The sequence below is a fragment of the Flagellimonas halotolerans genome (assembly GCF_035818535.1).
Taxonomy (GTDB): Bacteria; Bacteroidota; Bacteroidia; order Flavobacteriales; family Flavobacteriaceae; genus Flagellimonas; species Flagellimonas halotolerans.
Window position 1 is genome coordinate 1 of record NZ_JAYKYV010000009.1, and the last position, 57,671, is coordinate 57,671.

Sequence of the window (57,671 nt, forward strand, 5' to 3'; positions counted from 1 at the left end):
ATGGTACTGCCACACCAGGTGGGAGAGTAGGTCGCCGCCTTCTTTGAAGCCCCTCACGTAAGTGGGGGGCTTTTTTTATGCTCCGTTTTTGAGGTATATTTATACGCACAAAATATAGCATCCCATTGAGTACCCAATCCAATCTTGTTCTACTAGAAGAAAAATTGAATGCCTATTCCCATGCATTGGGCATTGTATTGGCGGGTATAGGAGGACTGCTTCTTTTTAAGAATGATTTGGAGAGTATCCCTTTTATGAAGGGAAGCATTATTGCCTATACTTCATCCTTGCTCTTATTGTTCACAGCATCAACAATCTACCATGCAGTGCAAAACCCTAAATTGAAAAGACGACTCAGGGTTTTAGATCATATCAGTATTTATTATTTGATTGCCGGGACATATACCCCGGTATGTTTGTCGGTACTTTTACCATCAAAGGGTTGGTTATTGTTTTACTTAGTGTGGGGAATAGCTCTTTTCGGCACCATACTCAAGATATTCTTCACCGGTAAGTTTGAAGCCTTTTCACTGGTGCTTTATGGGGTAATGGGATGGCTTATTGTGATTGATTTACCTTACCTACTGGAGCATATGTCCTCATCTGGATTGATTTACCTTACCGCAGGTGGAGCTTTTTATACTATTGGGATAGTTTTCTATTCCGTAAAAAAAATACCATACAATCATTTGATATGGCATTTTTTTGTGCTTGGTGGAGCATTGAATCATTGGTTGCTAATAGAATCCTTGAGCTAAGTCATCTTTACTTAATCTATTAACAAGGTTGTTTTGCATCCAATAATAGACTTACACCAAATAAGCAGTCCCGATTCCCAAAATAATTACCACTAATTTTCGTAAGTTAAAGGCATGGCCTTGGGCACTTTCAAACAAAATAATGGTAGATATGTGGAAGAACACCCCAATAGCTAAGGAGGTTAGTAAATGACCATAATTATCCATCCAAACGGATGTGGAAATATAGCTGCCCAAAGGCGTCATCAAAGAAAATGCAGTAATAAATAATAGGGATGTGACAAGTTTCATCTTTGAATTGATCAAAAAGATGCTCAAGATAATGGCTATCGGAATTTTGTGGATGATGATGCCGTACAAAATGGAATCGTTTCCATGAATGGGCACACCTTCGACCAGAGCATGGATGGAAAGACTCAAAAATAACAAAGTGGGAAATTTGTTTTCTTTTAGTTGGACGTGCATGTGCCCGTGTTCAGCTCCTTTGGAGAAAAACTCCAAGAATATCTGCAAAAGTATCCCTCCCAAAATGTACAGGGCAATTATTTTTGGCTCATGGCTATTATAAACATCGGGCAACAGCTCAAAAAAAGTTAATGACAACAGAAATGATCCACTAAAAGCCAACAAGAGCTTAATATTGTTGTTGTTCTTTGGTTTTGTGAACCAAACAAATCCAAAACCGGCCCAAACGGCCAAGATGGGTATTATATAAATAATAGCGGAAGGAAAATCCATAGGTGGAATTAAAGGAGCAAAAATAGCCTATTTTTGCAGAAAGTTTTTAAGATAGTATGGCAGGAAATTTTAAGATGATGGCCAAAACCCTTTATGGATTCGAACCTATTTTGGCGAAGGAGCTCCGTAATTTGGGAGCTGGCCACGTGGAAGAGGGAGTCCGTAATGTAACTTTTGAGGGAGATACAGGTTTTATGTACAAGGCAAATCTTTGCCTTAGAACGGCCTTAAAGGTGTTTAAACCCATAAAAACGTTTCGGGTTTTTAATGAAAAGGACCTTTACAGGCATATTTATGATCTGGATTGGCCCGAAATTTTTGATGTAGGAAAGACTTTTGCCATTGACAGTATTGCCAATACAGAGGTTTTTGACAACTCCATGTTCGTGTCCCTAAAGACCAAGGATGCCATCGTGGACAAGTTTAGGGCAGTGGTTCGAGAACGCCCCAATGTAAAGACCCAAGATCCTGATGTAAAAATAAACATACACATTTATAATAATACCTGTACGGTCTCATTGGATAGTTCTGGGAACTCCCTTCATCAAAGGGGTTACCGTATGTTGACCAATATTGCACCCATCAACGAAGTATTGGCAGCTGGTCTGTTGTTTAAAAGTGGGTGGGATGGGCAATCGGATTTCTTTGACCCAATGTGCGGTAGTGGAACTTTTCTGATTGAAGCTGCCATGATAGCGTGTAATATTCCAGCTAACATCAACAGGGAGTCTTATGCATTTATGCATTGGAACGATTATGATGCTGAGCTGCACACTAAAATAGTGGATGCGAGTTTAAAAAAGGTGCGAGAGTTCCATCATAAGATTATTGGTTACGATAAAGCCCCATCTGCGGTAAGAAAAACACAAGAAAATGTGGACCACGCCAATTTGTCGGATTACATTACCGTGGAGCGAAAGGATTTTTTTAGAGTGGACAAACCAGTTGATGGTAAATTACACATGTTGTTCAATCCACCGTATGGAGAGCGATTGCCCATTGATATGGAAATTTTCTATGGCAAAATGGGGGACACCTTTAAAAAGATTTATCCAGGTACGGATATCTGGTTGATTACTTCCAACTTGGAGGCGCTAAAGCACATAGGCCTTAAAACTTCCAAAAAAATAAAGACCTTTAATGGTAAACTGGAAGCAAGACTGGTAAAGTATGAAATTTATGAAGGAAGCAAAAAGGCAAAAAAACAGAGTTAAGGTCAGCTACCTGTGCTTTAAAAAGATGAGGAATCGTATAAAAATAGATTTGGCTTAGTGCAAAAGAATTGTTTAGATTTGGTGATGTGTTTATAACACGACTAACTAACTCAACCAAATTTTATAAAAGGAGTCCAATGTGGCTCCTTTTATTTTTCGTACCATACTCGAGTTTCTTCTTTTAAGTCCTTGCCATTTATTGGTATTGTCCAGATTTTCGCTATCCAACACCATCAATAGGGGCAGTCATCAAACTATTGGTTGTTTTCAGGTTCCTCCTTGCTCTTTTTGGACTTTTTGTAAAGTGGGATAAAGTAAGAGATGGAATAGTTGTAGTTCACACCAAAATTGCTCCCTTCTGTAACTTTGTTAAATCCGGGAATCCAAAGGTTGGGAAACGCTTCATCTTCTGTATTGGTGATCAAAAAGCCCAATCGGGCACTCATGCCCACAAAAATATTGGCAAACAGCTCTACTTTTGCACCCACAACAAATTCCAGCCAAGAGGCAGATAATCCGCTAAATTCACGGTTGGGGTTTTCGCCGGGCAAAAACTCTTTATTAAAGAAACGGTTTGTTTCGTAAAGGCTGTAATCGTTCAAGGTGTGGTTAAAACTTGCCACCGCATAACGCCCCCCAATGGTAATGGCATTGTTCATTCCATACCAATTTCGGTAGGTATTCATATCCACACCTGCTTTAATATAGCTTCCCGAGGTTTCGTAATCGTATAAAAGGGTGTTGTTCAAACTTTCGTTCTGCCTCTTGGTTTCGTTCCCTAATTCGGCAGCCAAATACAATTTATGGGTAAGTCGGTAGTCGCCCACCAATTCTAGCCCAGTGTAATCTTCATCCATAAAGGAAAGTACCAATTTGCTAATGTCTGCACCTACGCGAAGCCCATACTGATCTTTATATTCAATTGTATCCTTTTGTTGAAGGTCGATAGGTTCACTTTGTGCTTGCACCAAAATTGGCAGCAGGCCAATAAAAATGCTAATGAAATATTTTGACATGGATGTTATCGGTGTTTTCTACGTTAGGTTGAACGACCTTAATATCTTGGATCCAATTCTCGGCACTTTCCGGTACGGCAACGGTGATGTTGTTATAATTGACCACAAACCCGCAGGCCCTTGAGATAAAAGCTTCACCAAGGTCGTAAGAAATGGTTAAGGTGTCAATATTTCCAATTTCCTGTTCCGTTTCATCATCATCCCGTGAACCAGAAATAATCTGGTACATGGTACTTGTTGCACTGCTCCTTAAGGGAACCATCAATGAATCTGGCGAATTTGCTCTGTCACTAAAAGAATCATTGGTCAAAATACTGTCTATATCCAAACTTTTGATTCGTATCGATGAAACTCTTTTTACTGCAGTGGTATCATCAATGTTAAAAAAACCAATGACCATCAGTGGTGTGTCACCCTCAACGCAGATATCATCCTTTTCACAGGATGAAACAAAATAGAGCATTGATGCAATAAGTAGGATGGGGATTATTTTCTTCATTCCGGTTAGCTGTGGATTTTAATTCAAAAACTACACCCGTTTTTCCAAAAGTACAACATTTTCAACGTGGTGTGTCTGCGGGAACATATCTACGGGTTGCACCTTGGTGACTTTGTATTTTTCTTTCATAAGAGCCAAATCCCTGGCTTGGGTTGCGCTGTTACAGCTTACGTACACAATTTTAGGTGAGGCTACTTGCAAGAGTTGTTCCACCACCTGTTTGTGCATGCCGTCCCGTGGAGGATCGGTTATGATCACGTCGGGCTTACCGTGTTCTGAAATAAAGCTATCGTTGAACACATTTTTCATATCGCCGACAAAGAATTCAGCGTTGGAAATGTTGTTGTGAAGCGCGTTGGCCTTGGCATCTTCAATGGCCTCGGGTACGGACTCCACACCAATAACCTTTTTTGCATTTTTAGATATAAATTGGGCTATGGTCCCCGTTCCAGTATATAAATCGTATACCAATTCGTCTCCGGTGAGTCCAGCAAAATTCCTTGCTACTTTATAAAGCTCATGGGCCTGTTCCGAATTGGTCTGATAAAATGATTTTGCATTGATCTTGAACTGAAGCCCTTCCATTTCCTCAAAAATATGGTCACGGCCTGCAAAACAAATTACTTCCTGATCGTAAATCGTATCGTTTCCTTTGGAATTGATGACGTAGAGCAAGGCAGTTATCTCCGGGAATGTTTCCTTTAAATGATTTAGGAGCAGTTCGCGATGCTCTGTATTTTCTTCGAAAAATTGTACGAGCACCATAATTTCCCCAGTTGATGATGTTCGCATCATCAACGTTCTTAAAAGTCCTTCCTGTTTTCTGGGGTTGAAAAAGGTGAGGCCATTTTTATTGGCAAAATTTTTCACCTCTAACCGTATGGCATTGGAAGGGTCTTGCTGTAAATGGCACTTTTTAATATCCAAAATCTTGTCCCACATGCCAGGAATATGGAATCCCAATGCATTTCTGTCCTCAATTTCGATATCGGAGTTGATTTCCTCTTGGGTCAACCATCGGCTATCGGAAAACGAGAACTCCATCTTGTTCCTGTAAAAGTACTGCTCTTTAGAACCTAGAATGGGGGTTATTTCCGGAAGATCGAGATGACCAATGCGCTTAAGGTTGTTCTCGACCTCTTTTTGCTTAAAATAGAGCTGATGCTCATACCCCATGTGCTGCCATTTGCAGCCGCCACATACACCAAAATGCTCGCAAACAGGTTCGGTTCTTTTATCGGAAAGGGTGTGGAAGTTGGTGGCAACCCCTTCAAAATAGGCTTTTCGTTTTTTGGTGGTCGTTACATCCACCACATCTCCGGGAACGGCATTGGTAAGGAAAATTACACGTCCGTCAGGGGCCTTGCCCACGGATTTTCCCTTTGCACCGGCATCGACAACCTCTACGTTTTCAAACGTTTTTCTCCTTTTGTTTTTACGCATGCCGCAAAAGTAAGTTCTTTTTGGTATTTCACAGAACGCAGCTTCTTAAATTGCATCTAAACTTTCGGTGGTTCAATCGGGAATCACATTCTGAAAAATTACATTTTCACCGATTAATTTGTAATTTGCGGGCACTCCAAGGGATGATTTCTCTCCCACGCTGCTTTTTCGAAACTTCGAAAGAATAAAGGTACAGTAGGAATGGTTATTTTATCAATTTTAATCATTTAATGAAATGGCTGTTTTAGATCATTTAACATCGCAGCAAGCGATAGAATTGGAAAACAAGTACGGAGCACACAATTACCACCCACTTCCTGTGGTCTTGAGCAAGGGTGAAGGGGTTTATGTGTGGGATGTGGAAGGAAAAAAGTATTATGATTTCCTCTCGGCATATTCTGCCGTAAACCAAGGACATTGTCACCCCAAAATTATTGGTGCCATGGTGGAGCAAGCAAAAACATTGACCTTGACTTCGCGGGCTTTTTATAATGATATGTTGGGCAAGTATGAAAAATACGCAACCGAAACCTTTGGCTTTGATAAGTTGTTGCCCATGAACACAGGGGCAGAGGCCGTTGAGACCGCCTTAAAAGTATGCAGAAGATGGGCTTACCAGAAAAAAGGCATCCCAGAAAACCAAGCCAAAGTGATTGTTTGCGAAAACAATTTTCATGGTAGAACTACCACTATTATTTCTTTCTCCAATGATGAAGTGGCGAGAAATAATTACGGCCCGTATACCGAAGGTTTTGTAAAAATCGAATACGATAATTTGACAGCACTGGAAAATGCCCTAAAAAGTAATCCACACGTTGCCGGATTTTTAGTGGAACCCATTCAAGGTGAGGCCGGGGTCTATGTACCATCAGAAGGATATTTGAAAAAAGCCAAGGCCCTTTGCGAAAAACACAATGTACTTTTTATTGCTGATGAAGTTCAGACCGGTATCGCAAGAACGGGCAAAATGTTGGCGGTAGACCATGAAGATGTGAAGCCAGATATTTTGATTTTGGGCAAGGCCCTTTCTGGAGGGGTTTATCCGGTTTCTGCAGTTTTGGCCAACGACCCTATTATGGAAGTAATCACTCCTGGAAGCCACGGAAGCACCTTTGGTGGAAATCCAGTTGCCGCTGCGGTAAGTACGGCCGCCTTGGAGGTGATTAAGGAAGAAAATCTAGCACAGAATGCCGAAGAATTGGGGGAATTGTTTCGCGCAGCGTTGAACAAGTTTATCCCTTCTTGCGATTTGGTGGTTAAAGTGCGTGGCAAAGGGTTGCTCAATGCTATTGTGATCAACGATACGGAAGAGAGCTCGACCGCTTGGGATATTTGTATGGCATTAAAGGAGAATGGATTGTTGGCGAAACCAACGCATGGCAACATTATCCGTTTTGCACCACCTTTGGTAATGAACCGAGAGCAGTTGATGGATTGTGTTTCCATAATCATCAAAACGCTACAGGATTTTTCTAAGTAGATTAAAATAAAAATATAAAAAGGTCTAAAAAGCAGCAAAATTTTGATTTTGTCAGGTTGAGTGCAGTCGAAACCCATTGATTATCAAATTGACTTAGGTTCTCAACTGCGCTCGAACTGACTCAGGTAATAAGCTTTTTAGACCTTTTCATAACACCTAGCTGATTTCTAACAAAAAATACTGGCTTGGTATGGAATTCCCAATACGTTTGTTAAAATCACCGTGCCTCAAAGTAAGTGTTGGATTGGCGTTTAAATATAGTATTGCATTTTATGGCAATGAAGTAAATTATTCTTAGGTACAAACATAATCAACAAGAAAAAGTAAATGGTGACCGTGGGATCAAAGATAATTTACCTATTCGTTATCCCTTAATAATTTTAATGGCTACATTTACATTTCAATAAGTTCTTTACTTAATTTCTTTATCATAGCGGTAAGGGTCCCCTTCGAAGGTTGGGGTTAAAAGGGAATCGTGTGAGAATCACGAGCTGACGCGCAACTGTAAGTCCGATCCTGTTTTACGGGATAGTATGTTTTTACCAATAGTGCCATTGTCCTCAAAGTGGGGGCGAGAAGGCCGGTAGGAATCGAACAAGCCAGGATATCTGCCCATATCGTTCCTACATTGTAGGATTTTGACGGTGCCTTCGCGTTAAGGGCAAGTCGGGCGTGTTTATTTCTTTCTCTGGGTTTTCCTATAGAAAATATAGCGTTCTTCTTGTTTAAGGCATTGCGAAGTTGAGCTAAGGAGCTTTTATCTAATTGTTCAATTTTATAAAAGCTTTAGCAATGAAAACAAGCAATTTGGGCTACCCAAGAATCGGGGCCCACCGTGAGCTAAAAAGAGCTTGCGAAAAGTACTGGTCGGGCAGGATTACTTTGGAAGATCTGCTCCATGCTGGTAAGAGTATCCGAGAGGAAAATTGGAAACTCCAACAGCAAAAGGGAATCGACCTTATCCCTTCGAACGATTTTTCCTTTTACGACCAAGTTCTGGATACCAGCCTCATGGTTGGTGCTATCCCTGAACGGTACAAGAATGCCCAGGACACCAAGAGTACTCTTTTGGACCTCTATTTTGCCATGGCAAGGGGGGTGCAGAAAGATGGTGTGGATGTTATTGCCATGGAGATGACCAAATGGTTTGATACCAATTATCATTACATCGTTCCAGAGTTTACCAAAGACCAAGAATTTGAACTGCTTTCATCAAAGATCGTCGATGAGTTTAATGAGGCAAAGGCAATGGGAATACACACCAAGCCTGTGATTCTGGGGCCTGTTACCTATTTATTGTTGGGAAAAGAAAAAGAAGAAGGGTTTCATAGGCTGGATCTTTTGCCCAAACTACTTCCCATATATTGTTCCATTTTAAAACGATTGTTGGATTCAGGTGCAACTTGGATACAGTTTGATGAACCTATACTATCCACAGACCTTTCGGACAAGGAACAAGAAGCCATCAAAAAAGTTTACCAAGAAATCGCGACAGCGTTTCCTACCCTAAAAATGCTGTTGGCCAATTATTTTGGAGATTTTGGAGATAATCTGGATACGGCACTATCATTGCCTGTTTGTGCCCTTCATCTGGATCTTAAGCGAAGCCCGAATCAATTGGACACCGTCTTGGAATTGGGAAAACTCAATAAAAAAATATCCTTGTCCTTGGGTGTGGTCGATGGTCGCAATGTATGGAAAAATGATTTTAAAACTTCTTTGGAGTTTGTTCAAAAGGCAAAGACACAACTAGGGGAAGAACGTGTGATCTTGTCCCCATCATGTTCCCTGCTTCATGTTCCATATGATTTGGAGCTTGAGAAAAATGAACAAGTGCTTCACGAAGATGTAAAGGACTGGATGGCCTTTGCCAAGCAAAAATTGGAAGAACTCCAAAGCCTGAAGCTTTTAGCTAGTGTCCCCAATTATGAATCCCATCAACATTTTATAGCGAATTTGGCTTCAATGGAAAAGAGAAAAAATTCCACATTGATTCATAAACCCAAGGTAAAAAAGCGGGTGGAACAGCTTCATGAAAAGGATTTCTACAGAAAATCCCCTTTTAAAAAAAGAAAGGTACTTCAAGAAGCTCACTTAAATTTGCCCCTGTTTCCCACGACCACCATTGGCTCTTTTCCCCAGACCCAAGAGGTAAGACGGGCCAGGTCATTGTTTAAAAAGGGAGAGCTGAGCGAACAGGCGTATGTTGATTTTCTGATAAAGGAAACTACTGATGCCATTGCTTTTCAAGAAGAGGTTGGACTAGATGTACCTGTGCATGGTGAATTTGAGCGCAACGATATGGTGGAATACTTTGGGGAGCAATTGGACGGGTTTGTTTTTTCTCAAAATGGTTGGGTGCAAAGTTATGGATCCCGTTGTGTAAAGCCCCCTATCATTTTTGGGGATGTCTCAAGACCAAGCCCAATGACGGTGTTCTGGACATCCTTTGCGCAATCATTGACCGAAAAGCCAGTAAAGGGGATGCTCACAGGTCCGGTCACTATTTTACAGTGGTCGTTTGTTCGAGATGATCAGCCACGTTCTTCCACCTGCAACCAGATTGCCCTAGCCATCCGGGATGAGGTGGTCGATCTTGAGAAAGAGGGCATACAGATTATTCAGGTGGATGAACCTGCAATACGTGAGGGACTCCCCTTACGTAAAAAGAATTGGGAAACTTATTTGGATTGGGCCATTGGAGCCTTTAAACTATCAACAAGCGGAGTGAAGGACTCCACGCAAATCCATACGCACATGTGCTATTCTGAGTTCAATGATATAATTAAGAACATTGCCGATATGGATGCCGATGTGATTACCATAGAATGTTCTCGATCGCAAATGGAGCTGTTGGATGCTTTTTCCGAGTTCGATTACCCCAATGATATAGGGCCAGGTGTGTATGATATCCATTCTCCTAGGGTTCCATCTTTAAATGAGATTTTGAAACTCTTGAGAAAAGCGGAGAATGTACTGCCTGCATCCAAACTTTGGGTAAACCCGGATTGTGGGCTCAAGACACGTGGTTGGGAAGAGACCAAGAGTGCCTTAAAACTTATGGTATCTGCAGCTCAACAGATGAGAAAAGTTGAGGGAGCACCTACCAATTAAAACTATTAAGGAGCCAATGGCTTGCCATTGGCCCCTTTTGCTTATGGCACAACACGAGGACACATATTGTCAACGATGCAATGCACAGTTCGAATGCAAGGTGGGATCTATCTCCCTATGCCAATGTAGTGCGGTTGCGATCAACAAGGAAGAGCAGGAGTATATTAGCCTTAAGTATTCCGATTGTCTTTGCGCACAATGTTTGAGACAATTGAAATTGGAGAATCAAAACGTAAAGCACCAGCAATCCCTCAGAAAAATTTTAGGAGTTTATTATAGGAAGAGCAATGGAAGTAATTGAATGAATAGAAAAACCCATAAACCAGCATTTTATTCGAAGGAAACATATCGATTCTTATGGATGAGGTAACTTTTGCCGCGGGCATACAAACTATCAAAAATTAAAGTTATGAAGGAAGAAAACAGCACATACATTTCACCTTTGCTCAGTTTTGATCTGTATTTAGAGACGTACCATCATCTCATAAAAAAATTAAAAAAGGAAACAGACATAGAACAATTAAAATACATACTCAAGGGAAATATTGGGCCCAATATTCAAGATGTGCTAAGGCAAGAAATTTATGATGCCTTGGTTTTAACAAGCTCTGATCAACAAATTATTTGGGTAAACAATGGGTTTACAGAGATGACCGGTTATGCCAAAAACTACGCTCTGGGAAAAAAGCCTACATTTCTTCAGGGAGAGCAGACCTCAAAAAACAAGATTAAGGACATTGGAGAACAGTTACATCGTAAGCATGGCTATACTGGATCCATTGTAAATTATAGAAAGAGCGGGGAATCCTATGTATGCCAGATTAAAATACTACCGCTTTATGATTCAAAAAAAGAGCTGACCCATTTTATAGCCATGGAAAGAGAATTATTGAGTGCTTAAGTAAGAAACACTTTCTTTTCCTTTATTTGGTGCCATTGTTTTTTACAGATTTCCAACGCAAGGGGGTTAGTATGTGATTCGGTAGCTACTTTGCTATAAAATCATGACTATTCCATACCTTTACAAAATGAATGGGGTGTCCCGATAGGGGCTGAGATCATACCCGGAAGTTGAATACTTCGCACCTGATCCAGGTAATGCTGGCGTAGGGAATTTGGTGAGTCAATCTTGCCCGTGTTCCAATTTGGGTACCCCATGATTATTAGAAATGGATAACTCAAAACAATGGAATTTCTTTCACAACTGACCTTATTGCAATGGCTGGGAACCATTTTTGGTGTGGTTCAGGTCCTTTTGGCCCGTCAGAACAATATCCATAATTACCTTTTTGGAGTTGTTGCCATCCTGATCAGTATTTGGGTATTGTACCAATCCCGATTGTATGCGGATATTTTGCTCAACCTTTATTATTTGGTGATGAGTGTTTATGGTTGGTTTTATTGGAAGATGGGAAAACAAAAGCAAGAGACACCCATATCTGCCTCCAACCGTAGGGAGCATACCATAGCGGGAGGAATTGTTTTGGGCTGTTTTGGGCTGATGGCCTATTGGTTGGCACAACACACGGATTCCGATGTTCCCTATTGGGATGCCTTGGTCTGCGCCTTTGCTTGGGCCGGTATGTGGTTGATGGCAAAACGGAAAATAGAAAATTGGATCTATTTGAACATTAGCAACTTTATATCCATTCCCCTGTTAATCTATAAGGAATTGTACATCTACGCAGGTTTGACGGCCTTCTTGTTCGCAGTGGCCATATCCGGGTATATCAAATGGAAAAAAATTATTGCACATGAGCGTGATGGAACCTATGCAGGGGCTTAGCAGTCTTGATTTTGGTAAAGAAGAATTCTCCCCTGAGGTGTTGAACTGGATTGCCCAAGAAAACATTTGGAATCTATGGGTTCCCAAATCTTATGGTGGATTGGAAATGTCACTTTCCGAAGGGCTGAAAAAATTACGGTCGCTGGCAAAGGTCGATGGAAGTTTGGGATGGACAATTACGCTGTGCAGTGGTGCGAATTTCTTTATTGGCAATCTAAAACAAGCAGTGGCCAATGAAATTTTCATCGACCCAGAAAAGCCCATATGCTTTGGGGGCAGTGGAGGTGTCTTTGGCACAGCTGAGAAAAAAGGCGAGGGCTATGTTATTTCGGGAACATGGAAATACGCTACCGGTGCACCTTACCTCACACACTTTACCTTAAACGCAAAGATTCGCGAAGACGGTAAGGATGTACTCCAGAAGGATGGTACTCCCTTGGTGCGCTCCTTTGTTCTTAAAAAGGAGGAAGTTCAAATGATCAAGGATTGGAATACTATGGGGTTAAAGGCCACTGCCACAGAGTCTTTTGAGGTACGGTCCAAGTGGGTACATGAAAAATATAGTTTTGTATATAATGAGCTGCACCAGCCCCATTCCATATTTAAAATACCTTTTTCCGTATTTGCCGATTTGACCTTATGGGTAAATTATATAGGTATGGCAGCACATTTTTTGGAAGAGGCCCTAAAGATTTCCCGTCAAAACCCAAGGGTAGGGAAACTCCAAAAAGTCATACAAAAAGCAGACTCGCTAACTATGGGTTATACCGGTCAAATACAAAGGGTGATCGGTATGGGGAGCGAGTTGCCGAATACCATGACAGATGAAATACACCAAAAGGCCAAGGGTTCGGTACGGTCGTTATCTGATGCCATAATTAGGGTATACCCCACCTTGGGTATTGCCGCCAGTAAAGAAAACCATCCTTTGAACCAAGTGTTAAAGGATTATTTTACCGCTACCCAGCACCATATTTTTAGGTAGACGCCCCTAAGTTTGATAGTCTATAAAAAATGCTCACTACCTGTTTTTATAAACTTCAGTTAAAAACCTCCATCAATTTATCCACAAACGTGGGTTTTACCACATGGCGGTAATTTCTTAAAAGCCAAGTCCGATTGTTCGCTGTTATTTATATTCTTTTACCCGCGCATCATCAATTGTGCCGTTCCAGTTGAGCCCAAAGGCAAAATCATAGGCATTTCCATTGGAATCGGTATAGGGTTCCATGTCCCTTGGGACATCCTCAAATTGAGATTCAACAGTCATCATATCGTTTGGCATTTGGAATGGTAGCATGGCAGAGGGTTCCACCTTGCCGGAAACGATATCCATTAATGCTTGATCTTGAACCCCCATATGTACCATAATAGCATCGGCTGAAGGCTCAATTTCGGCAAAGACCATAGGTTTGGATACTTTAACAATTACAACAACGGGTTTATTTCCCATTTTTCTTTTGGTATCCGTAACCAAGCCCATATCCGAAATATTGACAGCGGTTGTTGTTTTGCCCTTGTAGGAGCGGTTTGTTATACCATCTTCCAAAGGGCTTCCAGCAGCTATACTTTCATCCCTGGCATTGGTTGCCGTATAGGTGCCATACTGCAAGCTAATGGGAACATATCCATTGCCTCCTTTTTCTGTATCGGCAATATCGTATCCAACGCCACCATTTGGACTTTGTATGCCTACGAGTGCAAAATCAGCCTCACTGGGCTCATCCACAACTTCAAAATACTTGGCCACTACTTCCATATTAAATGGATGTTCGGTACGTTCTTTTGTCGCAACGCCAAACCAGTTAACGGTAGGGGCAACATAGCGCTGGGGTACGTACACTTTTTTCTTGCCTTGCACGGGCAAGGTTTCTGAACTGTTCTTCAGCATCACTACGGATTTGAGCTGTGCATTGTAGCCCGCTTCCATAAACTCGGCATTACCGACGATTTGTTCTGTTTCCGATACATCCAAATACGGATTTTCGAACAACCCTGTCCTGAATATATTTTTCAAAAGCCGTACAGCAGAAGTTTCAAAACGTTTGCGCATGTATTCTTCTCCATGTTCCTCCACGCCCATTTGATAGGCTTCGATAACAGGACCCATATCGTTGTTGCCCCCAAATTGGTCGCAGCCCGCTTCAATAATTTTATAATGTCTTTCAACAACACTCAAATTTTCAACTCCCCAAGGTTTGCCCCTAAATTCATATACATTGGGAGCATCTCCTGTAATCCCCCAATCTGTGCACACCACACCATCGTAACCGTATTTGCCACGTAGCAGGTCTGTAATCAAGTATTTATTGTATGCATTGCCCACGTTTTCGCCATTCTCCGCGTCCTGATTGTATGAAATGGTATAATAAGGCATTACGGCAGTTGCCATTTCGGTGGGCCCCTCCAAATCAAAGGCACCTTCTGTAAACGGCTTTAAATGATCCTCCAGGTTTTCCCCCGGGTAAACGGCATAGGATCCATATCCAAAATGACCATCACGACCACCTTCTTCAGGACCACCGCCAGGCCAGTGCTTTACCATGGCGTTTACACTTTGGTTGCCCCAATCGCCATTTCCGGAGGCTTGGAAGCCTTCAACATAAGCCTTTGCCATATCCGCCGCGAGTTTTGGGTCTTCCCCCATGGTGCCGTCAAAACGGGACCAACGCGGCTCTGTAGCCAAATCTATTTGTGGAGATAGGGCGGTGGCAATTCCCAAAGCACGGTATTCTTTGGAAGCAATTTCCCCAAATTGTTGCATTAGTGATGGGTCAAAACTGGCCGCCAGTCCCAAGGTACTGGGCCACATTGAGATTTTCCCTCCTGCACCTGCATTAAACTCTGCATAAGAATCGCTTCCGTGTCTAGGGTCCGAACTGGTGTTGATGGGGATGCCCAATCCTATACCTTCTACCATAGCCTGTGCATTGTTGTTCCATTGTGCCGATATTCCCGGCGACTCCACACTGGTAATCAAAACATGGCGTAGATTGTCCTCTAAAAGAAATTTCTTTTGTGCATCGGATAGGTCACTGGGTTTGGCACCACTTTCCTTATAAGGTTTGCCATTGTAGGTAACGGCACCAAAAAAGCTGTTGCCCCCTCCAGGAATGGATTGGTGGGCACTGTACAGCATTAAACCGGCAATTTGCTCCACACTCATTTTTGAGGCAAGATCATGGGCTCTTTCATTGGCAGAGAGCCTCCAATCCTCATAAGGATCTAAAGTGCCGTTTTGGTTCAGGTCCTTAAAGGCCAAACGGTCAACGGTTAAAATGGATACCTCGGAGTCTGGACTGTACCCAAGGGTTGTTCCATTTTCATGGTGAACAAGGTTGAAACCATCCTTTTTTTCTTCGGTAAATTTTGGGCTACAGCCTATAAATAATGTTGCTAAGAACAGACTGCCCCATCGAAAGTTTTGTTTTAAGCTATGCATGTTGTTTGGTTGTTTATGTTGGAATCCATTGTACGTTAATGACTTATATTTGGAAAGATATTACATTGCCACTACTTTTAGGCGGGTTTAATCATCAAACTCAAGATAATATTCAAAAAAGGGCAGCACTTGTTGGGGCAAACGTCCATTTTTGGTATAAATGTTATTCACGTGGGTACCGATATATTCCTCGGCGAAATGGTCAATGCCCAGATTTTCCAATTTTATACTGAACATTTTACACTGTTGTGTAAACCGTTCCCCAGCATTTCTGCCCCAATCCATTTTGATGGCTTTCAAGCTTTTTAGATTGTCAATGTAATTTTCGAGATTGTAAAAAGGCATATTGTCGTGCCATTTTTTAAGTGTTTCCTGGTGTATGACCAACTCACCATCGTTATACCCAAACGGGAAATCACAGTAAAAAGGAGGTTTGTTCGGATTGGGGGACCAAGAACGGGCAAAAGCTACCATCACTTTGCCAAAATATGTTTTTTCCAAGGCTTCATAGGTCGATATTTCCGAAAGCTCTTCAAAGGTATTGCTGTTCGGCCCGTACTCACGAACTATGGCCAAAGCTCCCGGGCTGATGGCATAAACGGTATTGAAAACATCGGGATGTTTCATGGCGATGTTCAAAGCACCATAACCACCCATGCTGTGGCCTGTAATACCACGGCTTTCCTTTTTGGCTAGCGTGCGGTAGTTTTTGTCCATGTATTTCACCAAATCTTGTACGGTAAAGTCCTCCCAATTTCCAAAAACGCCAGAATTGGAGTAAAAACTGCCCTCGTAGGTGGTTTTTTGGTTGGGAACCACCAAAATAAACGGCCGAATTCGTTTGGTCTCTATGGCAAAATCCAAGATTTCCTTCATGGGCTCCAACATGTTGTGATCACCATAAAAGCCGTGCAAGAAATAAATTACGGGGTATTTTTGGGTTCCCTTGTCATAGTTGGGAGGAAGATAAACCCCAACTTCGCGAGTAGGGTTTTCATCAAAATTATTTTCCAAATTCTCAGAGTAAATGGAATCAATTACTATGGTTCCCTTTGTTGTTTGTGCATAGGTCAACTGAAGGGTACAAATGACCAATATCAATTTTAAGTATGTTTTCATCAATCAAGTTTTAGTTTTTTATTTCAAGTGGCATTTCCAAGAGGTAAGAGGATAGTGTTTTTCCGTGCTTGTCCAAGCGGAGCGAGCGCGTTACACCACCCCGAAGTGCCTTGTGCATTACAAAATTCATTGCACCAAGGTTTGGGAGCTCATACCGTATTACCTCGCCCAGGACCATTTCCCCAAGAAACTTTTTCACTGAAGCGGCGGTCACTGATTTTTGCAAGGTGTGATAATCTTTTTCATCAAAAGCAATAACCGAGATATTTATAATATCTCCTTTGTCTCCTGTTCGAGAATGTGCTAAATCCTTTAGTTTCATTTGTTAGCTTTCAAAGTATTCAACTATGGGGGTTGCCCTATTTTTATCGATCAAAACAGATTGGATGGCAACAATTTCCGTGACTGTTTTGCCAACGCCGCCTCCAGCCGCCGGACCATTGGTGTACAGTGTTTCTACTTCATTGACCAACTGTACAGCCTCTTTTCTGCCTTTTGTTTTAGCAGCTAAGCGCAATCGAACTTCCGTAGGGCTTGCTTTGGTTTCATTTCCTTTAAAAAGACTATCAATTCCAATAAGGTCAAAAAGGATATCCTCCACCTCCAGATCAATGGATTGTATTCTTTCTTTGATGATGTCAATCGCCAATTTGGCCCGTTCCAAAGCATAACTTCCACCATAACTTATTTGGGCATCTGCCATATAACCATCATGATAGCCTACGGACACTTTTAATTTTCCGGTCAAAGGTTTTCCCGTGGCTCCAGAAACTTCTACTGTATCTTTTTCTATTTCCTTAAAACTTATGCTGGAAAAATCAGCAATGACATCGGGCGTTAAATATTCTGATGGATCGTGGACTTCGTACAACAATTGTTCTTTGCAGGTTGCAGGGGTTACCATACCGCCCGAATCTTTCAATTTGGTGATGAAGAAAGAACCCTCTTCGTTGATTTCTGCGATGGGGAATCCCAAATTGGCCAAATCAGGAACTTGTTTTTTAACGCCGTCGGCAAAATAACCACCGCATACTTGACCGGCACATTCCATTAAATGACCCAAAGCAGTTCCTTTGCCCAAAAGAGGGTAATCGCTGAGGGACCAATCAAATTCGTGTATAATAGGAGCCAAAAATAGGGCGGGGTCGGCCACTCTGCCAGTTAGGATAATGTCTGCCCCGTCCTTGAGGGCCGATAAAATTCCTTCCACCCCCAAATAGGTATTGGCAGAAATGATTTTATCGTCCAAAACAGATAAGGGCTCACCGGTTTCCAATAAAGTTTGTGTTTCAAAATCTAGCAATGATTGAACATCATCACCAAATACGGCGGCTATTTTGATGCTTTTTAAACCCAATTCGTTGGCTATTTTGGCCGTTTTTTTTGCCGCGGCCACAGGATTGGCGGCACCCATATTGCTGATAAGTTTTACATTGTTTGAAACACAATAGGGTAAACAGGCCTTCATCCGGTCTTCCAATAAAGGATCATAACCAAGCTCTTTGTTTTGCATTTTCTGCAATTGGGCCAAGGCAATGGTACGCTCTGCAAGGCATTCGAAGATGATATAATCCAAATCTCCCTTTTGTATTAGGTCCACGGCTGGTTCAATTCGGTCTCCCGAATAGCCAGCTCCCGATCCTATGCGAATTGTTTTATTCATATTATATGGGAATCACTCCGATTAAAACTGAAATCAATGTCATGACCAATGTGGTCAAAAAGGCGTATTTAAAAGTAAACTTTTGATGGTCCGCCAAATCCACTTTTGCCAAACCGATCAATAAAAAGGTTGCGGCCGTTAAGGGGCTTAAGGGGAAGCCCGTGGTCATTTGTCCCATAATTGCCGCCTGCCCCATGGTTGCTGAGGCTATACCAAATTCGTTGCCCGTTTGTGCCAATATGGGCAAAAATCCAAAATAGAACGAATTGGGGTCGAACAAAAAGCTAAGCGGCATACTCAGCACCGCCAGAATAAGCGGTAATCGTTCACCTGCAGCGGTCGGAATAACGTCCACGGCACTTTCGGCCATGTTTGCTATCATGCCCGATTCTTTCATAATGCCTGTAAAAACACCAGCTGCCAACAATATGGAGGCCATTAAAATGGCAGCTCTTGAATGGGAAAAAATCAAATCTTTTTGTTTTTCCAGACTTGGGAAATTCAGCATCAAAACCAAAATTGTCCCGATCATAAAAACGAGGGCGGGAGGAACGGTGCCGGAAATTAAAAATACAAGTGCCAAAATGGTTATTATAATATTGAGCCAAAAGTTTCTGTTTTTGGAAGGCATGGTCGGCACATCTGCCCCCATGGTTTCAATTTCTTCCTTGGCTACCGTGTTTTTTTGAATATTGAGGCGTTTGGATTCTTTCTTGCCCAACCGCCAGGCAATAAAAACAACAAATAAAAGCCCGCAAATCTGTGGTAGCATAATGGGGGAATATATCTCGGCCACACTTAAGTTGAGCGCTGATGCTGCGCGGATGGTGGGGCCGCCCCATGGAAGCATGTTCATGGTGCCCGCTGCCAAGGATACGACGCAAGCCAGTACGCGACGATCCATTTGGAGTTTTTCATAAAGGGGCATTATGGCCGGGATCACGATTAAAAAGGTGGTTGCTCCAGAGCCATCAAAATGTACCGTCATCGCCAACAAGGCGGTGCCAATGGCAATTAATGTCGGGTTGGTACCCACCCATTTTAAAATGGTGTTTATGATGGGATTGAACATTCCCGCATCGGTCAGTATCCCAAAAAATAGGATGGCAAATACGAACATGGCCACAACAGGAGCAATGCTTTTGATTCCGTCCAGCGCAAAATCAAACGTTTCCCAGCCAAAACCAGCTAGTAAGGCGCCTACTACGGGTACCAAAATCAGGGCACCCATGGCACTCATCTTTTTTGTTAGGATAAGTACCAATAAAACAATGATGATAAGCAGACTGGTTAAAAGCAAACGTGGAGGATTTTTTAATTAAGCGTTAGTTTGTTCCCTGATTTACTTGATTGAAATGATAACTCTTTGGTACCTGGTCAAAGCAGGGAAGCCGGTATCCGTACCTTCAACAATGATATGGTATTGTTCCCCGCTTTTTGCGGTTTTTGGAATTTTGACCGATGCCACTTCCGTTTTTATTTCAACGGTCGCGGCCCCATCACCGGCTTCGGCATAGGGCCAAACGTTAAAAAAGACAGGGTGTTCGTCAATATCTTCAGCGGAAAGATTGAGAACAAGCTTTTCTCCTGGTTTTGCATTAATCGAATTCCCTTGCGATACTGAAATCTGTGGAGGATGGTTGGCTTCTTCAAAAGGTTTGATACACCAATCGGCACGGGCGGCAAAATCGAGCTGCATGGGTTTTATCCAACGGGTCTGGGGATAGCTTTTGTCCATTTCTCCTGTTTCAGGATTTAAATCGGCCGCTGCTTCACCATCTTCAAAACGGTATGGATTTTCGGTCGATTGCTCAAAACGACCGCTCCAACCACCTCGGGACGGGTCTTCGTAGTTGTCCAGACCCACATCCACCAAATGTAAAAACGCAGGGGAATCTCCTTCTGAGATGAAATCATACTTGGAAAAATTGCCACGCTCGGTATGTGCAATTTTTGAAATATCCCCTTCAAAATGATTAGGGTCTCCTTCTTGTTTTTGCCCATCCCCATAGGAATAATATTTTGTAAACAACGGACCATGGTTATTGATGATGTTGGGGCCCATAAAACTCCCCTCTAAATAGGGTTGCTGGCTCTTGGGCACCACTTGTTTCCACGGGTAGGCAAAGCACCAAAATTGGTTGGCATTGTAAAAGACCCGTATGTTGGGCCAATTGGGCCCGATGTATTTTTTATAGGTGGCATCTTGGTCCATGATGGTGTAGATGATGGCCTTTTTTGATACTTTTTCCTTGATTGTTTCCCAATCTTTATGGCTGGAATAGTCTTCTTCGATTGATTTTAGGGCACGGGCAATGGTATTGGTTCCGCCCCAGGCCTGAAGAAAAATTTCGCGCGGGTCATCATCCAGTAATTTTTTTGCTATCCATTTCGAACCTTCGGTGCGTTGGTCCATTTCTCCCTCAAAATCTATGTTACCCACTTTTACCAGTGCCAAAAGTTCTTCTGGGGTGGGGTAGTTTTTATCATGAAGCAATAGGTTGGGATGTACTTTGGCATATTCGGCCAGCAGTTCCTGTATCCAAGTGGTTCCAGGCCACCTCAATTCGCTGCGTTCCCCATACATATTTCGGGTCATTTCCATTTCGGAGACCATGGTGGTTCCCTTGCCATCACCTTTCCAATGCCACATGGAACTGGAATAGATCAATCCTTCGGTATCAAATTCGTTGGTGTACATCAAAAAACGGATAAAGGTGTCCACATCGTCTATTTCACCATCGGTAGTAACAATGGTTCGTTTATGCTCTTGTTGCGCCATAACGGAAAAAGACATGAATAGGAGTGGCAATAAAAGGTTGAATTTTGTCATTTTGGTTCTGATGGCCATCAATTTTTATGTTGATAGTGGGTTTGTTTGATCATAAAATGGTTTCCGAGGGATGTTTCCATGGCCCTCGATACTGATGTTTGAGCAATGAAGAGGCTTCCGCATCATCAACAATAATCCTTTTTTGTGGATCATAAACCAATGGGCGTTCCAATCCCATGGCAAGGTTGGCCATAATGCAACTAGCTGTGGAAATATGCCCCTGCTCTACATCGGCAACAGGAAATCCATCACTTTCGATGGCATCCAACAAATCCAACATGTGGCCGCGTGTAGCTGGTGCGGTATGGAGCTCGATATCCTTTTCCTTTAAATCCTCTGGATATTTTTCACGTTCGTAAACCACTTCCTTTTTAATGGTTTTCCCATCGTTGGGAATAAACTCGTATTGGAACACACTTCCCTTAAAGGTTCCTTTTTCGCCATAAATAAAAAATGCCCAAGGGTAATCTGGGTCTGTTGGAGTACCCCAACTACGGTGTTGCCATACGCAATTAAGCTCTTCAAATTCGAAAATGGCGGTTTGTGTATCGGAAATATTGGCTATGGAATCTTTTTGCACGTAAATCCCTCCGGTGGAGCTTACTTTTTTGGGCCATCCGAGACCGAGCATCCACCGAACGGCATCCAGCATGTGAACGCACATATCGCCGACAATACCGTTTCCGTACTCCATGAATGCCCGCCACCTTCTGTGCGGAAGACCCACGTAGGGCCTTAACGGTGCGGGTCCGGACCAAAGGTCGTAATCAAAATGATCGGGGATTTGTTGTACTGGCGGATTGGCATTCCATCGCATGTGATAGTAACAGCACATTTCTACATGGGATATCTTCCCCAATAGTCCGGCATCGATAATATTTTTCTTGCCTTCGATCAAGTGAGGGGTACTTCTGCGTTGGGTGCCCACTTGCACCTTTTTGTCCAGTTTTCGGGCAGTGGCCAAAATGGCTTCGCCTTCCAAAACATCAAGACTGATGGGTTTTTGTAGATAAAGATGAGCCCCGGCTTCCATGGCTTCGATGGCTTGTAGCGCATGCCAATGATCGGGCGAACCTATCAAAACGATATCCAAATCCTTTTCGGCCAGCATTTTGCGGTAATCGCTGTACAATCTTGGCTTTTTATGGGATTTTTGTCGCTGGGACACCAAATGTGCAGCTTCTTCCAGATGCTTCTTGTCCACATCACAGAGTGAGACTACCTCGACATTGGCGACCTGAATCAGTTTGAACAAATCACTTACCCCGTACCAACCACAGCCTATTAGTCCTACATTCCACTTTTTCGAAGAATACATCAATTCCATGCCATAAGCACCAAATGATGATAAGGCCAAGGCAGCAGAGGTGCTGGTCAGAAATTTTCTTCGGTTGATGTAAAAATTTTTAGAATCCATACGTTAAAGGCTCCATTTATTGCCTACTTCGCTTAAAGGTAGGCATCCATTATAGGCACCGGGAATTGGGTCATAGCTCAACACATTCTTACCGATTTCCTCAGAGGTAAAATAGCCCCATAACGCTGTTGATTTTAAGCTTCGATAAAATCCAACAGGTTCTGGGTTACCCACGGTAGTGCCCCAAACCCCGCTACCAAATTGGCCGGAGCTTTCTTCGGCCTTTTCCATAACTTTGATTTGATCGGATTCGGAAAGATTGACAAAACTGTCCCCAAAATCGGAAACACAATCTGCGTTGAACTTTTCTATTTCTTTTCGAACATGGTTTTGGCCATTGACATCATACAGTTGGGCATAGACCTTATCGATAAATATATCGACTTTCACATCCAAAGCTCCAGGTGTTTCGGTGCGCGGTAAGATCATGTCCACTATTTTGGATATGAATGCCGCTTCGTCCGTGGTCAAGAATTGCGGTTGCCAATCAACCCGTGTTTCGTTTTTGCAAGATTGAAGTATGGATAATAATGAAGGGCCCGCAACGGCAGCTGCGGCCATACTTCCCGTGAATTTTAAAGCTTTTCTGCGATCCATAATCAAATGTTCATTTTTTTAAGTTCTTTCACGGCAAAATCGGCAGCCCTCGCAGTAAGTGCCATGTAGGTAAGTGACGGATTCACACAAGAATTGGAGGTCATGCAAGCACCATCGGTCACAAAAACATTTTTCACCGAATGGATTTGATTGGTCCCGTTCAAAACCGATGTTTTTGGATCACGGCCCATGCGTGCGGTCCCCATTTCGTGGACACCGTATCCGGGCTCATGCTCATTATCAAACCCAAGAACGTCTTTGACTCCCGCTTTTTCGAGCATTTCCACGGCATCTTCTTGAATCTGTTTGTTCTGTGCCAGTTCATTTTCCTTGTACTCACAATCTATGGATAGGGTAGGTTGTCCCCATTTATCGGTAACCTCTTTGTTCAGGTACACTTTATTGTCGTGATAAGGCAAACACTCGGCAAAACCTGTAATGAAGAATTCCCAAGGTCCTGGTTTCATGATACTGTCCTTATAATCGCCACCGAATTCCTTACGGTTGGCCGCTTCACTATTTCCCATGCGATACCCACCACCTTGATACCCAAAACCACGCAAAAACTTATCGGTTTTTGAGTTTTCGTCGATGTTCCAATAACGGGGGATATAAATTCCGTTGGGCCTGCGGCCACTGTAGTATTTGTCCTCAAAGCCTTCAACCCTTCCCAATGCACCTACACGGTAGGTGTGGTCCATTAAATTATGGCCCAACTCACCGCTATCGTTGCCCATCCCTTTGGGAAAGCGATTAGAGGTGGAATTCAATAGTATTTGGGTGGTACTCAAGGTAGAGGCGTTGCAGAATACAATTTTGGCCTTGAATTCGATGTCCTCATTGGTCTCGGCATCAATAATGCGAACACCGGATGCTTTGCCTGTTCCTTCATCATACATAATGGACTGCACAATGGAGTAGGGCCTAAAAGTAAGATTCCCGGTTGCATTGGCTGCTGGCAAGGTTACTGCATTACTGCTAAAATAGGCGCCGTACGGGCACCCACGGCTACATCGGTTGCGGTATTGGCATTGCCCACGACCATTAAGTGGTTGGGTCAAATGCGCCACACGGCCTATGATCATGTGTCTTCCGGGGAAGTCCCGTTCTATACGTTTTTTGAGGTGTTTTTCCACGCAGTTCAACTCCATGGGAGGTAGAAAGTGGCTATCGGGAAGCTGGGGCAGCCCAAGGGCTTCGCCACTGATGCCCGCAAACTTCTCCACATAGGTGTACCACGGTTCCAAATCTTTGTAGCGTATGGGCCAATCCACCCCATGACCATCCTTGGCGTTGGCCTCAAAATCCATTTCGCTCCAACGGTAGGTCTGTTTGCCCCACAATAGGGAACGTCCTCCCATTTGGTGACCCCGTATCCATAAAAATGGTTTTTCTTCGGTGTACGGGTTTTCTTCATCGTTGGCAAAAAAATGCTCGGTATCCTGACCAATAAATCCAGAGCGTATGGCCTTGTAATGTTTTTTTTGTTGTTCTGGGGTAAGTCCGCCACGAAGTTCCATATCCCAAGGATCCAGATGGGCCGTGGTGTAATCTTTTGGATGCTCCACTACGGGGCCGCGCTCCAAAACCAAGGTTTTTAGTCCTTTTTCACAAAGTTCTTTGGCGGCCCACCCTCCACTGATCCCAGAGCCGATTACAATGGCATCATAGGTGTGTTTGGGGTCGGCATCTATATTGAAATTTGGCATTGGCGTATTCGGTTTAGGATTTAAAGGTTGGGATTATTTCCTTATTTTTTAAAGTGATTTTGTTATAATTTATGTCTTTTCAACTTTTTCCTTGTCAAAACTATAAAGGTAAGGAGCCTTGTTGGCCGCACCGGTATACAATTTCTCATGTCGTTTTAAAATATCCATACTAAGCATTTTCCGTTGGAAGGTGGTACGTCTAAATTCTTTGTTTAGAATGGTCTCATACACTTTTTGTAATTCCTTCATGGTAAATTTTTCGGGCAAAAGATTTTCTCCGATGGGTTTTTTGCCAAGGTCATTTCTAATGGACTCCAATGCTTTTTCGACAATCTCAGCGTGGTCTATCATTAGAGTTGGTAACTTGTTGATGTCATACCAATTGATGGAATCCGAAAACTTATCCGGGGTAGGTTGCACTTGGTTGTAATTGATCAGGGCGTAATATCCAACAGTGATGAATCTATCAAGGACCCAATGATCCGATGTCAAGGTGTACCCTTTTCCGGCAGCAATCTTTTTAAAGGGATAGGCACTGTCCCTGTTTTTCTTTCCAAAAGTGTGAAACTGTTCCAGATGAATTTTTTCCAGCCCCGTTCTTTCCCGAACCCCTCTTTTAACAGCATCGTATAAATCTTCATTCCGCCGAATAAACCCTCCAGGCAATGCAAATTGGCCGGAATTTTGATATTCCAAGATCAATATTTTCAATTCTTTTCCAGTAAAACCTAGGATTACCGTATCATAGGCAATATTGGTTATATGTTCTGATTCTAATGGTAGCATGTTGTAAACATCGCAAAAATTACATCAAAAAAATATAATTATGAAAAAAAGAAAGTATTATTGTAACGGATTGATACAATAAATAGGGTTGAATTGAGAATATAAAAATATGTTTTGCCCATGTTTCTGTCTTCCGGAACGGTCAAAGGAAAAAACAACGCACTTCCCGTTTAGGTTTATATTGAAAATGGTAATGTAGAAGGGAACTAGGATAGCCATTCAGGAATATTTTGTCAATTCTATTTGGCATGCTAGTCCCAATTGGTGGGAAATCGCACAATTGGCCGAATGCCAAAAACAACTGATGGCAATCCACTTAAAATGGTTATTGCTTAGGAGCTTAAACAGTCGTTCTTAAGTGTGGAGTACAGCCACGGTTTTTTTGGGTGGAAAATGTGTTGATCAATGACAGGTTGAACCATAACAATTAGGTGCTTTTTTGTTGTTTTTTAAACGCAAAAAAAGGAAAGATTATAGTTCATTGAATATCGGTTTGACCGCCATGCACAGTTGGCTGCGGATTTTTCGTAAATATCAAATCGCATTTTATGAGGGAGTTGAATTTTATTTTTGTAATATATAATGTTAAAATATTGCCAATTGTAAAATTTTAACTATTATTGTTCCTGATTGAGACAATATGCACGGTCGAGATCAATCAAAATAACTAAACTAAATAGACTATCTATGAATCAAAACAAAATTCAGATTTTGACAAGATGGGCTGATTCGGTAAAAGCGTTTCAGACATTCTTTTTGTCAATGACAATGATGTTGGTGGGTGGATCTGCATTAGCAGCGGCCCCGGACTTGGGTGAAGCCACTTCACCCCCTTACCAAGTAACCATAACAGGTACAGTTGTGGATAATTTTGGAACCCCTTTACCTGGTACCAACGTTATTGTAAAGGGTACCACTAATGGTACACAGACAGATTTTGATGGTAATTACTCCATTACAGCTGCTTCTGATGCTACCTTGATTTTCTCTTATGTAGGATTTAAAACCACTGAGATTCCAGTAAACGGCAATACTACCATTGATGTTACTATGGAGGAGGATGCCGCCGCATTGGATGAGGTTGTGGTAACTGGGTATGGTACCCAAACAAGAGGGGAATTAACAGGTTCTGTGGGAACAGTGGATGTGGAAGAAGCCACTAAAACACCTGTTGTTAATGCCGCGGAAGCCTTACAAGGGCGTGTTTCCGGTGTTACAATTACCAATAATGGTTCGCCAGGAGCAGCTCCAGTGGTGCGTATTAGGGGATACGGAACGGGTAACAGCAACGATCCCTTATATATTATTGATGGGGTGCAAACAGACGATCCTGGCATCTTAAACTCAATAAACCCTGCCGATATCGAGCAGATGAACGTTCTTAAGGATGGTGCTGCCGCTATTTATGGGGCAAGGGCATCCAATGGTGTTGTGATTGTAACTACCAAAGGTGGCGGTTATAACCTGAACACGGCAAAAGTTTCGGTGGATATGTACACAGGATTCTCTGTGGCAACCAATTTACCGGATATGTTGAACACTCAGCAACATGGGGAAATGCTTTGGCAAAGTATCCTAAATGATGGTGGAACACCTTCGCACCCGCAATATGGTGATGGTCCAAGTCCAGTAGTTCCTTCTACGATTCAAGGGGTTCCTGTTACTATGAATGTTAAGCCTGGAGGTACTGACTGGGTGGAGGAAATCTACAGAAGTGCCATTACCCAGAATGCTTCCATTACTTTGGAAAATGGTAACGAACAGTCTAAATTCCTTTTCTCTGCATCATATTTGAACCGTCAAGGTGTTCAAATCCATACTGGTTTTAAAAGAGGAAATGTACGATTGAACTCCGAGTTTAAGATCGGGGATAGAATACGGATCGGACAGCACGCCAATATTTCTTTTGATAGAAGAAGCGGAGGACAATCTTGGTTCAATTTTGCACAAAGGATGTCTCCTTTGGTTCCTGTTTATGATACGGATGGCAATTTTGGCGGTAACTACAGTAACGATACGGGCCTATCCAACCCTAATAACCCTGTTGCGGAAGCTACGCGCCAAAAGGATAATTTTGCCAAGACCTTTAGGGTGTTCGGAGATGTTTATGCCACATTGGACATTATTGACGGACTACAGTTCAAAACTTCCTTTGGTGGTTCTATCAGAGCCTACAACGATAGACGTTTTAGGCCGTTGATCCCAGAATCTTCCGAGCCTATCGCTACAAATACATTGACGGAGGCCGATCAGGATAATTATGAGTGGGTTTGGACAAATACTTTGAACTACAACAAATCTTTTGGCGATCACAGTATAAATGCTTTGATCGGTATTGAAGCTTTGGATAACCACGGAAAAGGAAAAGAAATTTCCAGAACGGATTATTTCTTCGAAACACCGGACTACTATTTGTTGAGCAATGGAGCTGGTGCGCCTAACGTAGCTTATGCTTACGATAACGCTAACTCACTTTTCTCTTTGTTCGGGACTGTGAATTACGATTACGATGGTCGTTATTTATTGACGGCAACGGTACGTCGTGATGAATCCTCTAGATTTGTCGGGGACAACAAGAGCGATATATTTCCTTCGTTCAGTGCAGGATGGGTAGTGAGTAACGAATCTTTCTGGCCGTTAGATTCCTTTGTGAGTCGATTGAAACTTAAAGGTTCTTGGGGGCAATTGGGTAACCAAACACTTCCGGTCAATAACCCAACAACCAATATTTCAGCCTTGAGTGAGCAATATGCGAATTATGTTTTTGCAGGTAGCGGAGGGTTTGCACAAGGAGCTATACTATCAGCAGCAGGTAACCCTAATTTGAGATGGGAAACCAGTGAAACCACCAACTTTGGTGTGGAGCTTGGTCTCTTTGATAACAGATTGAGCCTTTCTGCGGAATATTTTAATATTAAAACCAAGGATTTGATCAATCAGGATGAGCAATTGTTCAGTTCAACAGCTATTGATGCCGCTCCACCTTATGTAAACTTGGGTTCTATAAAGAACACAGGTGTGGATGCAACCTTAAGCTATTCTGATCAAACCGATTCTGGATTTAGCTACGGAATTGACCTTAATTTCTCGCATTACAAAAACGAGGTGGTTGATTTGATCAGTGCTTTCCAAACTGGTTTTGGAGGTTTTAGAACTACGGGAACTGTTACTAGAACCCAAGAAGGACAGCCAATCTCATCTTTCTATGGTAGAGTGGTCGAAGGTATTTTTGCTTCGGAATCCGAAGTGTCCTCAGCGGCAGATCAAGGATTTGCGACTCCTGCAGATGGTGTAGGAAGATTTAAGTATGCAGATTTGAACGATGATGGCGTAATCAATGATGACGATAGGACCTTTATCGGTTCTCCTCACCCTGATTTCACTTATGGTGTCAACTTGAGAGCTGCCTATAAAGGTTTTGATGTGTCAGCTTTCTTCCAAGGATCGCAAGGGAACGAAATATTCAACAACGATAAAGTGTATACAGACTTCCCAACCTTCTTTAATGCCAACAGAAGTGTAAGGGTGCTGGATTCATGGACTCCTGATAATTTGGATGCCGAATTGCCGGCGTTGAGCCAGAGTATATCAAACAATGAAGGTACGGCAAGTTCATTCTTCGTAGAGGATGGTTCCTATATGCGATTGAAAAACCTTCAAATTGGTTACACCTTTAATGAAGAGGTTTCTAGTTATTTGGGAATGGACAGTGTTCGTTTCTACCTTCAAGGAACCAATTTGTTGACTATAACCGATTATGATGGAGTAGACCCAGAATTGCAACCCAGATTTAATGGCGGTGCCGTAGATAACCTTACTATAGGGGTTGCGGACAACAATTACCCATTAGCTGCAATCTATTCCTTCGGAGTTAATCTAAAATTTTAAAAAAATGAGAAAGAAGATATTATTTTCAACAATATTTGCAGGTCTGTTGCTATGGGCCTGTAGCGAAGATTTCACGGAAAAGCCCGCTACTGGGGCACTTTCGGATGAAGCCTTACAAAATGCTTTAGGGGTAGACCTAAAGTTGACCGCGGCCTATTCCGCAATGGACGGTGAACGAATAAATAGACAAGGAGAAGCTGTTGCCGCTGGTGGTGATAATTGGTGGACTGATGTGGTCTCCGATGATGCCCACAGGGGTAGTACCGATGGGGACAATACGGCCCTGTTCCAGGTGGAAACCTTGGACTGGCAGACTGGTAATAACTGGTTCTTGGCAAGATGGAGTGCACTTTATGGCGGGGTAAACCGTGCAAACGCCGTTTTGGATTTGATCAATCAGATTGAGGAAGGTGATTTCACCCAACAAGAGGGGGAAGCATATTTTCTAAGGGGTTATTACAATTTTGACCTGCAGAAGTTTTACGGGTACCCTTCTTTCATTTCTGTGGAGAACTTGGTTAACACAGAGTTTAACCAACCCAACCCAGGTCCTATTTGGGCAGAGATCGAAGCTGATTTTCAAGCAGCCATTGATAGACTAGGGGATGATATTATTGTTGGTAGAGCCAATGCTTGGGTAGCAAAAGCCTTTTTGGGCAAAGTGTATTTGTACCAAGGAAAATACGAGCAAGCCTTGCCATTGTTCAATGATGTAATCAACAACGGACCATATTCTTTGAACGAGCAATATGTGGACAATTTCAACCTTGCCGGTGAAAACGGACCGGAATCTATGTTTGCCATTCAGTTTGCAGCGGACGACGGTCGTTCTTTTAATGGTAATGGTGCCGGTACGTTGAACTTCCCCGGAGGAGGACCTTTGGAAACCTGTTGTGGTTTTTATCAGCCAACACAAGATTTGGCAAATGCCTTTCAAACAGACGGTTCCGGATTGCCATTATTGGATTCCTATGCCGCTACCGATGTAGCCAATGATTACGGAATCAACAGTGACGAGCCTTTTACGCCCCACACAGGGCCACTAGATCCACGAATTGATTTTACGATTGGTCGAAGAGGTATTGATTACAATGGATTCGGTGTACACCCAGGTAAAGAGTGGATAAGGGCGACCTTTGGTGATATATCAGGACCCTATTTGCCCAAAAAGAATATGTATCAAGCCGATGAAGTGGATGCCCAACGCGGTACAGGTGGTTGGGGATCGGACTGGTCAGGTATCAACTACAACGTGATGCGTTTCGCCGATGTGTTGTTGATGGCAGCTGAAGCAGCTGTTGAGCAGGCCAACCCAAATTTGCCTTTGGCTTTGGAATATGTTAACCGAGTACGTAACAGGGCAAAAAATATGACCCCGGTGCAAACAGTCGATGGTACAGGAGATGCTGCCAATTATCAAATTGAACCATATGCATCCTTTGGAAGTCAAGACTTTGCTAGAAAAGCAATCCGTTTTGAGCGTCGTTTGGAATTTGGTATGGAAGGACACAGATTGTTCGATTTGAGAAGATGGGGCAATGCGATGGAAACGATAAATACGTATATCCAAAACGAAGGAGAAGATTTCGATCAAGCGGGTTACGGTACTAAATTTGGTACATATCAACCAAAACATGATTTATTCCCTATTCCTATTAACGCCATTGACCAAAGTGGTGGTGTGTTGGAACAGAGTCCGCTGTGGAAATAATAAAAGTAGTCTGAGTTAGTTTAATTTAATTCGAGTTAGTAAATAGGTTGCCAATATATATTGGCAACCTATTTTAATTATAGACAAGTCCTGTTAATTAAAAATTAATCATTATTAATTGAACATTAACCATGGATGGTTCAAATACAGTACCCGAATTTGTATTTTTACCCCTTGTACATTTAATAACAACGAAAGTCAGTTCGAGTGTTTTTCAAAGGAAAAACACCTGTCTACCTGTGGTAGACAATCTTTCTTCAATTTGATTTCAGAAGATTGCTCAAATTGATGAATTTCAATCAAAAGGCACAAGGAGCATATTTTTAGTGTGAGGTGAGCCCATCAGCTAAAAAATTAATCCAATTGATTTCTTTTTGATGAACACTGGTTTTTCAGTATTCAAACATTGGTGTAACATCAAAATTTTGGTTAACCCGTAAAATTTCAGCACAGTGAGCAAAAGTTATATTTATATTGCATTGGCTTCATTACTGGTCATTTCTTGTTCCAAGAAACAAGAGGACACTTTGTTTACTCCAGTTTCATCCGACCATTCCGGGATTACATTCAACAATAAAATAGTTGAGACCGATAGTTTTAACATTCTCACAAGCGAATACATCTTCAATGGAGGAGGGGTTGCCGTAGGTGATTTTAACAATGATGGCAAACCTGATCTTTTTTTTACAGGTAACCAAGTAACCAACAAGCTATACCTTAACCAAGGTGATTTTGAGTTTAAGGACGTAACCCAAGCATCTGGTGTGGAAGCCGCCGATAAGTGGAAAACTGGTGTTGCGGTGATTGACATTAACAATGATTCCCTGCTCGATATTTATGTCTGTGCCGCCATGTACGAAAGCCCCGAGGAAAAGGCCAATATGTTATATATAAATCAAGGAGTGGATGATGATGGCATTCCTATTTTTAAAGAAATGGCCAAGGAATATGGCGTTGCAGATACCGGAAATAGCATGAATGCTGCATTTATAGACTATAACAAAGATGGCTTATTGGACCTATATGTGCTTAACAATGTGGATATACATGTACTGCCGGCAAACTATAGGGAAAAGATCACTGATGGTTCCTCTTTGAGCAACGACCGTTTATACCGTAACAATGGCGATGGGACCTTTGCCGATGTAACCATGGAGGCGGGCATTACCATTGAAGGCTACGGTCTTGGCGTGGCCATTTCCGATTTGGATTATGACGGTTGGCCGGATATTTATGTAAGCAATGACTATCTGAGCAATGATATTATGTACATTAACAATGGGGATGGGACCTTTACCGATAAAATAAGTGAGTCCATAAAACATCAAAGTAAATTTTCCATGGGCTCCGATGTGGCCGATTTTAACAACGATGGCTACCTTGATATCCTTACTTTGGATATGCTCGGGGAAACAAATTATAGGTTAAAAACAACCATCAAGGCAACCAAGTACAACGATTACTATATGAATGATAGGTATGGTTACGACTATCAATATATGCGTAACATGCTTCAAATGGGTCAAGGTCCCGATATGCCCTATAGTGAAATTGGCCTTATGGCGGGCATCGCCAAAACCGATTGGAGCTGGTCACCACTTTTTGTTGATGCCGATAACGATGGACGTAAAGATATATTGATTACCAATGGTTTTCCACGGGACATTACCGATCTGGATTTTGGGGAATTCAATTTCAATGTTCAAAAATACCTAAGCCCTTCACAAATTTTGGACTCCATTCCAGTGGTCAAAATACCCAATTACGCTTACCGCAATGAAGGTGATGGACAGTTTAAGGATGTAGGTGAAGCATGGGGGTTGAGTATCCCTTCCTTTTCAAACGGAGCGGCATTTGCCGATTTGGATGCCGATGGCGACATGGATTATGTGGTGAACAACATCAATGATGAAGCCTTTCTTTTCAAGAATAACCTTGAAACAAAGCAAAAAGAGGATAAGAATTTCCTTCAGTTGGATTTGAAAGGCCCAAAAAACAATCAGGCAGGTCTGGGGACCAAGGTGGCCCTACGTTTTGGGGACGGCACCTTTCAATATTACGAGCATCAGTTGAACAGGGGCTATTTATCAACAGTACAGAGTATGCCCCATTTTGGTGTGGGATCGCAAAAAACAATCGCATCCCTCGAAATAGTATGGCCCGATGGAAAATACCAAGAGTTGACCAATGTACCGAGCAATCAAACCTTGGCAATCGATTATAAGGAAGCCTCTTCCTTAGAAGGCAAGCAATTGGCATTTCCCTTGGCACCCAAACAGACCACTCCCATATATCAGGAAATATCGGAGGAAGTGGGTGTCAATTATCTCCATAAGGAAACGGACAAGGTTGATTTTTATGTGCAGCCCACATTGCCCCACAAGCTAACCCAAAATGGACCTCGACTTGCAAAAGGGGACATCAACGGAGACGGCTTTGAAGATTTTATCATTGGAAGCTCTTCCGGCCACTCCCCAATGATCTTTGTACAGGATTCCAAAGGAACATTTACCGGCACAGCTTTGTTTGAAGAAGAAGAATATAAAAAATACGAAGAGACGAGTATTTCCCTTTTTGATTTGGACAATGATGGGGACCTTGATATTTATATGGTTGCGGGCAGTAATGAATTTGATTTGGGCTCACCATATTATCACGATTACCTAATGGTCAATCGGGGTAATGGCAAGTTTACCATGGCCAAGGACAAAATGCCGGAGATAAATTCCAGTGGGTCGGTAGTAGAGGCCGAGGACTTCGATGGAGATGGCTATGTGGATCTATTTGTTGGTGGACGCACCCCCTTTTCACAATACCCCAAACCGGACAATTGCTACCTGTTGAAAAACGAAAAGGGTAAACTGGTCGATGTGACAGAGGCATACAGTAAAGCACTCAGGACCCCGGGAATGATCACCGATGCCAAATGGGCTGATTTGGATAACGACAGTTTGAAGGATCTTATCTTGGTGGGCGAATTTATGCCCGTAACCGTTTTTATGAACAAAAAGGATTCCTTTCAGCAAATGGACCAAACAGGCATGCAGCAACTATCAGGTTGGTGGGAATGTGTCTTGGCAGAAGATTTTGATGGCGATGGCGATGTGGATTTACTGGCAGGAAACTTGGGGGAGAACAATCTATACAATCCTTCCGAAGAAAGACCTGTAACCATGCTGGCCAAAGATTTTGACAATAATGGAGCTATTGACCCTGTATTGTTTGCATACTTTAAAAGCAATTTTGAGGATCCCACTTACCAACCATATCCCGTTAGTTTTTGGGGCGATCTTATGGGCCAAAGTCCCATGTTCAGGAAAAAGTTCAATTATTTCCGGGAATTTGCCACGACCACCAAGAGTGGCTTGTTTACGCCCGAAGAACTTGAAGGAGCCGATGAATTAATGGCAAATCACGATCAAACCACCTATTTTGAGAATGATGGCAACGGACAGTTCAAAATGGGAGAGCTTCCGTGGCAGACCCAATCGGCACCCATAAAGTGTATGATCACGACACAGGCAGGAGGCAGCGCCCCTACCGACGTGCTTATGATTGGAAACGATTTTGGCAATGAGGCTTTTATTGGGCGATATGACGCCTTTAACGGCGGTGTTTTGCTCGGAGACAGCCAAGGAACGTTTGAGTTTAAAAATGCCGAGGAAAGCGGCTTTAAGGTTGCCGGTGACGCGAAGGACATGATACAGGTTGAAAGGGCAGATGGAGGAAACCCATATATTATTGTAACCCAAAATAGGGGCAAAGCATTGGTTTTTACCAAGACTGAGTAATTTTCACAAAATATTATAATTGAGATAACATGGTTTGCTCACCTATATGAACAAACCATGTTTATTTTATTTATTTAGCCCAGCTTGGGATAACGTGATCAGCAATGCCAATTGAATGGATTCATCGCCTGCTTCATCGTTCAAGTACCACTCGTGCAGGGAATGGGCTCCGCCTCCTTGTCCTCCACGGCCAATACATACGGCCGGAATTCCTTTGGAAACCGGTATATTGATATTGGTTGAACCGCGGCCCAAACGTGGGGTCTTCCCAAAATACTTGGTGGCGGCCATGGTTCTTTGGATCAAGGGCAGTGAGGCAGGCAGTTCCCCAGATGGCCTATCACCAATTTTTATTAGCTCGTAGCTTACTTCGCCGCGCACACCGCTGGCATTGTATTCCATAATGGCTTTTTCCACGGAGGCTTTAAAGATGGACTCGATTTCATCAAGGTTTTTGGGATCAATGGCACGCATATCAACTTCCATCCAAGACTCAAACGGAATGGAATTTACAGAAGTGCCGCCACCGATTCTACCAACATTGAAACTTGTTTTAGGGATATCCCCGGAAGTATATGCCCATGCATCCTTGGAAAAAATAGCTATGGCTTTTCCCAAGGCATGATGGGGGTTGGCAAGGCCAAAGGCTCCCCAAGAATGTCCACCTTGCCCTTTTATGAGCAATTTATAACGTTTGGAGCCCAATCCAGCGTTGCTTATTCTTCCCAAACCACCGCCATCAATAGCGATCCAAGAATCAATGTCCAATCCCGATTCATTGAACATATATTTCATGCCCCGTAGGTCTCCAAGGCCTTCCTCACCAACGGAACCTACGATCAATACATCTTTTTCAGTTTTTATATCTGCCTTGTTCATGGCTTTGAGCATGCTGATGAGCATGGCCAGGCCACGTGTGTCATCGCCAATTCCCGGGGCTTTTAAGGTGTCCCCCACTTTTTTAACGGTAACATCGGTTCCCTCTGGGAAAACTACATCCAAGTGGGCATCTACCCCAACATAGCCCGATTGGCCGGATGTACCTTTTCGCAACCCGATGACATTCCCTACCTTGTCCGTCCAAATGCTATCAACACCTGCTTCTTTCAACATTTTGGCAAAAACCTTTCCCCGCTCATCTTCCATAAAAGGAGGGGCCAAAACCTCTGTTAAAGTAATCAGGTCTTCCGTAGTTTGATTTTTTTGGGCCTTTATCAGTTCAAAAGCTCTCTTGACCTTTTTTTTCTTGGCCAAGCGTTCCACTTCCTTGGTGTATTTTTTTTCAATTTCTTCCTGGGCCGTTATCGAACCGGATAGCAGGCCAAAGGCCATAATGAGGCCGAATGTGAGTTGTTTCATAATCAAGTATAGTATTGGTTTTCTAAAAAGCTGTTTCTGATTTTGTGTTCATGTAAAGTTATCGCAATGGTTTGTTATAGTGTTATTTGGGATGTATCCAATTTTCTAAGCTCGGCAAATGCTTTTTGGAGTCTGGCCGTTACTTCTCCAATGGCATCATTTTCATAAAAAACATGGTGACCCAATTGAGCAATGGATGCCACTTGGGTAGTGGTGCCGGTAAAAAACGCCTCGTCCATATTTTTAATCTCATTTTCTGCCACGGGCTTTTCAATAACAGGTATTTCCAACTTTCTGCAGAGTTTTATAACAATCTGCCTGCTTATGCCATTCAAAATATGTTCGTTGGCCGGATGTGTGATTACATTTCCGTCCTTCACGAAAAAAATATTGGTATGCGAACCTTCAGAAATCATACCGTTTCGGACCAAAACAGCTTCATCCGTATTTGCGTTCATTGCCGTTTCGTTGGTCATAATGTTGCCCAATAGTGAAATGGATTTGATATCGCATCTGTGCCATCTAAAGTCGGGTTCTAGAACGGCTTTCATGTTTTTAAGGTTGATGGGAGGGAGATTGTATGGCAGTGCATACATCATCACGCTAGGGGGAACGTTTTTTGGGTACGCGTGTTTTCTGGGGGCCACTCCACGGGTAACTTGCATGTAAATCAAGCACGATTCACCTTCCAAGCCAGCCGCATGAAGAAATCCGTCCAGATTATCATCAATTTCCTTGACGTTGTATGGGATGCCAATTTTGTCCAGATTGTCCTGCAATCGGTCCAAATGTGCCTTTTTGTAGAACATGCCATTTTCCAATTGCACCATTACTTCGTAAATACCATCCCCGAATAAAAACCCGCGGTCAAAAACCGATATTTTGGCATTGTCGGCCGTTACTATTTTTCCATTCAGATAGACTTTTTCAGGAAAGTTTCCTTTGGGCAACATTAAGGTTGGTTTTATATGGAAGGCTTTCCAAAATGTCGATTTTCGTCAACCCAAACTTGGTTCGAGTGCTCGTACCGATTTGTTTGCCGTTGTAACAAAATTAGGAATACTGTGCATGTAGCGGACAGTAATCCAGAATGATGTACTTCAATACTCTTTGGACAACCCCGTATTATATTGTTGTGAAGGTAATTGTTATTTCCTAAAATTAAAACCCAGCAATAAAGTTTGTAGCGGGGTAAATAAATTTTAGAAAAACCATACGTGTCTTTAAAGAAATTCAATGTCGTTAATAATAGATTTAGATGGTTGGTTTTTATAATTATAAAGATTTGTCGTACTTCACGAAAAAAGATAAACCATGACGATTTTTGTTGATATGGACGAGGTGATTGCAGATGCCTACAATGCCCATTTAAATATTTACAATCAAGAGTTTAATGCCCAATTAACACTGGAAGACTGCCATGGCAAAGAATTTTGGCAATGTGTTCCAGTGGAACATCAACAATCGATAAAAGACCATACTAGGCGAGATGGTTTTTTTGGTGATTTGAAAGTAATTGCCGATAGCCAAGAAGTCCTTGAGGCGTTAAGCGAAAAGTATGAAGTATATATCGCTTCGGCAGCCATGGAGTTTCCACAGTCCTTGAGGGAAAAGTCGGATTGGTTGGACAAGCATTTTCCCTTTATTCCGTGGCAAAAACGAATTCTCTGCGGGAACAAGCATGTTTTAAAGGGTGATGTGCTCATAGACGACCGAAGCAAGAACCTCGAGCCTTTTGAAGGCAGGTCCATAATGTTTACATCACCGCACAATACAAAGGTCACAGCCTTTGAACGTGCGGATACTTGGAAGGATATCGCCGACAAACTTTTGTAACTTGTAACCGCAATGCAAAAAAAACTATTCAAGTTACTGTTATTGGCCGGTACATTTATGTTTCAGGCGTGTGCTGCACAATCCCATTTGGTACAGGACGAAATGGAGACCATCACCAAAGAAAGTTTAAAGTACTACCTCTATTATCCTGAAGACTACTTCGCATCGGAAGACAGGGATTTTGGCCTGTTGCTGTTTCTTCATGGCGGGGGTGAATCTGGAGGGGACATCAAAGAGGTCAAATACAACGGCCCGCCAAAAATGCTTGCCGAGGGCAAACAATTTCCCTTTTTGATCTTGGCCCCGCAAAACCCCCACGCACAAAAATGGTGGAATACGGACGCAGTCGTCCAATTATTGGACTCCGTTGTCAATACCAATAGGGTGGATAAAAATAGAATTTACTTGACCGGACTGAGCAGGGGCGGAAGTGCATCTTGGGAACTGGCCACGCAATATCCGGACAAGTTTGCGGCCATGGCCGTAGTTTGCGGTATGACGCCCTTGCCCTATGCCCATTGGATAGATAAGAACATGCCCATCTGGGTTTTTCATGGCGATGAGGATCAGGTAATCCATGTGGAGGAATCTGACAAGATGGTGGAAAAGTTGAGAGCGATGGGCCGCGATGTTCGCTACACAAGATACAAGGGCGTAGGCCACAACGCATGGAGCCGGGCTTATACGACCGACTCACTCTATACTTGGTTGGCAGCGCAAAAACGCATAAACTAAATTTGATGAAATACCCGATTATTTTCCTAGGTCTTCTTTTGACGGTCAGCTGTAAACAAAAAGCCAAAAACCAAAATGAATCCGTCCAAACCGAAACAGCAATTCGTTTGGACTCCATTTCCAGTGACACCATTGTCAAGGAGGAAAAACCTGTTTTAAAAACATTCGAGGGATTGGCCGATACCACTTTTGTGCGACTGGCCGATTTTAGTGAGGATTTTGCGTATGACATGCGCTATGCCACCGAGAATAATTTTTTAAAGGCCAAGGTGTACGACTGCGCCGAATGCTATACAAGGGTAAAAACAGCAAAGGCATTGATCAAGGCCAATAAGGATTTTATGGAAAAAGGGGTGAAAATCAAGTTTTTTGATTGTTATCGCCCTAACTCGGTACAATACAAAATGTGGGAGATTGTCCCCAACCCCCAATATGTAGCCAATCCAGATAAAGGGTCTATTCACAACAAGGGCGGTGCCGTGGATATTACTTTGGTTGACCTGGAGGGCAATGAACTTGATATGGGAACCGATTTTGATTACTTCGGGAAAAGGGCCTATCATGACAATATGGATTTGCCACAAGAGATCTTGGATAACCGAAAACTGTTAAAGGAGACCATGGAAGCACACGGTTTTTGGTCCATCAGAACCGAATGGTGGCATTATAACCTTTCAGCTGCCACCAATGATAGGGTCGCCAATTTTAAATGGGGATGCGACGATTAAATCTTTTTGCACAGCAAAAAAATCAAGTTGTCGTTGATGTCGGTGGTAAAGAACAGGTAGGTCTCGCCCCCATCTTTGATAGTATGCCTTTTACGAAGCTCGGCAACCGATAAGGGGAAGTTCCTTGTTGTGATGTTCGCTTTTGGGACGGCCATTGATCTTATGGACTTTTTGGAATAAGGAAGGGTCTTTTCAATGGTAAATCTTCTCCCGGGAAAATCTACAAGAGTGTCAGCAGTGTATAAATGGGAGTGGGGGTGGAGTTTTTTAAGCTTGTAGGTTTTGGCTACGGACTTAAACCCACCGGACTTTAAAATAGCGGCATTGGGTTCGTACAAATGAGCGGAAGGCTCCCCAAAATCAATGGCGGTATTTTGTTCTTCTTCCAGTTTAAAATTAAATTCATCGGTTCGGTCTGGCAGTAAATTGACGGTTTTTATTCCAATGCTTCCATTGTACCCTTTTTCCAAAACAAAGAGGAGTTCCTTTACTTCGTTATTGGTGGCCACAACATGAACCTCTTTTACGAATTCCAGTTCCCCAATCCCTTTTTTTATATCCAAAAGTGGAGATGTTTTTAGGAGAATATGTTGTGTTCTTTCAAAAATCAAAGGCAGGTGTTCGGGTACATCGGGCAGGCAATCCTCTAAGAGAAAAACCTTTCCTTTTTTATCACTTCTTCGGGAGGGATCAACATAGGTCCAATCAAAATTTTGTGTTGATTCCTTTAAAAATGTAATGCCGTCTTCGGGTAGGCATTTTATATTGTTCCGCCCTAAAACCTTGAAATTATGGGCTGCAATTTCACTCAGTTCCGAATTGATTTCACAATGAATGACGGAAGCCATTTTTTTTGAAAAAAAGTAACTGTCGACACCGAATCCCCCCGTAAGGTCCACCAAGGTTTTTCCACTTACAATTCGGGCCTTATATTCAGCTGTCGATTCGGAGCTGGTTTGTTCAATATTGAGTTTGCTTGGGTAGTAGATATGGGATGAGGCAAACCAAGTGGGCAGTTTATCCCGACTCTTTTTTTTAGCTTCTATCTGCTCGACCAGCTCTTTTTGGGAAACGCCCTGAAAAACAGATTTTTTAAGTAGAATTGACAGGGTGTCTGCGGAGATGTTTTTTGATATAAAATCCTGGACACCGATAGTTAAAATAATATCGTTCAAACCGGTGCTATAAGTTTTTGGTCAATTTCTTCACAAAGGAATATTCCGTCAAAAACTCCTTTAAAACAACCTTTATGGCCGTATATCCGGGTACTGCGACCACCATTCCGACCACACCGAACAAAAGCCCTGCAATAATGATGATCAGAAAAATCTCCAGAGGGTGGGACTTTACGCTTGTGGAAAAAATAAAGGGTTGTGAAAAGAAATTATCAATGAGCTGACCTACCGTCAAACCAATAAAAACATACATGGCCTTTGGCAAAATAACAGTGCTGAAATCCGCCCCGAGGGAACTGGTCATGGTCAGGGTAATCATGATCACTCCCCCAATGATCGGACCTATGTAGGGGATGATATTGAACAGGGCGCACAAGAATGCAATAACAATGGCATTTTCAACGCCCACGATCAATAGTGCTATGGTGTAAATCACAAAGAGTATAAAGAGTTGAAGTAAAATCCCGGCAAAGTATCTGGAGAGCAGGTTATTGATCTTGTCAATGGACTTTACCAGATTGCTTTCTTTGTTGTCCGGTACAAAGGTCAAGATGCCATTTTGCATCAATTTACTGTCCTTTAAAAAGAAAAAGGAAATAAAGAGAACGGAAAAAAGGCCAACGCTGAAATTGCTCAGTGCATTGACAAACGAGTTAAGAAAATTGGGGATAAAACCCAGATCCAATCCTTGTAACACATTTTCTTCGATGTGGGATTCGTTCAGCAAGGTGTTGAAACTTCCCGTTGAGGCACCAAAATAGTCCAAGGTTTGAATGTAAAGCGTGTTAAGGTCGGCTTTAAGTGCTTCAATATCCAGTAGGGACAGATTTTTACTTTGTTCGGCGATCAGGGGGATAAAAAGGGCGAGTATCCCTAAAAAAATGGCCAGCATGAATATCATGGTAACCACAACGGCCAAGGTATTGGGAAACTTGAGCTTTCTTCGCAGGAACAATACGATGGGTCTGCCCAACAAGGCCAAAACCGCTGCAATGGCCAAATACGCCAATACGGACTGGATTTTGTAAAAAAACCAACCTAAAAGAACCACACCGACCATAATGGCCACTGCCCGTAATATTCCGTTGGCGATTGTTTTGGCATTCATGTTTTAATTTTTAAAGGCATATTCCACAATATTGGCTCCCATTTGTAAGGCTTTCAACCGAACTTCTTCCGGGTCGTTGTGCACGCTCGGATCTTCCCAGCCATCCCCAAGGTCGCACTCGTAAGTGTAGAGCAAAACTAATCTTCCCCGATCAAAAACCCCAAAGGCCTGCGGTCTTTTCCCATCATGCTCGTGGATTTTGGGAAGTCCATCCACAAACTTGAATTTTTGCGAAAATATGGGATGGTCGGCACCCAGTTCCTCCAAGGGTTTGTCCGGGAAAACCTTTTCCAATTCCCTTTTCAGATAAGGTTCCATGCCGTAGTTGTCGTCAATATGTAAAAAACCTCCGGACAAAAGATAGGTTCGCAAATTCTGGACTTCTTCATCTGTGAAAAAGACGTTGCCATGTCCTGTCATGTGCAAAAATGGATATTTAAAAATAGAGACGCTCCCTGCTTCCACCGTTTCCGGTTCTGGATCGATCTTTGTATCAATATTGGTGTTGCAAAATTGAATTAAGTTGGGAAGTGCCGTGGGGTTGGAATACCAATCGCCCCCACCTCCATATTTAAGTACGGCAATCTGCTGGGCATGTATTGCAGTTACCGCAAAAAACAGTAGGGTACATATTAAATGGATATGTTGTTTCATATGGAAGCAGTTGACCAGCCTTTCAAAAATAGGATATTCCTTTGTAAAAAATAAAGTACGGTCCCATTAGTTGTTGATTGTGGCCACTGTTGTGCAGGCCACAATGGCCGCTGTCTCGGTGCGGAGTCGATTTCTTCCCAGGGCAATGGGGACATATCCCTTTTCTTTGGCCAGATCGATTTCTTCTTTGGAGAAATCACCTTCGGGCCCGATAAGTATCGTAACATCATTGTCGGCGATCACTCTTCGTTTTAACTCCATTTTCTCCCCATTTTGGCAATGGGCAATAAATTTTAGGCCAATGGTAGTATCGGATTCCAAAAAGTCCTTACAGGGTATTGGTGGGTTGATCTGTGGTAAAACTGTTTGCAACGATTGTTTCATGGCAGCTTGCAGTACACGCTCCATTCGTTCCAGTTTAATGGTTTTTCGTTCGGAGTGGTCGCAAATGATCGGGGTAATCTCATCCACGCCTATCTCGGTGGCCTTTTCCAAGAACCATTCATATCGGTCATTCATTTTTGTAGGGGCAACCACCAAGTGCAGTTTATATCTTTTTGGAATTGATTTACGCTGCGAAGTAATACGTGCCCTGCATCTTTTTTGGTCCGGCTCCAAGATTTCAGCTTCGAACAAATAGCCTTTGCCATTGGTGATGTGTACAATGTCTCCTTCGGATTTTCGCAAGACCCGGACAATGTGTTTGCTTTCATCGGGCGGAAAAACAAACTGTTTGGCACTATTGTCCAACGATGGATTGTAGAAAAGCTGCATAGTTAAAGTTTACATTAATGTCCCCTTTTGGGGAAATCCCTCGCCTTTGGGCGAAGACTTTGGTTTATTTTTATTTCACGTTCTGTCCCCACCCAATCTCACCATAGGGAAGAACCGTTCTCTCCTCCTTTGGAGGGGCTGGGGGAGGACTCTTTAGGCGAAACCTATAGCTAATTAGCTACCTATGGCGTAACGTGCCTTGGCGGCAATACTTTGGCCGGTGAACATCCCCTTTTCAAACTTAAGGTAACCAACAATACCGATCATGGCGGCGTTGTCCATGCAATACTCAAATTTAGGAATAAAGGTTTGCCAGCCCAACTTTTCCTCTGCATCCTTAAGTCTTCCCCGAATTCCTGAATTTGCAGCAACACCCCCGCCAATGGCAATTTTATTTATACCGGTCTGGTCAACAGCCAATTGCAGCTTTTCCATTAATATCTCCAGAATGGTGAATTGCACCGAAGCACAAATATCATTCATGTTTTCGGAAACAAAATCTGGGTTCTTTTGGGTTTCTCGTTGTAAAAAATAGAGAATACTGGTCTTTAACCCACTAAAACTGAAGTTAAGTCCATCAACTTTTGGTTTTGGGAAGGTAAAGGCATCTGGATTGCCCAGTTTTGCATATTTATCGATCAATGGGCCACCGGGGTAGGGCAGTCCCATCAATTTGGCACTTTTGTCAAAGGCCTCGCCCACGGCATCGTCCAAGGTTTCGCCCAAGACTTCCATGGTAAAGTGATCCGTGACCTTCACAATTTGTGTGTGTCCCCCACTAATGGTCATTGCCAAAAACGGAAATGTTGGGGAAGTCTGGTCCTTATCCTCGATAAAATGGGCGAGAATGTGGGCTTCCATGTGGTTTACCTCGATCAAGGGTATGTCCAGGCCCAGTGCCAAGGATTTGGCGAAAGAGGTGCCCACCAGCAAAGATCCCATAAGTCCGGGCCCTCGTGTAAATGCTATGGCAGATAGCTGTTTTTTGTCGATATTTGCCTTGGCCAAGGCTTGGTGTACCACGGGAACAATATTTTGTTGATGTGCCCTTGAGGCCAATTCTGGGACAACACCCCCATATTGCTTGTGAATTTCTTGGGTAGCTACCACATTGCTCAGTACTTTTGTATGGCAAAGCACGGCAGCAGAGGTGTCATCGCAGGATGATTCGATTGCAAGAATATATTTTTTTGGATTTTCCACGCGTTTTGGAACAAAAATTGGTTGTCAAAGGTAAAACATAAAAACCCTATCAAAAAACTTCGTAAAATACTGTTGCGTTTCCTTCTGGCCATTATCCTTATTCTGGTATTGGGCTCTTTGGTATTGTCCTTGCCTGCGGTACAGACCAAGTTGGGAAAATACGCTACCGATGCCTTAAACGAGGAGTTTGGTACAAACATCCACATTGAACGGATAAGCATGTCCCTGTTCAACATGAATGCAGGGATAAAGGGTATTTATGTGGAAGATTATAGAAAGGACACATTAATTTACATTCACAAGCTGACCACATCTATTTTAAACCTGCGTAATATGACCAATAATAAGATGGAGTTTGGCGATATGGAATTGGACGGTGTTACCTTTAACTTAAAGACCTACGAAGGGGAAACGGACACCAATCTGGATGTGTTTGTGGCCAAATTGGATGACGGTAAGCCCAGAGACCCTGGAACCCCTCCATTTTTTATGTCTTCTGATGAGATTGAGATACATGGTGGGAAATTTAGGTTGGTCGATGAGAACCTCGAAAAACCAGAGGTGCTGAATTTCTCGGAAATTGAAGTTTTGGCGCACGATTTTCAGGTACTTGGACCGGATGTCTCCTTAAAAATAGACGACCTTTCCACCTTGGCAAAGCGAGGGATACGCCTTGAGAAATTGGCTACCGATTTTAAATACACCAAGCAACAGATGCGCTTTGATTCCCTGCTGATCGATACAGAGCAATCCGAACTAAAAGGTAATTTGGTGTTCAATTATGAGCGGGAAGATCTGGCCAATTTTGTTGATTTGGTGAAGATCGATGCCAATTTTACGGAATCTTCCGTGGCCCTAAACGAGATAAATGCGTTTTACGATGAATTTGGTCAGGACAAAACGGTGACCTTTACCGGGGACTTTAGTGGGGTGCTCAACCAACTCCAGGTAGATAATTTGTTTCTTTTTACCGATAATACAGGTATTCGAGGCGACTTTAGGTTCGATAACATTTTTAGTCGGCAGGCTCCCTTTGTACTACGTGGTGATATAGACAACCTTACCTCCAGTTATTATCAATTACGGAGTATTTTGCCCCAAATATTGGGCAGGAACATTCCGGGGTCCGTTCAAAAATTGGGTCAGTTTACAGTGCGTGGGGATACGGAGATCACAGAGACCTCCATTGACGTAACCGTCAATTTGAACACTGCTGTGGGCGATAGCTACGTGGATCTTCAAATGACCAATGTGCAGACCATAGAAGATGCCTCGTACATTGGTTTTATTTCTTTGATCGATTTTGATATCGGGGAATTTATAGATAATGAAGACCTTGGACTTGCCTCTATGGACATGAACGTGGAAGGAAAGGGATTTGTAGCGGAGAGCTTGAATACCGAAGTTTCCGGGGACATCTACAAATTTGAATTCAACGATTACGAGTATAACAAAATAAAGGTTTCCGGTATTTTGAGGAACGAACTTTTTGATGGTGTGCTTTTGTGTAACGACGATAACTTTAGGTTCGATTTTCAAGGATTGGCCAATTTCGGGGCCCGGGAGAACAAATTCAACTTTGTGGCCGCAGTGGACTACGCCGACCTTAAGGAATTGAATTTTATCAACGATAGCATTTCCATATTTAAAGGGCATGTGGATATGGATATTGAAGGCAACAATCTTGACGACATGGCAGGACAGTTGCGTTTTTCCAATACCACCTATCAAAATGCGAACGACACCTACTATTTCGAGGATTTCAATGTGACCTCTTCCTTTGATCGGGACACCATACGAACCGTGGAGATCAACTCACCGGATATCATCACCGGATATATGCGAGGGAATTTCAAGGTAAACGAACTGGGAAGATTGATTCAGAATTCCATTGGAAGTATCTATACCAATTACCAGCCCTTTGAGATTTCGGGCGGACAACATCTCGACTTCAACTTTAAGATTTACAACAAGATTGTTGATGTGTTTGTCCCGGAAATGGCTTTTGATGCCAACACCTATATTCGAGGGGCCATAAAGGCGGACCAAAGTGATTTTAAGCTCACCTTTAAATCGCCCAGTATCGAGGCCTTTGGGAACAAGTTCGATAATATTGAGTTGAAGATAGACAACAAAAACCCATTGTTCAACACCTTTGTGTCCGTGGAGGACATGTCCACGGTGTATTACGATATCAAAGATTTTAACCTGATCAATACCACCTTAAAGGACACCCTTTTCTTTAGAACGGAGTTTAAGGGAGGAAGCGAGTACAACGACAGCTATAACCTGAACTTTTATCACACCTTTAACGAAAACAACCGATCGGTCATTGGACTCAAAAAATCGGACATTAGCTTTAAAGGGAACACTTGGGTGCTCAACAAGAACGGGAACAATAAGAACAAGGTAATCTTTAACAGCTCCTTGGACAGCATCAGGATAGAGGATGTGGTCATGGACAACAATAACCAAGAACAGATTCGATTAAGGGGAGAGTTTGCGGATTCCACCTATAAAGATTTGGACCTACAGTTTAAATTGGTATCCCTAAACAAGATCACCCCGGCGATCGACAGCCTAAAACTGGACGGGAAAGTGGATGGCTTTCTCAATATTTTACAGAAAGATGGAAAGTATCTGCCCACTTCAAGTTTACATATCCAAAACTTCAGTATCAACAAGATGCACATGGGCGATTTGGAAGTTGGCATTTATGGCAACAACGACCTTACCGAGTTTGGCGTGAGCACCTGGCTCAATGATAAGGGAAAAGAACTCATGAGCATAAATGGAAAGGTCACCAACATAAACAATGAGCAAGAACTGGACCTGGTCGCTGACTTTACCGATTTTGCCCTAGAGCCCTTCAACCCGTTGGGGGAGGACATTATTTCCAATATTAGGGGAAAGGTCAGTGGCAATGCAACCATCACCGGTAATGTGGAAAACCCTGCTATTAATGGGGTGCTCAGCTTAAATGATGCGGGCATTGGAATTCCCTATCTCAACGTGGACTATGATTTTGCACCCTATTCCCAGGTACGCTTGTTCGACCAGACCTTTTATTTTGAAAATGTGGAGCTTTCCGACGTGGAGGAGGGCACCACGGCCACTTTGGACGGTACCATAAGCCACACCGGTTTTGATGATTGGTTCCTTGGGCTGGATGTGGATACCAATAACGACCGCTTCATGATTTTGAACACCGAATACGATGAGGAAACCCTCTATTACGGAACAGGTTTCATCAATGGAACGGGAAGTATTTATGGTCCAACCGATGCCTTGACCATTACTGTGGATGCCATTACGGCTAGGGGCACTTCCCTTAAGATCCCGTTGAGCGATGTGACCAGCGTAGGGGATTATTCATTTATCAATTTTTTGGAAAAAGGGCAATCCAAGTCCTTTGAGGAAGAACGGGTGTTGGATGAATACCAAGGGTTGGAAATGGCCTTTGACCTTGCTGTTACCCCCGAGGCAGAAGTGGAGATTGTAGTGGACCGGTCCACGGGAAGTTCCCTAAAGGGAACAGGGGAAGGTATTTTGTTGATCGAGATCAATACCAATGGAAAATTCAATATGTACGGGGACTTTGTTGTGGTGTCCGGGGAATATAATTTTAAATATGGCGGCGTCATAGATAAAAAGTTCAAGGTGCGTCCTGGGGGCACCATTCTGTGGGAGCGAGACCCACTGGCGGCACAATTGAACTTGGAAGCGGTATATTCCCTTAATGCCAATCCCGCGCCACTTTTGGACAATGCGGGATATACAGGAAGAATACCCACCGAAGTTGTTATAAGGTTGGACGGGGAACTGGAAAGCCCCAACATCAATTTTGGGATCGATTTTCCCGGCACGACTTCTGTAGTGCAGTCCGAACTGGAGTATCGCTTGCAAGATCCGACCATTAAGGAAAGAAACGCCTTCTTTTTGTTGGCACAGGGAACCTTTGTGAACCCACAATCGGGAGGGATCAACCAACAGGCCGTTACCGGAAACCTGATCCAGACCGCTTCAGGGCTTTTCAACCAAATACTATCGGGAAACAACGACAAACTTAACTTCGGGGTGTCCTACGAGCAGGGTTATAACGATCCCAACGCCGATATTGCCACGGAGGATAGGATAGGGGTAACGGTCTCCACACAATTGTCCGACCGTATTTTGGTGAACGGCAGGGTAGGGGTACCGGTCGGCGGCGTTTCGGAAACGGTGGTAGCCGGCGATGTTGAGGTGCAGGTATTGTTGAACGATGAGGGAACGCTCAGTGCCAAGATATTTAACAGGGAAAACCAGGTGCAGCAGTTTTTGGCCGAAAGACAAGGGTATACCCAAGGGGTGGGGCTGTCTTACCAAGTGGATTTTGACAGTTTTAGGGAGTTGATGCGGAAGGTGTTCAACAAGCAGGAAAAATCGGCAACAGAACAAAAAAGCACTCCCAGAAAACAGCCCACGCAGGTCATGGGAAAGGACAGTTTGATTCGTTTTTCGGAAAAGCCTGTTAATCAACCCTAATCAATACAATAAAATTTATATTTTTTAGAGTTTTTGTATTAATTTATTACGAAAACGTTTGAGAAAATCCTATAAAACAAATAAATTATCAAGGTATTCAAAATTTGAATAAAGTTTCCTAGCTTTGACCTCTTAAAAATTTGAATGGCTTCAGAAATTAAAAAAATAGGCGTTTTTACCTCAGGCGGAGACTCTCCTGGAATGAATGCCGCAATTCGTTCCGTTGTCCGTACTTGTGCATATTTGGGAATTGAGTGCGTGGGCATCTACAGAGGGTACCAAGGAATGATGGAAGGCGATTTTAAGACCTTGGATGCACGTAGTGTAAACAACATTATCAATAAGGGAGGTACTATTTTAAAATCCGCCCGTTGCGAGGAATTTAGGACAGAGAAAGGAAGAAGGAAAGCTTACGACCAACTGACCAAGGAAGGTATCGACGCCTTTGTGGTCATTGGTGGGAACGGAAGCTTTACAGGTGCGCTTTTGTTCACAGAAGAATACGATTTTCCAGTAATTGGAATCCCGGGAACCATTGATAACGATATTTTGGGATCTTCCTATACCATAGGTTTTGATACCGCGATCAACACCGTGGTGGATGCCATTGACAAGATTCGTGATACCGCAAGTTCCCACAACCGGCTCTTCTTTGTCGAGGTAATGGGCAGGGACGTAGGGCACATTGCCCTTAACGCAGGTGTGGGCGCAGGTGCCGAGGAAATTTTAATTCCCGAACAGAACCTGGGACTTGAGCGTTTGTTGGATTCCCTAAAACGAAGTAAAGCCTCGGGGAAATCATCTAGTATCGTAATTGTTGCCGAAGGGGATAAAATAGGTAAGAACGTTTTTGAACTAAAGGAATACGTGGAAGAGCATTTGCCCATTTATGACGTTAGGGTGTCCGTACTGGGGCATATGCAGCGAGGGGGCAACCCAACTTGCTTTGACCGCGTTCTCGCCAGTAGAATGGGCGTTAAGGCCGTTGAGAGCATTCTGGAGGGCAAATCAAACCTAATGGTAGGTATAAAGGATACCAAATTGGTGCTTACACCTTTGGCAGAGGCCATAAAAGCGCACACGGAAATCGACGAAGAGCTCATAAGAGTTTCGGATATAATGACAACTTAATTTAAACACAAAAAAGAAGAACATGTCAAATTTGAAAATAGGAATCAACGGATTCGGTAGAATAGGAAGGTTGGTATTTAGGGCAACCGTAAAAAGAGGTGATGTAGATGTTGTGGCAATCAACGATTTGTTGGATGTTGAGCACTTGGCCTACTTGTTGAAGTACGACTCTGTTCACGGAAATTTTGAAGGTACCGTGGAGGTGAAAGATGGAAATCTGGTAGTCAACGGTAATACAATCAGGATTACGGCAGAACGTGACCCAAAGAATTTAAAATGGGATGCGGTCGGCGCTGAGGTCGTTGCAGAATGTACCGGTATTTTCACCACTTTGGACATGGCCCAATCACATATTGATGGTGGTGCCAAAAAAGTCGTGATCTCCGCTCCATCCAAGGATGCCCCAATGTTTGTTATGGGTGTTAACCATAAAGATGTCAAGGCAACGGACACTATTATTTCCAATGCTTCCTGTACCACCAACTGTTTGGCACCGATCGCCAAAGTTCTTAACGATGAGTTTGGTATTGCTGAAGCTTTGATGACAACGGTACACGCCACAACGGCAACCCAATTGACCGTTGATGGTCCTTCTAAAAAAGATTACAGAGGTGGTAGAAGTGCCCTTTTGAACATCATTCCAGCGTCTACCGGTGCCGCAAAAGCGGTAACCAAGGTTATTCCTTCGCTGGAAGGTAAACTAACAGGTATGGCGTTCAGGGTCCCTACTGCAGATGTTTCCGTAGTGGATTTGACCGTAAAATTGGAAAAAGAGACTTCCTACGAAGGTATCAAAGCTGCTATGAAGGCTGCTTCCGAAGGGGAATTGTCGGGAATTCTGGGATATACCGAAGAAGCTGTAGTCTCCCAAGATTTTGTTGGGGATGTTAGAACTTCCATTTTCGATGCAGGTGCTGGAATTGAACTAAATTCCAAATTTTTCAAAGTGGTTTCTTGGTACGACAACGAAACCGGTTATTCCAATAAATTGGTTGACTTGGCCCTGCACGCAGCAAGCCTATAATTTTTTTATCTCAATAATTTTTCATCCTGAAGGGAGGATTCCTCTCTTCAGGATTTCAATATAAATCTCGACGTATGGTTTTGATTGTGGATAGTGGTGCCACTAAATCCGATTGGATTGCCTTGGATGATAATGGGAAACAACTGTTTGTTACCCAAACCTTGGGCCTTAGCCCGGAAGTGCTTACCAAAGAAGTAATAGAGGACAGGTTGGCCAATAATTTTGAACTTTCCAAAAACAAGGAAAAAGTACGTCAATTGTATTTTTATGGTGCCGGTTGTGGTACCGATAGAATGAAAATTTTTTTGAAATCCATCTTCAAGGATTTCTTTCCCAATGCCAAAGCCGAGGTGAGGGAAGATACCTATGCCGCTATATATGCCACCACTAAAATTGGCAAACAGGGTATTGTCTGTATTTTGGGAACCGGTTCCAATTGTAGTTATTACGATGGTCACCAGCTAATCCAGAAGGTAACATCACTTGGTTACATTTTAATGGACGATGGCAGTGGGAACTTCTTTGGAAGAAAACTGATCCGGGATTACTATTTCCATAAAATGCCACAAGACCTTGGTATAAAATTCGCCAAGGAATTCGACCTGGATGCCGATGTCATTAAAGATCATCTGTACAAGCAACCCAACCCAAACACGTATTTGGCCACATTTGCACGTTTTATCATTGAAAACAAGGAGCATCCTTATTGCAAAGGGGTCATTGAAAAGGGACTTCAGCAGTTCGTGAACAATTACATCATGCAATACGAACTGGCCACCAAGGTGCCCGTTAGCTTTGTAGGGAGCATAGCCCACTTTTTAAGGGATGAACTGAAGGCCTGTATGGAACGCAACGATTTGATCTTGGGTGTCATCCGACGTAGGCCCATCGAGGGTCTCGTGGAGTTCCACCAAGGTACTATCTAACAGCGATCATCGATATTTCAACATTGACAAACTTGGGCAGGTTTGCGACTTCCACAGTTTCCCTTGCTGGTGCGGTATCCGCATCAAAATAAGTGCCGTACACTTCATTGATCTGGGCAAACTGGTTCATGTCCTTGATAAATATCGAGGATTTGATCACATGCCCAAAAGTCATCCCCGCTTCGGCGAGAATGGCTTTTAAATTTTCCATGGATTGTCTGGTCTCGGCCTTTATATCGCCTTCAACCAATTCACCCGTTGTGGGATCAATGGGAATTTGCCCGGATATATACAGCGTATCTTTTATGAGCACTGCTTGGTTGTAGGGCCCAATAGGTGCCGGTGCTTTTGAGGTGTTTATTATTTTTTTCATGGGAATGTTTTGGTACAAGGTAAAAAATATCGAGCTAAAATTATCGCTGACTTCTGTTTTCCCATTTGATATCGCTCAATAGGGAACTCTTTATCCCAATAAAGAAGTACCAACGTTCGTACCTGCCAAAGGGTGTCCAATCAAAACTTAGTCTAAAACTGCCAAGGTCGCGTTTAAAGGCAAATCGTGTATCGGCAAAACCTTTGTTCTTTAAATCATACCCGGAGTTAAAACCTACTTCCCACTTAGGTGAAAGTTGAATGTTCCCCGAGAACATTAAAGAGTGGTTGGTGATTTCACTCTGTCGGTTACTGTTGTTGTATGAGGCCACATAGGTAAAGCGGGCGTCCCAAGGTAGTTTATTGTTGTATATAGGATTGTCCTGTGTATTGCCTTTGCTTTGTTGCCTTCCGGTCTGCCCTCTGCCAAATGCACGATCTCCCCGGACATCGTCCATGGCAAATGGGTTGTCGCTAAAATCCGATTGTTTTTCCTCGTCGCTCTTCTCCTTTGCGCCCCCTTTTTGGAACATTTCACTGTTCAGCGAAAAACTGGTGTTTATCCTGGCTGAGGTCAATCTTGCAATGCCCCCGCCATTTTTTATGTTGAGGGTGTTGATACGGCGACCATTGTTATCAATGGCATAGGGGTCAAAAGTGGCGGCGAAATTAATGGGAACATTTTTTATGATTTCGGTGGCCCCGCTCATACTTACCGGGCTGAGCTTTAAGGAATCCGCCTCTAGGTTATAACTGGCGGAAAACGAAAGATTGCTCAAGATCTTTACTTTCTTGGGTTCGGTGGCCGTGGAATCTTTGTCCCTGACCTTTGCCTCAAGGGAGTTCTGAAGGGAAAAGCTCAAGGAACTTCCTTTGTTCAGGGAAGGTCTTCCATAGATGCTGGTCTCGAAGGGAGTGTACTGAACCTCTTCGCCATCCCCATCGGTATAGGATTCGTAAAACTGCTCAAAGGAAGGGGTGTAGCTATAACTGATCGAGGGGCGCATTACGTGCCGTAACGCCTGTATCTTTTTATCCTCGCCACGGTTCCATGTACCGTACATTGTTGTACCTATACTGGTTCCAAAACTATATCGGTTAAAACGGTCAAAACCCGAAATGGTATCGGTCACCACCTCCTCCAATTCGGCATCATATTGCCGCCTAACGGTTTTCATGGACCAGATATCCTCGTAGTTGCCACTTAAACTTACACTAAGGTACTTGGCCAGTTTAAAATTGGTCGCAATGGGTATTCTGTGCCTTGCCCCGATTTTGGCATCATCGAACATGCCGCTTTTGAAAAAGTTTTCCTCTGTTGTGGTAATGCTGTTCTGCGCATTGACATCGTACTGAAAATTGATGTTTTCAAAAACCCCTTTTTTGATTTCATCCCGTTTCACAAAAGGATAGATACGTTCCATGCTTGCCTGAAAGTTCGGCAGGGACATATTGATGGTACGTTCCTCCGATCGGGTGTTTTGGGTATGGCTCAGCGTTAGACTTGTATTTACCGATGGATAGGCCGGAAATGTTTTGGAGTAGCTAATGGAGGATGCAAAAGTGTTTGTTTGCGAATTGTTCCGGTTTACCTGGTTAAGGGAGTTGGTGTAATATTGACTGGACCCTAAGTTGACGGATGCGGAAAAACGCGAATTGGGGCTGGCCTTGGAGTCTTGGGAGTGCGATATCCTGATGTTGTAGTTGCTGGTTCGGCTGTAATCGTCAAAACCCTTTTGACTTGTGACCAGGTTTTCGTAACTGATGTTTATATTCCCCTTGAACTTATAGCGCTTGGTGTAAACGGAACTTCCCTGTAGACCATAGCTGCCGTTGGTGTAATAATCCCCCGTGATACTCAGGTCCACATAATCGCTTATAGGCAGGTAATATCCGCCATTTTGGATAAAATAGCCTCTTCGGGGATCATTGCCAAAGGTAGGGAACAAGATTCCAGCCACCCGGCCCGTGGTCAATGGGAAATAAGCAAAGGGCAGGGCGACAGGTGTGGGTACGTCCATAATGTACATATTGCTGTACCCTGCTATAATTTTCTTTTTGGGAACAAATTTGGCTTTTCGTACCCTAATATAATAATCGGGGTTTACCGTGTCGTTGGAGGTGGTCAGTTTGCCCTCGTTTAAAAAGTAAACCGAATCGTTCTCTTTTTTTGTCTTTTCGGCATACACCTTCATGGCGTCGCTTCCCAATTGTCCCAACCCCGCCTGTTGCTCGGTTCTGGAATTCCAGATCAGGGCCTTTTGGGTATCAAAATTAAAACGGATGGAATCGGGCCGGACCTCTTGGTCCCCTTGTTTAAAAAAGGGCAATTGCGAGTAATTGCCCAACGAATCCTTCATGCGCCCGGCATAGACCTCGTTTTTTACATAGTCCATAACAATAACCCCCGCTTTAAGCTCGGTATCCTGATAATGGATTTCCGCTTCGTCGTACAGGTAAATTTTATTGTCCTTTTGGCTAAGTTTTACATAGTCTTTGGCCTTATATTTGATTTTGTCCAAAAGTAAAGGCTGCTTTTTGGGAACGGTATCCGTTGCAACGGAATCCGTCTTTATCGAATCGTTCAAGATGTTCGGGGGCAACAAAGGAGCAGTGATGGTGTCCTTGGAAGCCTTGATGGGCAAAGGTCTGATAAGGTCTTCTTGAGCACTTAAGGTAACTGTGCCACAAAGAAGAACAAATAGGAAAAGTAAAAGATGTTTATTTGGTTGCAACGTGATAAATCCTATTTTTGTGCTAGTTTGGCCCAGTTTTTGGCCTCAAACTTACATATATTTTTTGTTCTACTTATTGGTGATTACGATATTTTTAACCATTAATGAACGCTATAATTACTCAGTTCTTATGAATAAAAGTCGGTTAGCATTTTTAGTTTTTCTACTTCTGGTCCTTCCTTTGACCTCTTTTAACAAAAATGATACCGAGGTATTGCCCAAAGATAAATTTGTTGTGGTCTTGGATGCAGGGCATGGTGGGCACGACCCGGGGAATATTGGAAATGGGTACCTGGAAAAGGAAATAGCCCTGGCCATTGTCCTAAAAGTAGGGAAGGAGCTGGAAAAGCACCCCGATATAAAAGTAGTCTATACCAGGAACGATGACACCTTTGTCGATTTGTTCGTAAGGGGCGAGATCGCCAACGAGGCCAATGCCGATCTTTTTGTTTCGGTACATTGCAATGCACATAGTTCCAATGCTTACGGAACAGAAACATACGTACTGGGGCTGCATGCCAATCGTCAAAACTTTGAGGTAGCCAAAAAGGAGAACTCCGTGATTTATTTGGAGGATGATTACGAGCAGCGATATGCAGAGTATGATATTAATTCCCCGGAATCCGTGATAGGGCTGACCATTATGCAGGAAGAGTTTCTTGACCAGAGCATACAATTGGGAAAAAAGCTACAGGATAATTTTACCAAAGGACTCAAGCGCAAGGATAGAAAGGTAAAACAGGCAGGGTTCATCGTACTGCACCAAACCTTTATGCCCAGTGTTTTGGTGGAAGCCGGTTTTTTGACCAATAAAAACGAGGGAAGCTATCTTAACTCCAAAAAAGGACAGGAGGAAATGGGAAAGGCCATTGCCGATGCCGTGTTGGCCTATAAAGAGGATATGGGCTTTACATCCACACCAGTGGACGACACCCCTCCAGTCAAGGAGGATAAAATAGCTACTACCGTACCAACGGATGGCCCAAAAAAGCAAGAAGAAGTAAAAGGGAAACAGCCTGAAAACAAATCTTCCGGGGTCCAGCATGAAGAAAAGAAAGCCAAAGAAGATACGGGAATAGTGTTCAAAGTGCAATTGATGGCCAGTGGAAAAAATATTGCACTCAATGGAAGTAACTTCAATGGTCTGGGCGAATTGTCCAAGGAGCCCTATAAGAACCTGTTTCGGTATATGTACGGGAATGCAAACACTTATGAAGAGGCCAAGAGGTTAAAGGAAAATGCGGATGCCAAAGGCTATACCACATCGTACATTGTGGCATACAAGAACGGGCTAAGGGTTCCCATTACGGATGTAGTGAAGTAGAATGCCCCCAAAAGCACTCTTGTAATAATTATTCCTAAATTTGTTTAAACCATAAACCGAATCTTTTGAAACTATCCAGGGAAATCAAAACTGGGATTATCGTAGTCGCTGGAATCGTTGCCTTCATTTTTGGGCTTAGCTACTTAAAATCCTCTCCACTTTTTGAGAACAACAAGACTTTTTATGCTGTTTACGACAATGTGGGCGGATTACAGCCCGGGACCCAGGTTTCCATTAACGGATACAATGTTGGCAATGTTACCAGTATCAATTTTAAGGACAGTTCCGGTAAATTGTTGGTGACCTTATCGATCAATAATGAATTTGAATTTTCCAAAAACAGTATTGCTGAACTTTTCGATACCGGTATCATCGGTGGAAAAGGCGTTCAAATTGTTCCCGTGTTTGATAAAGCGCCCAGGGCAAAATCAGGAGATACACTGCAATCCAAAATAAAACCCGGCATCACCGAGTTGGTACAACAAAAATTGACGCCCTTGCAGATGAAGGTTGAAGGAGCGGTGTCCAACGCCGATACATTATTGATGAATGTGAACCAGATATTGGACGACCCTACCAAAAAACAGCTGCAAGAAACCATAGTTTCATTAAATCAGTTGGTAAAATCCTTTAAGGGAAGCGCGGATAATCTTCACACTTTGCTGGACAATAATAAAATGCAGTTGGACAGTTCCTTGAAAAATGTAAACCGAATCACTTCCAACTTTTCAAAACTGTCCGATTCCCTGGTAAACTCCGATCTTGGTGGGACCCTTACCGAGTTCAAGACTACCGTGGAAAAGCTTAACGACATATTGGCCAAAATAGAAAGGGGCGAGGGCTCTTTGGGCAAATTGCACCAAGACGATGCGCTCTATAACAATTTGGCCGATGCATCAAGGGAGTTGGATCTATTGTTGCAGGATTTTAGGCTAAACCCCAAACGCTATGTCAATGTTTCCGTATTTGGTAAAAAGCAAAAAGAGTACACGCTCCCAGAGAACGATCCCGCAGAGCAGCAGGATTCTACGGGACTAAAAGAAAATCAATAAATGGAAT

At 42.9% G+C, this 57,671-nt stretch carries 44 protein-coding genes and 2 riboswitches (1 of these 46 running past the window's edge); of the genes, 21 read left to right on the forward strand and 23 right to left on the reverse strand.

All coding sequences use genetic code 11. From position 1 onward, the window contains the following. Window positions 1-125 precede the first annotated feature (125 nt). Window positions 126-758, forward strand: coding sequence for a PAQR family membrane homeostasis protein TrhA (gene trhA / locus VM932_RS11445; RefSeq protein ID WP_326278919.1), 633 nt, complete (start codon window positions 126-128; stop codon window positions 756-758). Between the two features lie 51 nt (window positions 759-809). On the opposite strand, the gene VM932_RS11450 is transcribed toward trhA, so the two are convergent. Then, entirely contained in the window at window positions 810-1,496 is a 687-nt protein-coding gene (locus VM932_RS11450; protein ID WP_326278920.1) for a ZIP family metal transporter, read from the reverse strand. Window positions 1,497-1,552: 56 nt separating this feature from the next. Here VM932_RS11450 and VM932_RS11455 point away from each other — a divergent pair, with 56 nt between their 5' ends. Further along, window positions 1,553-2,710, forward strand: a complete 1,158-nt coding sequence (locus VM932_RS11455) for a THUMP domain-containing class I SAM-dependent RNA methyltransferase (protein ID WP_326278921.1) — start codon at window positions 1,553-1,555, stop codon at window positions 2,708-2,710. Window positions 2,711-2,964: 254 nt separating this feature from the next. Here the strand turns inward: VM932_RS11455 and VM932_RS11460 are convergent, their stop codons facing one another. The 3 genes from VM932_RS11460 to rlmD are packed head-to-tail and all read right to left on the reverse strand — an operon-like array spanning window position 2,965 to window position 5,668. Continuing rightward, window positions 2,965-3,726, reverse strand: coding sequence for a DUF6048 family protein (locus tag VM932_RS11460; RefSeq protein ID WP_326278922.1), 762 nt, complete (start codon window positions 3,724-3,726; stop codon window positions 2,965-2,967). After that, window positions 3,707-4,225 carry a DUF6452 family protein gene (locus tag VM932_RS11465; protein WP_326278923.1) on the reverse strand — a complete coding sequence of 173 codons (519 nt, stop codon included), beginning with the start codon at window positions 4,223-4,225 and terminating at the stop codon, window positions 3,707-3,709. The genes VM932_RS11460 and VM932_RS11465 overlap by 20 nt, the downstream gene beginning before the upstream one ends. Window positions 4,226-4,255: 30 nt before the next feature. Then, on the reverse strand, window positions 4,256-5,668 hold the full coding sequence (gene rlmD / locus VM932_RS11470) for a 23S rRNA (uracil(1939)-C(5))-methyltransferase RlmD (RefSeq protein ID WP_326278924.1): 1,413 nt from the start codon (window positions 5,666-5,668) through the stop codon (window positions 4,256-4,258). 235 nt (window positions 5,669-5,903) lie between these two features. On the opposite strand from rlmD, the gene rocD reads away from it, so the two are divergent. The 6 genes from rocD to VM932_RS11495 all read left to right on the forward strand — a co-directional run bounded on the left by rocD (window position 5,904) and on the right by VM932_RS11495 (window position 13,033). Then, a complete protein-coding gene (gene rocD / locus VM932_RS11475; protein WP_326278925.1) occupies window positions 5,904-7,148 on the forward strand; it encodes an ornithine--oxo-acid transaminase in 1,245 nt (414 codons plus the stop codon). A gap of 423 nt (window positions 7,149-7,571) precedes the next feature. Next, window positions 7,572-7,778, forward strand: a riboswitch (cobalamin riboswitch). Window positions 7,779-7,940: 162 nt separating this feature from the next. Next, window positions 7,941-10,262, forward strand: coding sequence for a 5-methyltetrahydropteroyltriglutamate--homocysteine S-methyltransferase (gene metE, locus VM932_RS11480; RefSeq protein ID WP_326278926.1), 2,322 nt, complete (start codon window positions 7,941-7,943; stop codon window positions 10,260-10,262). A gap of 43 nt (window positions 10,263-10,305) precedes the next feature. Beyond that, the gene (locus tag VM932_RS16775; protein WP_428979747.1) at window positions 10,306-10,563 is read left to right on the forward strand and encodes a cysteine-rich CWC family protein; all 258 of its coding nucleotides are present in this window, start codon (window positions 10,306-10,308) and stop codon (window positions 10,561-10,563) included. Window positions 10,564-10,671: 108 nt separating this feature from the next. Next, on the forward strand, window positions 10,672-11,163 hold the full coding sequence (locus VM932_RS11485; RefSeq protein WP_326278927.1) for a PAS domain-containing protein: 492 nt from the start codon (window positions 10,672-10,674) through the stop codon (window positions 11,161-11,163). 123 nt (window positions 11,164-11,286) lie between these two features. Continuing rightward, window positions 11,287-11,392: riboswitch (TPP riboswitch) on the forward strand. A 56-nt stretch (window positions 11,393-11,448) separates the two neighbouring features. Beyond that, the gene (gene pnuC / locus VM932_RS11490) at window positions 11,449-12,048 is read left to right on the forward strand and encodes a nicotinamide riboside transporter PnuC (protein ID WP_326278928.1); all 600 of its coding nucleotides are present in this window, start codon (window positions 11,449-11,451) and stop codon (window positions 12,046-12,048) included. Next, window positions 12,017-13,033 (forward strand): acyl-CoA dehydrogenase family protein, encoded by a 1,017-nt coding sequence (locus VM932_RS11495; RefSeq protein ID WP_326278929.1) that lies wholly within the window; start codon window positions 12,017-12,019, stop codon window positions 13,031-13,033. The genes pnuC and VM932_RS11495 overlap by 32 nt, the downstream gene beginning before the upstream one ends. 144 nt (window positions 13,034-13,177) lie before the next feature. On the opposite strand, the gene VM932_RS11500 is transcribed toward VM932_RS11495, so the two are convergent. The 10 genes from VM932_RS11500 to VM932_RS11545 form a co-directional block, all read right to left on the reverse strand. Beyond that, window positions 13,178-15,490, reverse strand: a complete 2,313-nt coding sequence (locus tag VM932_RS11500; RefSeq protein WP_326278930.1) for a glycoside hydrolase family 3 protein — start codon at window positions 15,488-15,490, stop codon at window positions 13,178-13,180. Between the two features lie 87 nt (window positions 15,491-15,577). Next, window positions 15,578-16,609: an alpha/beta hydrolase gene (locus VM932_RS11505; protein WP_326278931.1), complete on the reverse strand. Its 1,032-nt coding sequence runs from the start codon at window positions 16,607-16,609 to the stop codon at window positions 15,578-15,580. A gap of 10 nt (window positions 16,610-16,619) precedes the next feature. Beyond that, window positions 16,620-16,931, reverse strand: a complete 312-nt coding sequence (locus VM932_RS11510; RefSeq protein WP_326278932.1) for an AtuA-related protein — start codon at window positions 16,929-16,931, stop codon at window positions 16,620-16,622. 3 nt (window positions 16,932-16,934) lie between these two features. Further along, complete coding sequence (locus VM932_RS11515) at window positions 16,935-18,272, reverse strand: acyclic terpene utilization AtuA family protein (protein ID WP_326278933.1); 1,338 nt, start codon at window positions 18,270-18,272, stop codon at window positions 16,935-16,937. A gap of 1 nt (window position 18,273) precedes the next feature. Continuing rightward, the gene (locus VM932_RS11520; protein WP_326278934.1) at window positions 18,274-19,572 is read right to left on the reverse strand and encodes a CitMHS family transporter; all 1,299 of its coding nucleotides are present in this window, start codon (window positions 19,570-19,572) and stop codon (window positions 18,274-18,276) included. Window positions 19,573-19,614: 42 nt separating this feature from the next. After that, complete coding sequence (locus VM932_RS11525) at window positions 19,615-21,123, reverse strand: nucleoside hydrolase-like domain-containing protein (RefSeq protein WP_326278935.1); 1,509 nt, start codon at window positions 21,121-21,123, stop codon at window positions 19,615-19,617. 31 nt (window positions 21,124-21,154) lie between these two features. Continuing rightward, a complete protein-coding gene (locus VM932_RS11530; protein WP_326278936.1) occupies window positions 21,155-22,522 on the reverse strand; it encodes a Gfo/Idh/MocA family protein in 1,368 nt (455 codons plus the stop codon). Between the two features lie 3 nt (window positions 22,523-22,525). Beyond that, on the reverse strand, window positions 22,526-23,119 hold the full coding sequence (locus VM932_RS11535) for a gluconate 2-dehydrogenase subunit 3 family protein (protein ID WP_326278937.1): 594 nt from the start codon (window positions 23,117-23,119) through the stop codon (window positions 22,526-22,528). A gap of 2 nt (window positions 23,120-23,121) precedes the next feature. Then, entirely contained in the window at window positions 23,122-24,828 is a 1,707-nt protein-coding gene (locus tag VM932_RS11540; protein ID WP_326278938.1) for a GMC family oxidoreductase, read from the reverse strand. Between the two features lie 69 nt (window positions 24,829-24,897). After that, the gene (locus VM932_RS11545; RefSeq protein ID WP_326278939.1) at window positions 24,898-25,614 is read right to left on the reverse strand and encodes an NUDIX hydrolase; all 717 of its coding nucleotides are present in this window, start codon (window positions 25,612-25,614) and stop codon (window positions 24,898-24,900) included. A gap of 687 nt (window positions 25,615-26,301) precedes the next feature. Between VM932_RS11545 and VM932_RS11550 the strand changes: the two genes are divergently transcribed. From VM932_RS11550 to VM932_RS11560, 3 genes are all read left to right on the forward strand, one after another. Then, entirely contained in the window at window positions 26,302-29,502 is a 3,201-nt protein-coding gene (locus VM932_RS11550) for a SusC/RagA family TonB-linked outer membrane protein (protein WP_326278940.1), read from the forward strand. A gap of 4 nt (window positions 29,503-29,506) precedes the next feature. Continuing rightward, window positions 29,507-31,213: a RagB/SusD family nutrient uptake outer membrane protein gene (locus VM932_RS11555; protein WP_326278941.1), complete on the forward strand. Its 1,707-nt coding sequence runs from the start codon at window positions 29,507-29,509 to the stop codon at window positions 31,211-31,213. 452 nt (window positions 31,214-31,665) lie between these two features. Further along, window positions 31,666-35,004 carry a VCBS repeat-containing protein gene (locus VM932_RS11560; protein WP_326278942.1) on the forward strand — a complete coding sequence of 1,113 codons (3,339 nt, stop codon included), beginning with the start codon at window positions 31,666-31,668 and terminating at the stop codon, window positions 35,002-35,004. 66 nt (window positions 35,005-35,070) lie between these two features. Here the strand turns inward: VM932_RS11560 and VM932_RS11565 are convergent, their stop codons facing one another. Together VM932_RS11565 and VM932_RS11570 are read right to left on the reverse strand one after the other, a co-directional pair. After that, window positions 35,071-36,363, reverse strand: coding sequence for a M20/M25/M40 family metallo-hydrolase (locus tag VM932_RS11565; RefSeq protein ID WP_326278943.1), 1,293 nt, complete (start codon window positions 36,361-36,363; stop codon window positions 35,071-35,073). A gap of 74 nt (window positions 36,364-36,437) precedes the next feature. Further along, window positions 36,438-37,316, reverse strand: coding sequence for an aminotransferase class IV (locus VM932_RS11570; RefSeq protein WP_326278944.1), 879 nt, complete (start codon window positions 37,314-37,316; stop codon window positions 36,438-36,440). A 361-nt stretch (window positions 37,317-37,677) separates the two neighbouring features. Between VM932_RS11570 and VM932_RS11575 the strand changes: the two genes are divergently transcribed. The 3 genes from VM932_RS11575 to VM932_RS11585 are packed head-to-tail and all read left to right on the forward strand — an operon-like array spanning window position 37,678 to window position 39,662. Next, entirely contained in the window at window positions 37,678-38,199 is a 522-nt protein-coding gene (locus VM932_RS11575; RefSeq protein WP_326278945.1) for a 5' nucleotidase, NT5C type, read from the forward strand. A 12-nt stretch (window positions 38,200-38,211) separates the two neighbouring features. Beyond that, the gene (locus tag VM932_RS11580; RefSeq protein WP_326278946.1) at window positions 38,212-38,934 is read left to right on the forward strand and encodes a carboxylesterase family protein; all 723 of its coding nucleotides are present in this window, start codon (window positions 38,212-38,214) and stop codon (window positions 38,932-38,934) included. Between the two features lie 5 nt (window positions 38,935-38,939). After that, on the forward strand, window positions 38,940-39,662 hold the full coding sequence (locus tag VM932_RS11585) for a M15 family metallopeptidase (RefSeq protein ID WP_326278947.1): 723 nt from the start codon (window positions 38,940-38,942) through the stop codon (window positions 39,660-39,662). Here the strand turns inward: VM932_RS11585 and VM932_RS11590 are convergent. The 5 genes from VM932_RS11590 to tsaD form a co-directional block, all read right to left on the reverse strand. Continuing rightward, window positions 39,659-40,837 (reverse strand): THUMP-like domain-containing protein, encoded by a 1,179-nt coding sequence (locus VM932_RS11590; protein ID WP_326278948.1) that lies wholly within the window; start codon window positions 40,835-40,837, stop codon window positions 39,659-39,661. The two genes, VM932_RS11585 and VM932_RS11590, sit on opposite strands and share 4 nt — an antisense overlap. A 7-nt stretch (window positions 40,838-40,844) precedes the next feature. Next, on the reverse strand, window positions 40,845-41,945 hold the full coding sequence (locus tag VM932_RS11595; protein WP_326278949.1) for an AI-2E family transporter: 1,101 nt from the start codon (window positions 41,943-41,945) through the stop codon (window positions 40,845-40,847). A gap of 3 nt (window positions 41,946-41,948) precedes the next feature. Further along, the gene (locus VM932_RS11600) at window positions 41,949-42,599 is read right to left on the reverse strand and encodes a DUF4159 domain-containing protein (protein WP_326278950.1); all 651 of its coding nucleotides are present in this window, start codon (window positions 42,597-42,599) and stop codon (window positions 41,949-41,951) included. A gap of 66 nt (window positions 42,600-42,665) precedes the next feature. Further along, on the reverse strand, window positions 42,666-43,373 hold the full coding sequence (locus VM932_RS11605; protein WP_326278951.1) for a 16S rRNA (uracil(1498)-N(3))-methyltransferase: 708 nt from the start codon (window positions 43,371-43,373) through the stop codon (window positions 42,666-42,668). A gap of 174 nt (window positions 43,374-43,547) precedes the next feature. Then, the gene (gene tsaD / locus VM932_RS11610) at window positions 43,548-44,576 is read right to left on the reverse strand and encodes a tRNA (adenosine(37)-N6)-threonylcarbamoyltransferase complex transferase subunit TsaD (protein WP_326278952.1); all 1,029 of its coding nucleotides are present in this window, start codon (window positions 44,574-44,576) and stop codon (window positions 43,548-43,550) included. Between the two features lie 72 nt (window positions 44,577-44,648). Between tsaD and VM932_RS11615 the strand changes: the two genes are divergently transcribed. From VM932_RS11615 to VM932_RS11630, 4 genes are all read left to right on the forward strand, one after another. Beyond that, the gene (locus VM932_RS11615) at window positions 44,649-49,100 is read left to right on the forward strand and encodes a translocation/assembly module TamB domain-containing protein (RefSeq protein WP_326279015.1); all 4,452 of its coding nucleotides are present in this window, start codon (window positions 44,649-44,651) and stop codon (window positions 49,098-49,100) included. A 144-nt stretch (window positions 49,101-49,244) separates the two neighbouring features. Then, entirely contained in the window at window positions 49,245-50,231 is a 987-nt protein-coding gene (gene pfkA / locus VM932_RS11620) for a 6-phosphofructokinase (protein ID WP_326278953.1), read from the forward strand. A 22-nt stretch (window positions 50,232-50,253) separates the two neighbouring features. Continuing rightward, window positions 50,254-51,255: a type I glyceraldehyde-3-phosphate dehydrogenase gene (gene gap / locus VM932_RS11625; protein WP_326278954.1), complete on the forward strand. Its 1,002-nt coding sequence runs from the start codon at window positions 50,254-50,256 to the stop codon at window positions 51,253-51,255. A 74-nt stretch (window positions 51,256-51,329) separates the two neighbouring features. Then, the gene (locus VM932_RS11630; protein WP_326278955.1) at window positions 51,330-52,181 is read left to right on the forward strand and encodes an N-acetylglucosamine kinase; all 852 of its coding nucleotides are present in this window, start codon (window positions 51,330-51,332) and stop codon (window positions 52,179-52,181) included. Here VM932_RS11630 and VM932_RS11635 read toward each other — a convergent pair. Next, window positions 52,174-52,554: a RidA family protein gene (locus VM932_RS11635; protein WP_326278956.1), complete on the reverse strand. Its 381-nt coding sequence runs from the start codon at window positions 52,552-52,554 to the stop codon at window positions 52,174-52,176. The two genes, VM932_RS11630 and VM932_RS11635, sit on opposite strands and share 8 nt — an antisense overlap. A gap of 40 nt (window positions 52,555-52,594) precedes the next feature. Continuing rightward, a complete protein-coding gene (locus VM932_RS11640; protein WP_326278957.1) occupies window positions 52,595-55,288 on the reverse strand; it encodes a putative LPS assembly protein LptD in 2,694 nt (897 codons plus the stop codon). Window positions 55,289-55,418: 130 nt separating this feature from the next. On the opposite strand from VM932_RS11640, the gene VM932_RS11645 reads away from it, so the two are divergent. From VM932_RS11645 to VM932_RS11655, 3 genes are all read left to right on the forward strand, one after another. Then, the gene (locus tag VM932_RS11645; protein WP_326278958.1) at window positions 55,419-56,612 is read left to right on the forward strand and encodes an N-acetylmuramoyl-L-alanine amidase family protein; all 1,194 of its coding nucleotides are present in this window, start codon (window positions 55,419-55,421) and stop codon (window positions 56,610-56,612) included. A gap of 65 nt (window positions 56,613-56,677) precedes the next feature. Then, window positions 56,678-57,664 carry an MlaD family protein gene (locus VM932_RS11650; protein ID WP_326278959.1) on the forward strand — a complete coding sequence of 329 codons (987 nt, stop codon included), beginning with the start codon at window positions 56,678-56,680 and terminating at the stop codon, window positions 57,662-57,664. Further along, window positions 57,665-57,671: the beginning of a (Fe-S)-binding protein gene (locus tag VM932_RS11655; protein WP_326278960.1), read on the forward strand. Its footprint extends 1,319 nt past the window's final position; 7 of the gene's 1,326 nt are visible here — the first part of the coding sequence; its start codon is at window positions 57,665-57,667; its stop codon lies beyond the right edge, outside the window. It begins immediately after the preceding gene.

Coding starts and splice junctions, on each gene's coding strand:
- VM932_RS11605 (WP_326278951.1), bottom strand. CDS start 43,373: ATGCAGCTTTTCTACAATCCATCGTTGGACAATAGTGCCAAACAGTTT.
- rlmD (WP_326278924.1), bottom strand. CDS start 5,668: ATGCGTAAAAACAAAAGGAGAAAAACGTTTGAAAACGTAGAGGTTGTC.
- rocD (WP_326278925.1), top strand. CDS start 5,904: ATGGCTGTTTTAGATCATTTAACATCGCAGCAAGCGATAGAATTGGAA.
- VM932_RS11570 (WP_326278944.1), bottom strand. CDS start 37,316: ATGTTGCCCAAAGGAAACTTTCCTGAAAAAGTCTATCTGAATGGAAAA.
- VM932_RS11460 (WP_326278922.1), bottom strand. CDS start 3,726: ATGTCAAAATATTTCATTAGCATTTTTATTGGCCTGCTGCCAATTTTG.
- pnuC (WP_326278928.1), top strand. CDS start 11,449: ATGGAATTTCTTTCACAACTGACCTTATTGCAATGGCTGGGAACCATT.
- VM932_RS11575 (WP_326278945.1), top strand. CDS start 37,678: ATGACGATTTTTGTTGATATGGACGAGGTGATTGCAGATGCCTACAAT.
- metE (WP_326278926.1), top strand. CDS start 7,941: ATGAAAACAAGCAATTTGGGCTACCCAAGAATCGGGGCCCACCGTGAG.
- VM932_RS11500 (WP_326278930.1), bottom strand. CDS start 15,490: ATGCATAGCTTAAAACAAAACTTTCGATGGGGCAGTCTGTTCTTAGCA.
- VM932_RS11485 (WP_326278927.1), top strand. CDS start 10,672: ATGAAGGAAGAAAACAGCACATACATTTCACCTTTGCTCAGTTTTGAT.
- VM932_RS11635 (WP_326278956.1), bottom strand. CDS start 52,554: ATGAAAAAAATAATAAACACCTCAAAAGCACCGGCACCTATTGGGCCC.
- VM932_RS11565 (WP_326278943.1), bottom strand. CDS start 36,363: ATGAAACAACTCACATTCGGCCTCATTATGGCCTTTGGCCTGCTATCC.
- VM932_RS11585 (WP_326278947.1), top strand. CDS start 38,940: ATGAAATACCCGATTATTTTCCTAGGTCTTCTTTTGACGGTCAGCTGT.
- VM932_RS11495 (WP_326278929.1), top strand. CDS start 12,017: ATGAGCGTGATGGAACCTATGCAGGGGCTTAGCAGTCTTGATTTTGGT.
- VM932_RS11450 (WP_326278920.1), bottom strand. CDS start 1,496: ATGGATTTTCCTTCCGCTATTATTTATATAATACCCATCTTGGCCGTT.
- VM932_RS11505 (WP_326278931.1), bottom strand. CDS start 16,609: ATGAAAACATACTTAAAATTGATATTGGTCATTTGTACCCTTCAGTTG.
- VM932_RS11600 (WP_326278950.1), bottom strand. CDS start 42,599: ATGAAACAACATATCCATTTAATATGTACCCTACTGTTTTTTGCGGTA.
- VM932_RS11535 (WP_326278937.1), bottom strand. CDS start 23,119: ATGGATCGCAGAAAAGCTTTAAAATTCACGGGAAGTATGGCCGCAGCT.
- VM932_RS11465 (WP_326278923.1), bottom strand. CDS start 4,225: ATGAAGAAAATAATCCCCATCCTACTTATTGCATCAATGCTCTATTTT.
- VM932_RS11580 (WP_326278946.1), top strand. CDS start 38,212: ATGCAAAAAAAACTATTCAAGTTACTGTTATTGGCCGGTACATTTATG.
- VM932_RS11455 (WP_326278921.1), top strand. CDS start 1,553: ATGGCAGGAAATTTTAAGATGATGGCCAAAACCCTTTATGGATTCGAA.
- VM932_RS11545 (WP_326278939.1), bottom strand. CDS start 25,614: ATGCTACCATTAGAATCAGAACATATAACCAATATTGCCTATGATACG.
- VM932_RS11630 (WP_326278955.1), top strand. CDS start 51,330: ATGGTTTTGATTGTGGATAGTGGTGCCACTAAATCCGATTGGATTGCC.
- VM932_RS11530 (WP_326278936.1), bottom strand. CDS start 22,522: ATGGATTCTAAAAATTTTTACATCAACCGAAGAAAATTTCTGACCAGC.
- VM932_RS11645 (WP_326278958.1), top strand. CDS start 55,419: ATGAATAAAAGTCGGTTAGCATTTTTAGTTTTTCTACTTCTGGTCCTT.
- VM932_RS11555 (WP_326278941.1), top strand. CDS start 29,507: ATGAGAAAGAAGATATTATTTTCAACAATATTTGCAGGTCTGTTGCTA.
- gap (WP_326278954.1), top strand. CDS start 50,254: ATGTCAAATTTGAAAATAGGAATCAACGGATTCGGTAGAATAGGAAGG.
- VM932_RS11515 (WP_326278933.1), bottom strand. CDS start 18,272: ATGAATAAAACAATTCGCATAGGATCGGGAGCTGGCTATTCGGGAGAC.
- VM932_RS11595 (WP_326278949.1), bottom strand. CDS start 41,945: ATGAATGCCAAAACAATCGCCAACGGAATATTACGGGCAGTGGCCATT.
- VM932_RS11525 (WP_326278935.1), bottom strand. CDS start 21,123: ATGGCCATCAGAACCAAAATGACAAAATTCAACCTTTTATTGCCACTC.
- VM932_RS11550 (WP_326278940.1), top strand. CDS start 26,302: ATGAATCAAAACAAAATTCAGATTTTGACAAGATGGGCTGATTCGGTA.
- VM932_RS16775 (WP_428979747.1), top strand. CDS start 10,306: ATGGCACAACACGAGGACACATATTGTCAACGATGCAATGCACAGTTC.
- pfkA (WP_326278953.1), top strand. CDS start 49,245: ATGGCTTCAGAAATTAAAAAAATAGGCGTTTTTACCTCAGGCGGAGAC.
- VM932_RS11510 (WP_326278932.1), bottom strand. CDS start 16,931: ATGAAACTAAAGGATTTAGCACATTCTCGAACAGGAGACAAAGGAGAT.
- VM932_RS11540 (WP_326278938.1), bottom strand. CDS start 24,828: ATGCCAAATTTCAATATAGATGCCGACCCCAAACACACCTATGATGCC.